The sequence below is a fragment of the Sphingobium aquiterrae genome (genome assembly GCF_037154135.1).
Classification (GTDB): domain Bacteria; phylum Pseudomonadota; class Alphaproteobacteria; order Sphingomonadales; family Sphingomonadaceae; genus Sphingobium; species Sphingobium aquiterrae.
Genome location: NZ_JBANFL010000019.1, coordinates 1 through 56,382 on the forward strand (window position 1 = coordinate 1; position 56,382 = coordinate 56,382).

The 56,382-nt window shown below is 63.1% G+C and carries 59 protein-coding genes, 3 pseudogenes and 1 riboswitch; of the genes and pseudogenes, 52 read left to right on the plus strand and 10 right to left on the minus strand.

From position 1 onward, the window contains the following. Positions 1–44 precede the first annotated feature (44 nt). Positions 45–410: an acyl-homoserine-lactone synthase gene (locus WFP78_RS18320; RefSeq protein ID WP_336965639.1), complete on the minus strand. Its 366-nt coding sequence runs from the start codon at positions 408–410 to the stop codon at positions 45–47. Between the two features lie 261 nt (positions 411–671). On the opposite strand from WFP78_RS18320, the gene WFP78_RS18325 reads away from it, so the two are divergent. Next, entirely contained in the window at positions 672–1,118 is a 447-nt protein-coding gene (locus tag WFP78_RS18325) for a sigma factor-like helix-turn-helix DNA-binding protein (RefSeq protein WP_081988704.1), read from the plus strand. A gap of 41 nt (positions 1,119–1,159) precedes the next feature. Here the strand turns inward: WFP78_RS18325 and WFP78_RS18330 are convergent, their stop codons facing one another. Continuing rightward, entirely contained in the window at positions 1,160–1,411 is a 252-nt protein-coding gene (locus tag WFP78_RS18330; protein ID WP_336965643.1) for a hypothetical protein, read from the minus strand. Positions 1,412–1,770: 359 nt separating this feature from the next. Here WFP78_RS18330 and WFP78_RS23470 point away from each other — a divergent pair, with 359 nt between their 5' ends. The 6 genes from WFP78_RS23470 (at position 1,771) to WFP78_RS18360 (ending at position 10,263) form a co-directional block, all read left to right on the plus strand. After that, positions 1,771–2,595, plus strand: coding sequence for a DUF7146 domain-containing protein (locus WFP78_RS23470; RefSeq protein ID WP_419722998.1), 825 nt, complete (start codon positions 1,771–1,773; stop codon positions 2,593–2,595). A 33-nt stretch (positions 2,596–2,628) separates the two neighbouring features. Next, positions 2,629–4,653, plus strand: coding sequence for a ParB/RepB/Spo0J family partition protein (locus tag WFP78_RS18340; RefSeq protein ID WP_033964773.1), 2,025 nt, complete (start codon positions 2,629–2,631; stop codon positions 4,651–4,653). A 154-nt stretch (positions 4,654–4,807) separates the two neighbouring features. Beyond that, positions 4,808–9,094: a bifunctional class I SAM-dependent methyltransferase/DEAD/DEAH box helicase gene (locus tag WFP78_RS18345; protein WP_336965748.1), complete on the plus strand. Its 4,287-nt coding sequence runs from the start codon at positions 4,808–4,810 to the stop codon at positions 9,092–9,094. A 76-nt stretch (positions 9,095–9,170) separates the two neighbouring features. Beyond that, positions 9,171–9,434, plus strand: coding sequence for a type II toxin-antitoxin system prevent-host-death family antitoxin (locus WFP78_RS18350; RefSeq protein ID WP_033964774.1), 264 nt, complete (start codon positions 9,171–9,173; stop codon positions 9,432–9,434). Between the two features lie 179 nt (positions 9,435–9,613). After that, positions 9,614–9,859 carry a type II toxin-antitoxin system VapB family antitoxin gene (locus WFP78_RS18355; RefSeq protein ID WP_033964775.1) on the plus strand — a complete coding sequence of 82 codons (246 nt, stop codon included), beginning with the start codon at positions 9,614–9,616 and terminating at the stop codon, positions 9,857–9,859. Next, the gene (locus tag WFP78_RS18360) at positions 9,859–10,263 is read left to right on the plus strand and encodes a type II toxin-antitoxin system VapC family toxin (protein WP_033964776.1); all 405 of its coding nucleotides are present in this window, start codon (positions 9,859–9,861) and stop codon (positions 10,261–10,263) included. The genes WFP78_RS18355 and WFP78_RS18360 overlap by 1 nt, the downstream gene beginning before the upstream one ends. Positions 10,264–10,327: 64 nt before the next feature. Here WFP78_RS18360 and WFP78_RS18365 read toward each other — a convergent pair whose 3' ends face one another. Together WFP78_RS18365 and WFP78_RS18370 are read right to left on the minus strand one after the other, a co-directional pair. Beyond that, positions 10,328–10,621: a hypothetical protein gene (locus WFP78_RS18365; RefSeq protein ID WP_033964828.1), complete on the minus strand. Its 294-nt coding sequence runs from the start codon at positions 10,619–10,621 to the stop codon at positions 10,328–10,330. 208 nt (positions 10,622–10,829) lie between these two features. Next, on the minus strand, positions 10,830–11,561 hold the full coding sequence (locus WFP78_RS18370) for a Ros/MucR family transcriptional regulator (protein WP_033964777.1): 732 nt from the start codon (positions 11,559–11,561) through the stop codon (positions 10,830–10,832). 174 nt (positions 11,562–11,735) lie between these two features. Here WFP78_RS18370 and WFP78_RS18375 point away from each other — a divergent pair, with 174 nt between their 5' ends. From WFP78_RS18375 to WFP78_RS18480, 22 genes and pseudogenes are all read left to right on the plus strand, one after another. Further along, complete coding sequence (locus WFP78_RS18375) at positions 11,736–12,206, plus strand: hypothetical protein (protein WP_033964778.1); 471 nt, start codon at positions 11,736–11,738, stop codon at positions 12,204–12,206. Then, positions 12,187–12,702 carry a hypothetical protein gene (locus tag WFP78_RS18380; protein ID WP_336965654.1) on the plus strand — a complete coding sequence of 172 codons (516 nt, stop codon included), beginning with the start codon at positions 12,187–12,189 and terminating at the stop codon, positions 12,700–12,702. The genes WFP78_RS18375 and WFP78_RS18380 overlap by 20 nt, the downstream gene beginning before the upstream one ends. Continuing rightward, positions 12,702–12,869: a hypothetical protein gene (locus WFP78_RS18385; protein ID WP_193666777.1), complete on the plus strand. Its 168-nt coding sequence runs from the start codon at positions 12,702–12,704 to the stop codon at positions 12,867–12,869. The genes WFP78_RS18380 and WFP78_RS18385 overlap by 1 nt, the downstream gene beginning before the upstream one ends. Positions 12,870–12,985: 116 nt before the next feature. Next, entirely contained in the window at positions 12,986–13,447 is a 462-nt protein-coding gene (locus WFP78_RS18390; protein ID WP_033964780.1) for a hypothetical protein, read from the plus strand. A 1-nt stretch (position 13,448) separates the two neighbouring features. Continuing rightward, positions 13,449–13,685, plus strand: coding sequence for a hypothetical protein (locus tag WFP78_RS18395; RefSeq protein WP_033964781.1), 237 nt, complete (start codon positions 13,449–13,451; stop codon positions 13,683–13,685). 21 nt (positions 13,686–13,706) lie between these two features. Further along, entirely contained in the window at positions 13,707–14,408 is a 702-nt protein-coding gene (locus tag WFP78_RS18400; protein WP_033964782.1) for a hypothetical protein, read from the plus strand. After that, positions 14,387–14,947, plus strand: a complete 561-nt coding sequence (locus WFP78_RS18405) for a hypothetical protein (protein WP_336965662.1) — start codon at positions 14,387–14,389, stop codon at positions 14,945–14,947. Before WFP78_RS18400 ends, WFP78_RS18405 begins: the two co-directional genes overlap by 22 nt. A 5-nt stretch (positions 14,948–14,952) precedes the next feature. Continuing rightward, positions 14,953–15,957 carry a deazapurine DNA modification protein DpdA family protein gene (locus tag WFP78_RS18410; protein ID WP_033964785.1) on the plus strand — a complete coding sequence of 335 codons (1,005 nt, stop codon included), beginning with the start codon at positions 14,953–14,955 and terminating at the stop codon, positions 15,955–15,957. A 90-nt stretch (positions 15,958–16,047) separates the two neighbouring features. Continuing rightward, a pseudogene (locus tag WFP78_RS18415) lies at positions 16,048–16,863 on the plus strand (DUF932 domain-containing protein); the annotation flags it as partial. A gap of 612 nt (positions 16,864–17,475) precedes the next feature. Then, the gene (locus WFP78_RS18420) at positions 17,476–19,323 is read left to right on the plus strand and encodes a reverse transcriptase domain-containing protein (RefSeq protein ID WP_336965666.1); all 1,848 of its coding nucleotides are present in this window, start codon (positions 17,476–17,478) and stop codon (positions 19,321–19,323) included. Positions 19,324–19,408: 85 nt separating this feature from the next. Further along, positions 19,409–19,786, plus strand: a pseudogene (locus tag WFP78_RS18425) (DUF932 domain-containing protein); the annotation flags it as partial. 59 nt (positions 19,787–19,845) lie between these two features. After that, positions 19,846–20,112, plus strand: a complete 267-nt coding sequence (locus tag WFP78_RS18430) for a hypothetical protein (protein WP_033965418.1) — start codon at positions 19,846–19,848, stop codon at positions 20,110–20,112. Positions 20,113–20,235: 123 nt separating this feature from the next. Next, positions 20,236–21,873, plus strand: a complete 1,638-nt coding sequence (locus WFP78_RS18435; protein WP_194917713.1) for a PRTRC system ParB family protein — start codon at positions 20,236–20,238, stop codon at positions 21,871–21,873. 33 nt (positions 21,874–21,906) lie between these two features. Next, positions 21,907–22,332: a PRTRC system protein E gene (locus WFP78_RS18440; RefSeq protein WP_281124169.1), complete on the plus strand. Its 426-nt coding sequence runs from the start codon at positions 21,907–21,909 to the stop codon at positions 22,330–22,332. 44 nt (positions 22,333–22,376) lie between these two features. Next, positions 22,377–22,583 carry a PRTRC system protein C gene (locus WFP78_RS18445; protein WP_025546410.1) on the plus strand — a complete coding sequence of 69 codons (207 nt, stop codon included), beginning with the start codon at positions 22,377–22,379 and terminating at the stop codon, positions 22,581–22,583. A 2-nt stretch (positions 22,584–22,585) separates the two neighbouring features. Beyond that, on the plus strand, positions 22,586–22,810 hold the full coding sequence (locus WFP78_RS18450; RefSeq protein WP_081988734.1) for a hypothetical protein: 225 nt from the start codon (positions 22,586–22,588) through the stop codon (positions 22,808–22,810). A gap of 94 nt (positions 22,811–22,904) precedes the next feature. Next, a complete protein-coding gene (locus tag WFP78_RS18455) occupies positions 22,905–23,771 on the plus strand; it encodes a hypothetical protein (protein ID WP_336965679.1) in 867 nt (288 codons plus the stop codon). Further along, positions 23,758–24,594, plus strand: a complete 837-nt coding sequence (locus WFP78_RS18460) for a PRTRC system protein B (RefSeq protein ID WP_281124167.1) — start codon at positions 23,758–23,760, stop codon at positions 24,592–24,594. The genes WFP78_RS18455 and WFP78_RS18460 overlap by 14 nt, the downstream gene beginning before the upstream one ends. Beyond that, positions 24,591–25,250 carry a PRTRC system protein A gene (locus WFP78_RS18465; protein ID WP_033965269.1) on the plus strand — a complete coding sequence of 220 codons (660 nt, stop codon included), beginning with the start codon at positions 24,591–24,593 and terminating at the stop codon, positions 25,248–25,250. The genes WFP78_RS18460 and WFP78_RS18465 overlap by 4 nt, the downstream gene beginning before the upstream one ends. Beyond that, on the plus strand, positions 25,240–26,019 hold the full coding sequence (locus tag WFP78_RS18470) for a PRTRC system ThiF family protein (RefSeq protein ID WP_033965271.1): 780 nt from the start codon (positions 25,240–25,242) through the stop codon (positions 26,017–26,019). Before WFP78_RS18465 ends, WFP78_RS18470 begins: the two co-directional genes overlap by 11 nt. Positions 26,020–26,074: 55 nt before the next feature. Then, positions 26,075–26,947 (plus strand): Mom family adenine methylcarbamoylation protein, encoded by an 873-nt coding sequence (locus WFP78_RS18475; RefSeq protein ID WP_033965273.1) that lies wholly within the window; start codon positions 26,075–26,077, stop codon positions 26,945–26,947. 65 nt (positions 26,948–27,012) lie between these two features. After that, positions 27,013–27,711 (plus strand): DUF5983 family protein, encoded by a 699-nt coding sequence (locus tag WFP78_RS18480; RefSeq protein WP_156143022.1) that lies wholly within the window; start codon positions 27,013–27,015, stop codon positions 27,709–27,711. 78 nt (positions 27,712–27,789) lie between these two features. Here WFP78_RS18480 and WFP78_RS18485 read toward each other — a convergent pair whose 3' ends face one another. The 3 genes from WFP78_RS18485 to WFP78_RS18495 form a co-directional block, all read right to left on the minus strand. Next, complete coding sequence (locus WFP78_RS18485) at positions 27,790–27,981, minus strand: hypothetical protein (protein ID WP_033965274.1); 192 nt, start codon at positions 27,979–27,981, stop codon at positions 27,790–27,792. Positions 27,982–28,541: 560 nt separating this feature from the next. Next, positions 28,542–29,576, minus strand: coding sequence for an NAD-dependent epimerase/dehydratase family protein (locus WFP78_RS18490; protein ID WP_033965275.1), 1,035 nt, complete (start codon positions 29,574–29,576; stop codon positions 28,542–28,544). Beyond that, positions 29,573–30,580, minus strand: coding sequence for an AraC family transcriptional regulator (locus tag WFP78_RS18495; RefSeq protein ID WP_336965688.1), 1,008 nt, complete (start codon positions 30,578–30,580; stop codon positions 29,573–29,575). Before WFP78_RS18495 ends, WFP78_RS18490 begins: the two co-directional genes overlap by 4 nt. A 304-nt stretch (positions 30,581–30,884) precedes the next feature. On the opposite strand from WFP78_RS18495, the gene WFP78_RS18500 reads away from it, so the two are divergent. The 11 genes from WFP78_RS18500 to WFP78_RS18550 all read left to right on the plus strand — a co-directional run bounded on the left by WFP78_RS18500 (position 30,885) and on the right by WFP78_RS18550 (position 38,162). Then, the gene (locus WFP78_RS18500) at positions 30,885–31,361 is read left to right on the plus strand and encodes a hypothetical protein (protein WP_033965277.1); all 477 of its coding nucleotides are present in this window, start codon (positions 30,885–30,887) and stop codon (positions 31,359–31,361) included. 22 nt (positions 31,362–31,383) lie between these two features. Next, entirely contained in the window at positions 31,384–32,517 is a 1,134-nt protein-coding gene (locus WFP78_RS18505) for a phosphoadenosine phosphosulfate reductase domain-containing protein (protein ID WP_033965279.1), read from the plus strand. Positions 32,518–32,600: 83 nt separating this feature from the next. Further along, entirely contained in the window at positions 32,601–33,248 is a 648-nt protein-coding gene (locus WFP78_RS18510) for a hypothetical protein (protein ID WP_033965280.1), read from the plus strand. 55 nt (positions 33,249–33,303) lie between these two features. Then, a complete protein-coding gene (locus tag WFP78_RS18515; RefSeq protein WP_033965281.1) occupies positions 33,304–33,504 on the plus strand; it encodes a hypothetical protein in 201 nt (66 codons plus the stop codon). A gap of 179 nt (positions 33,505–33,683) precedes the next feature. Beyond that, entirely contained in the window at positions 33,684–35,381 is a 1,698-nt protein-coding gene (locus tag WFP78_RS18520) for an ATP-binding protein (RefSeq protein ID WP_336965693.1), read from the plus strand. A gap of 61 nt (positions 35,382–35,442) precedes the next feature. Beyond that, entirely contained in the window at positions 35,443–35,808 is a 366-nt protein-coding gene (locus WFP78_RS18525) for a DUF5983 family protein (RefSeq protein ID WP_156143023.1), read from the plus strand. Between the two features lie 2 nt (positions 35,809–35,810). Next, the gene (locus WFP78_RS18530) at positions 35,811–36,134 is read left to right on the plus strand and encodes a hypothetical protein (RefSeq protein ID WP_033965282.1); all 324 of its coding nucleotides are present in this window, start codon (positions 35,811–35,813) and stop codon (positions 36,132–36,134) included. Positions 36,135–36,165: 31 nt separating this feature from the next. Further along, positions 36,166–36,354 (plus strand): hypothetical protein, encoded by a 189-nt coding sequence (locus tag WFP78_RS18535; protein WP_033965283.1) that lies wholly within the window; start codon positions 36,166–36,168, stop codon positions 36,352–36,354. Beyond that, positions 36,354–37,283: a hypothetical protein gene (locus WFP78_RS18540; RefSeq protein ID WP_336965694.1), complete on the plus strand. Its 930-nt coding sequence runs from the start codon at positions 36,354–36,356 to the stop codon at positions 37,281–37,283. The genes WFP78_RS18535 and WFP78_RS18540 overlap by 1 nt, the downstream gene beginning before the upstream one ends. Before the next feature lie 110 nt (positions 37,284–37,393). Continuing rightward, positions 37,394–37,594 (plus strand): hypothetical protein, encoded by a 201-nt coding sequence (locus WFP78_RS18545; protein ID WP_033964138.1) that lies wholly within the window; start codon positions 37,394–37,396, stop codon positions 37,592–37,594. A gap of 61 nt (positions 37,595–37,655) precedes the next feature. Continuing rightward, positions 37,656–38,162 carry a hypothetical protein gene (locus tag WFP78_RS18550; RefSeq protein WP_033964139.1) on the plus strand — a complete coding sequence of 169 codons (507 nt, stop codon included), beginning with the start codon at positions 37,656–37,658 and terminating at the stop codon, positions 38,160–38,162. 217 nt (positions 38,163–38,379) lie between these two features. Here WFP78_RS18550 and WFP78_RS18555 read toward each other — a convergent pair whose 3' ends face one another. Further along, positions 38,380–38,874 carry a Dyp-type peroxidase gene (locus tag WFP78_RS18555; protein WP_231564968.1) on the minus strand — a complete coding sequence of 165 codons (495 nt, stop codon included), beginning with the start codon at positions 38,872–38,874 and terminating at the stop codon, positions 38,380–38,382. Positions 38,875–38,915: 41 nt separating this feature from the next. Further along, positions 38,916–39,686 (minus strand): annotated as a pseudogene (locus tag WFP78_RS18560) (Dyp-type peroxidase); the annotation flags it as partial. 174 nt (positions 39,687–39,860) lie between these two features. Between WFP78_RS18560 and WFP78_RS18565 the strand changes: the two are divergent. From WFP78_RS18565 to WFP78_RS18620, 12 genes are all read left to right on the plus strand, one after another. After that, positions 39,861–40,343: a DUF736 domain-containing protein gene (locus WFP78_RS18565; protein WP_336965698.1), complete on the plus strand. Its 483-nt coding sequence runs from the start codon at positions 39,861–39,863 to the stop codon at positions 40,341–40,343. An 81-nt stretch (positions 40,344–40,424) separates the two neighbouring features. After that, entirely contained in the window at positions 40,425–41,417 is a 993-nt protein-coding gene (locus WFP78_RS18570) for a DUF2493 domain-containing protein (protein WP_336965700.1), read from the plus strand. Between the two features lie 64 nt (positions 41,418–41,481). Continuing rightward, positions 41,482–41,718, plus strand: coding sequence for a DUF6117 family protein (locus WFP78_RS18575; RefSeq protein WP_033964140.1), 237 nt, complete (start codon positions 41,482–41,484; stop codon positions 41,716–41,718). Between the two features lie 656 nt (positions 41,719–42,374). Then, complete coding sequence (locus tag WFP78_RS18580; protein ID WP_336965703.1) at positions 42,375–43,358, plus strand: DUF2493 domain-containing protein; 984 nt, start codon at positions 42,375–42,377, stop codon at positions 43,356–43,358. Between the two features lie 257 nt (positions 43,359–43,615). Then, on the plus strand, positions 43,616–43,762 hold the full coding sequence (locus WFP78_RS18585) for a hypothetical protein (RefSeq protein WP_156142971.1): 147 nt from the start codon (positions 43,616–43,618) through the stop codon (positions 43,760–43,762). Between the two features lie 539 nt (positions 43,763–44,301). Next, a complete protein-coding gene (locus WFP78_RS18590; protein ID WP_281124151.1) occupies positions 44,302–44,601 on the plus strand; it encodes a ribbon-helix-helix protein, CopG family in 300 nt (99 codons plus the stop codon). A gap of 157 nt (positions 44,602–44,758) precedes the next feature. Next, positions 44,759–46,804, plus strand: a complete 2,046-nt coding sequence (locus WFP78_RS18595; RefSeq protein WP_033964142.1) for a type IV secretion system DNA-binding domain-containing protein — start codon at positions 44,759–44,761, stop codon at positions 46,802–46,804. Then, complete coding sequence (mobF, locus tag WFP78_RS18600; protein WP_287458778.1) at positions 46,801–49,761, plus strand: MobF family relaxase; 2,961 nt, start codon at positions 46,801–46,803, stop codon at positions 49,759–49,761. Before WFP78_RS18595 ends, mobF begins: the two co-directional genes overlap by 4 nt. Positions 49,762–49,778: 17 nt before the next feature. Continuing rightward, on the plus strand, positions 49,779–50,453 hold the full coding sequence (locus tag WFP78_RS18605) for a lytic transglycosylase domain-containing protein (protein WP_033964159.1): 675 nt from the start codon (positions 49,779–49,781) through the stop codon (positions 50,451–50,453). A gap of 75 nt (positions 50,454–50,528) precedes the next feature. Continuing rightward, positions 50,529–50,804, plus strand: a complete 276-nt coding sequence (locus tag WFP78_RS18610; RefSeq protein WP_033964144.1) for an HU family DNA-binding protein — start codon at positions 50,529–50,531, stop codon at positions 50,802–50,804. Between the two features lie 190 nt (positions 50,805–50,994). Beyond that, on the plus strand, positions 50,995–51,459 hold the full coding sequence (locus WFP78_RS18615) for an SRPBCC family protein (protein WP_281124148.1): 465 nt from the start codon (positions 50,995–50,997) through the stop codon (positions 51,457–51,459). 860 nt (positions 51,460–52,319) lie between these two features. Further along, entirely contained in the window at positions 52,320–53,969 is a 1,650-nt protein-coding gene (locus WFP78_RS18620) for a recombinase family protein (RefSeq protein ID WP_336965709.1), read from the plus strand. 463 nt (positions 53,970–54,432) lie between these two features. Here the strand turns inward: WFP78_RS18620 and WFP78_RS18625 are convergent, their stop codons facing one another. Continuing rightward, positions 54,433–56,040 (minus strand): tetratricopeptide repeat-containing sulfotransferase family protein, encoded by a 1,608-nt coding sequence (locus WFP78_RS18625; protein WP_052208674.1) that lies wholly within the window; start codon positions 56,038–56,040, stop codon positions 54,433–54,435. Between the two features lie 200 nt (positions 56,041–56,240). Then, positions 56,241–56,321, plus strand: a riboswitch (cyclic di-GMP riboswitch). The last annotated feature ends 61 nt before the right edge of the window (positions 56,322–56,382 follow it).

Below are 56,382 nucleotides of genomic sequence, written 5' to 3' on the forward strand. Positions count from 1 at the left end.
AAACCATCGAAATGAGGGGTCCCTTTTAGACGCCGATCACCCCGCTAACGGGGTCCTTTTTGCACGCCGATCCACACCCGCAGGCGCATCGACAGACATCCCCTGCTTATCTCGAAAATGTCGGGCGAGCGCGGCACGGCTGCGTCGCACAACTCCGGAAAGATCGTCCCGAGAATGTGTGGCCCGTCTGTCGGCAGAAGCCGGATCGAGCCGCGATGCGCTCCGCTCTCGCCGGCGGCGACCAGGTAGATCGCCCGATCATCATCGAACTGATCGATCTCGAAGCAACCGTCGATGACCGGAACGTCCCACTTCAAGAGGTCGACGAAGACATGTTTTCGATCGCGATACATCGCATCGAGGATCGCGTTGGAGCCGGGCGCCTGCGCACCCCGAAAGATTTGGATCATGATTTACTCCCGATTACAACGGGATGCATGTCATTCGATTTTGAGTGGAGCGCACCCAGCTAGGTAGAGGGTTGATCAGTCTTCCTGGCGAAATCCGGACGATTCACGCCGGCGTTGACTGGGCCGCGCTGACTGTCGGGGCTGGTCCAGCGACAGACGCCATGCGGGCGGGAGGGGAGAAAAGGGCGTGCGGGTGAGTCGTTCGGATCACCAGCAGCTTGTCGCGGCCGATCCGGGTGCCCATCCTGCAGGAGCTCGACCATGCCTTTCCGCCATTTCTGGGACCGACTGTGCGCAGCGTGCGCGGTCGTGCAGCAAACGCCCGCCGCACAGCACCATCACCCTGCCGGAGGATCCACCCGCCAAGGTCCCCCCGCCGTGGCGCTGGCGAGGTCACTTTATCCTGATCACAGCAATATCGTCATCGACCCGCTGGAAACGGAATCCAGGCTCCATCCGGACGGGTTTGCAGTTCGAGCCTGGGTTCTGGTGCCGAAGGGCGACGTCCCGGAAGATCGGTTCGAGGCGATCTCCACAAGCCTCCGCAAGCTCGCTCGACTGCCCCCGGACGCTCGGCAAATCTTCTTCCTGGCTACAAGCTATGGTCTACGCGTCCAGGAGATCGCATCCTTGCTTGGGGTCAGCCCGCGCAAGGTGCGCCGCTCGATCCTCACCGCAATCGCCGCTCTCGATACCCGAGAAACCTAGAGCTGCCTCTGATTGCGTTGGTATCGCGCTACCCCCAAGCCCTACATCTTGCACGGCGAGCAGACGTACAATGGCGTCGGCAGTTCGGCCCACTTCGCCTCGAATTCCTCCTCGGTCGCGGGGACAGGACGCTGTTCGGCGACATCGATCGCGAGCGAAAGATGACATGCGAAGGCCGTCAGACCCGCGCCACCCCGATCGAGGATATCCAGCGCTTCCTTCATCAAAGACACGGCTCTCGTCACCGCAGGATCGCCTGCGCTCACGAATTCTTCATAGCGAACGATCGACATGATATTTTCCATCGCACTAATCTCACCGCCGGCATGTTCGTACCTCGGCGCACGCGCAGTCGCTCAACCCGATCCGCTGGGATCGTCGAGCGCGGCGTCAGCGAGGTCCTTTATCGTTATCCTATGGTTGATTGAATTCATCGACCAGACGGCAATCATGAATTCGTGCCCATTTTGGGAGAAGTCCTTTTGAGGGCGGCCGGCCTGCACGACCTATAGCGCGTTGCCCAAGGCAGTATTTGCCGACGAAAGTCATCTCTATGGCCATAACAGATTGCACTGCCGGCCGCGCAGAGCTGGAAGCACGTGGCATGGCGCTGGTCCGCCATCTTGGCGGACATTGGACTGGCGGCAGAGGCATGTGCCGCTGCCCGGCGCACCCGGACCGGAGCCCAAGCCTTTCGGTGCGGACCGGCGACAGCGACCTCCTCTTCAAATGCTTCGCGGGCTGCGACACGATCGACGTCCTGCGCGCGATCAGCCGGCTTGGTCCAATTCCTCCAGGCGGAGCGGCGACCGGCATCCTTCTGCCACCCGCCGCCGATGAGGGATGGCTGAGATCGCGTGCCACTGATCTTTGGGACGAGGCGCGCGCCATCACAGATACGCCGGTCGAGCGATATTTGCTGAACCGCGCGATCGGTCACGTCTCACCGACGCTCCGCTTTCACCCGCGCACGCCGCTCGGGCCGCGGCGCCAGATCGTTTTTCGTCCCGCAATGCTCGCCGCCGTTCAGGAAGGCGCCCGCGTGATAGCCGTCCAGCGGACCTTCCTGGACACGGTGCTCGCACGCCGGGCACGAGACCTTGGAAATCCGCGTCGCATGCTGGGGCGCCCGTCCCGTGGCGCCGTCATGCTGGCGGATGCCACCGACGTGCTTGGCCTCGCGGAAGGCGTTGAAACCGCGCTCTCCGCCATGATTCTGCTCGGCATCCCCGTCTGGGCCGCCCTTGGCAATGAGCGGCTCGGCCAGGTTGCCATCCCATCGCGCGTGGATCACCTCATCCTTCTCCCCGACAATGATCGACCAGGCCGTCGCGCAGAAGTGGTCGCACAGGAAGCGCACACAGTCCCCGGACGGACGATCGAAACGATCTGGCCCTGGCACGGCCTGAACGACTGGAACGATGTGCTTCGACGGAAAGGGGAGAGGGGTGGTGGGCGGACGCGGCAGGCGGCCTGACGGTCGGGCCGAGTCCGCCCCCGGAGAATATCCATGTCCCAGTTACCCATCCTGGTGCCGGCGTCCAAGCTCACCAAGTCGCCGACCAACGTCCGCAAATCGACGGACCCCGCAGCCGACGCACAGCTCGAGGCGAACATCGCCGAAAAGGGCATCATCCAGAACCTCATCGGTGTGCCCGTCGCCCGTAAGAAGGGCCAATATCGCATCACCGCCGGCGGACGCCGGCTCGACGCCGTGCACCGGCTCATCGAGAAGGCCGTGTTCGATGCCGACTATCTTGTTCCCGTCCTGCCGCTCGCCGACGCCAAGGACGCCATCGAGATCAGCCTCGCGGAGAATTTCTTTCGCCTGGCCATGAATCCCGCGGAGGCCTGCCGCGCCTTTCAGGATGTCATCGAGACCGAGGGCAAGACCCCGGCCGATGTCGCAAAGCGGTTCGGCGTGACCGAAAAATTCGTGCACGGGCGGCTGCGCCTGGCGGGTCTCGCCGAACCTGTCTTCGACGCGCTTGCCTCCAACGCCATCACCCTCGACATCGCCATGGCCTACGCCAGCACCTCGGACACCAATCGCCAGGCTGCTGTCTTCAGCCAGATGGGCGAAGGCTATCATCGCTCCAATGTGAGCGAAATCCGCCGACAGCTCGCCTCCTTCAGTTACCGGGCGAACGATCCACGCGCACTGCTGGTCGGCCGCGATGCCTATCTCGCCGCTGGCGGACGCATCGACAAGGATCTGTTCTCCGATGCCGACAGCGAAAGCTGGCTGGACACGCAGATCGTGGACGCTCTCGCCGAGGAAGCCCTCGCCGCCGCCGCCGAAGCCGTCCGTGAGCGCGACGGATTTCAGGAAGTCCGCGCCGTGGCGGCGACGCATGTTCCCTATACCGAGACCTACGCGCTGCGGCCGCTCCGAGGCGACCCGGCGCCGCTCGCGCCCGAGCAGGAAGCGCGACAGGCCGAAATCAAAGCCGAACTCGAACAGATCGCCGCGGCGCATGAAGAAGAGGATCATACGCCGAGCAAGGATGCCGAGCTGCGCAACGAGGCGCTCGAAGCGGAACTCGCATCGATCACCAACCGCACCGCGGTCCTGACCGACGCGCAGAAGGCCGAAGCCGTCGCCTATATCGTCATCGGTCCTGACGGCACCCCGCGGGTTCACGAGCAGCTCTATGTCGCGCCCGAGCCGGACACCGTGGAAAATCGTGACGAACGCGTCGACCAGGCTCCCGATGGCGACGAGGCAATCGTCGTCGCGAGTGAAGCCAAGCCTGCCATCAGCCAGCGCCTCGCCGACGAGCTGGCGGTGATGAAGACCGAGCTTATTGCCATCCATGTCGCCAGCGACCCGGCCTTCGCGCTCGACCTCGGCACCTTCATCATGATCGAGGCGGCCTCCCGAGCGACGGACTGCGATGATATTCCGAGCGAGCTTCGGGCGACCCACCCGACAGCGCGTGTCCAGGGGTTCGAAAGCGGGACGCCGGCCGCAGCCGAATGGGTCAAGCTCGACACGGCGCTCGATCGCAGCTGGATCAATCACGAAACCCTCGAAGAGCGCTACGACGCCTTTTGCGCTCTCGACGATGCCGCGCGCGCTGCCTGGCTGGGCTGGGCGATCGCCCGCACGATCGAGGCGGTTCCGAGCGGAAAAACCGGTGGCGACTTCCTCGACCATCTTGGGGCCAAGCTCGCCATCGATGTCGCGACCTGGTGGCGCCCGACCGCTCGAACCTATTTCGACCGCATCACCAAGCCAGCAATCCTGGGGCTATTCGAAGAGGTCGGTGGGGTCGAGCTCAAGCAACGCTACAGCGCGTCCAAGAAGCATGACCTCGCGTCTTCGGCCGAACGGCTGTTCGCGGGCGACATCATCGTCGAGGCCGAAGTGAAGGACAAGGCGCTGCGCTGGGTCCCCGGCGCCATGCGCTTCGGCATCAATCGGGATGCGCACGACACATCCGACACCGTTGCGGATGAGCCGACCGCGAACGCAGCGGCTGTGGTGATCGCGCCCGAAGACGGTGCTCCACCGCTCGCCGACGCCGCCTGACGCCGCTCCAGCAGCCGGCCTCGGTCGGCTGCCGGGCCCACGCCATCCCCCACACTTCGCTCCACCTGCCTTCGCCACCGCTTTCGATCGTGAAGGGGAGGGAGCGGGGATGGGTGAGGTGCGCCACGCGCGCGCATCATCAGGAGAACCCTTTATGTCCCAGCCCTTGCTCGCGCTCATCCCGCCCGACGCCGCCGAGCGCCCCTACGAGAACCTGCTCGATGTCGCCCGCTCGATCCATCAGCATCTCCTTCGGCAGGGTGCGATCAGCCGCCAAGCCTTGCAGAAGCTGATGACGCAACGCTTCGGCGGGACGGATGCGTCCGGCGCCTGGTCCATGCGCGATGCGTATGAAGCACTCGAAGCAGCGCAGGTTCTGCTGCTGCGCGACGACGACTGCCGCCATCTTTCCGGCGCGACTCCGCAGGACCGGTTCCACTCTCTGCTGACGCTTGAGCGCTCGCTCCCGACGCAAACCTACCGCTCGGAACGCCAGGTCGACCTGCAACAGTTCAGCACCCCGCTCACCCTTGCCTGGCTCGCCGGGCTCGCAGCCGCCATCGACAAGACCGACCGCGTTCTCGAACCGTCCGCCGGCACCGGCTTGCTGGCAGTCCATGCGGCCCGTGCTGGCGCCTCCCTCATCCTCAACGAGCGCGATCCCCAACGTGCGGCGTTGCTCGGCGAGACACTCAACCAGACCGTCACCGACCATGATGGCGAGCTTATAGACGATCTTCTTTCCCCAGCCGCTCGCCCTTCGGTCATCCTGATCAATCCACCCTTTAGTCGCAGCGCCTCGCGTGGGCACGACCGGCACGCCGGCGCGCGTCATCTCCGATCCGCATTGCTTCGGCTTGCGCCGGGCGGGCGCTGCATCGCGATCATGTCGCCAGGCTTTGCCCGCGGCAATACGGGAGGCCCTGGCTATGAGGCGGTCTGCGAGATCGCGACGCCGCGCGTCGAAATCGACATTGAGGGCAGCCCCTATGCGAAGCATGGCACGTCGATCAATGTCCGCCTGCTGATGTTCGACAGAGGCTGGTCGGGCACCACCCAAGTTTTTCGCGCGGCCAATCTGGCGGCCGCACTGCCGCTGGTGCTGGCGCTCCCGTCGCGTCTCACGCTCGACCAGCCGCCACCGGCGGCGCCCGCTGCAGCGACCAAACCGTGCCTGCCGATCCGAACGCCGCCAGGCGGGCTATTGCGGGGCCTGACAGCCAAGGCCCTCGCGTTGCCCACACCGACGGCCCCGCCGCCATCGCCCATCGCCCGGCTCGCATATCGCGTCCGCGACGAGATCCGCCCCGCCGGTGAGGCCAGCGGGATCTACGCACCCTGGCGGCTCGCACGCATCGATATCGACGGCGCCAATCCGCATCCGGACGCTCTGGTTGAGTCACTGGCGATGGCTTCCGTGCCACCGCCCGCGCCCCGCTATCGCCCGATGCTGCCCGACAGGACCGTCCGAGCGCTTTCCGATGCCCAATTGGAGGTGATCATCCAGGCGGGCGACGCCTTCGAACGCGACCTGCCAGGGCATTTTCGGGCGAACGATGCCGGCGACCGCCTGATCGAGGATGAAACAGGTGCGGCCTACCGCACTGGCTTCTACATCGGCGATGGCACGGGCGTCGGCAAAGGCCGGGAGGCTGCCGGCTGCATCATGGACCAATGGTGCCAGGGGCGCCGCAAGGCCGTCTATCTCTCGAAGAGCAGCGCGCTGCAGGTTGAAGCGAAGCGCGACTGGACCGCCCTTGGCGGCCTCTCGGTCGACATTCAGGGGCTCGACGTTTTCCCGCTGGGGAAACCGATCACCATGCCGACAGGGATCCTCTTTTGCACTTATGCCACGTTACGCTCCCAGCGTCATGATGAAGCCTCCCGGCTCCAGCAGATCCTCGACTGGCTTGGAAAGGAATTCGACGGCATCATCGTCATCGACGAGGCCCATGCGCTCGCCAACGCCGCCGGCACCGAAACGCAATTCGGCGCCGCGAAGGGCTCCGAGCAGGGGCTTGCCGGCGTCCGCCTACAGAACGCGCTTCCGCGTGCCCGCATCCTCTATCTATCCGCGACCGGCGCCACGGACCCCGCCAATCTCTGCTACGCAGCGCGTCTCGGTCTCTGGGGACCAGGTACAGCCTTTCCCGACCGGAACGCCTTCATGGCGGCGATGGACGAAGGCGGCATTGCTGCCATGGAAATCGTCGCGCGCGACCTGAAGGCCATGGGCCTCTATACCGCCCGGGCGCTCAGCTTCGCTGGCGTCGAATATGAAGCGCTCGAGCACCAGCTGACCGCTGACCAGATCGATATCTACGATGCATTTGCGGATAGCTGGACCATCATCCACCGAAATCTCGACGAGGTGCTGAAAGCCTCCGGCATCATCGATCGAATGACCGGCGATGTTCTCAACGCCCAGGCGCGCAGCTCGGCGCTGAGCCGCTTCGAAAGCTCCAAGCAGCGATTCTTCTCGGCCTTGCTGGTCGCGCTAAAGATGCCGACCCTCATCAAGGCGATCGAGGCCGAGCTCGGCCATGGGCATGCGGCAGTCGTGCAGCTTGTCACCACGGCGGAAGCGATCCTCGATCGACGCCTTGCTGCTCTTTCCGACGAAGAGCGCGCCAGCCTGGACCTTGAGCTTTCACCGCTCGACACCCTCGTTGAGTATCTGCGCAGCGGTTTTCCGACGCGGCAGATGCGAACCTTCCGTACCGACCGCGGCGACCTGCGCTCCGAATTGATGGTCGATGAACATGGCAATCCTGTCCATTGTCAGGAGGCGATCCGCGCCCGCGACAATCTGATCGAGCAGCTTTGTTCGATGCCGGCTATCCCGGCCGCCCTCGATTCCTTGCTCCGCCATTTTGGCACCGACGCCGTCGCGGAGGTGACCGGCCGCAGCCGTCGTATCATTGTCGACAGGACCGGGCGCCAGAAGCTCGAACGGCGCGGCGCCCGTGCGAGCATCGCCGACGCCGACGCCTTTCAGGAGGGGCGCAAAGCCGTGCTGGTCTTCTCCGATGCGGGCGGCACCGGGCGCAGCTATCATGCCGAGCGCAACGCCAAAAGCGCCGGGAGGCGTCGCATCCATTTCCTCCTCGAGCCCGGCTGGCGCGCGGCCGCCGCCGTCCAGGGGCTGGGTCGCACGCACCGCACCAACCAGACGATGCCGCCGGTGTTTCGGCCCGTTACGACCGACTGCAAGGGCGAGCGCCGCTTCATTTCGACGATCGCACGACGACTCGACAGCCTGGGGGCGCTCACCCGCGGTCAGCGGCAGACCGGCGGACAAAATCTGTTCGATCCGGCCGACAATCTCGAGAGCGATTATGCCCGCGAAGCGCTGAACCAATGGTATCATCTCCTGCACGATGGCAAGCTCGCCAGCACGACACTCGAGGCCTTTACCGAGTTGACTGGGCTCAAGCTCATCAATGCCGACGATGGCTCGCTGCTCGAACATCTTCCGCCGATCCAGCGGTGGCTCAACCGCATCCTCGCGCTGCGCATCGCCACGCAGAACGCGATCTTCGAAGAATATCTCGGGCTCATTCAGGCGCGGGTCGACGCGGCGCGCGAAGCCGGCACGCTCGATGTCGGCGTCGAAACCATTCTTGCCGAGAAGATCATCTGCCTCGACGACCAGCTTCTCCGGCGCGACCCCGTCACCGGCGCCGAAACCCGCCTGCGGCGCCTCGAATTGCACATCAAACGCCATGCCACCAGTTTTCACCGGTTGATGACGGTCTGGGGCGAGACTCCCGACATCGGCTATTTGTGGAACAGTCGATCCGGCCGTGTTGCGCTGCGCGTCCCGTCCTGGTCCGTCACGGACGAGGAAGGTCGCATCATTCCGATGTGCCGCATGGTTCGCCCGACCGGTAGCGATCGCCTGGATGCGGCCTCACTATGGCATTCGCACTGGACGGCGATCGAACCAGCCGATTTCCAGTCGCGTTGGGACGAAGAAGCCGTCGAAGCGCAGTCGAAGGTCGATGTCGAGACGATCAGTATCGCGACCGGCTTGCTACTGCCGGTCTGGCACAAATTGCCCGCTGATGATGTGCGCGTATGGCGCGTGTCGGACGAAGGCGGCAACAGTCTCCTCGGGCGCATAGTCCCCGACCACGCGATCGGCGCGCTCGCATCCGCCTTCGGCATCGATGCGGAACTCCGGCTCACGCCGCAGCAGATCATTGCCGCCGCGAGGGACGGAGCCGGCGCGCCGCTGCCGGGATTCGGCGACGCGCGTCTTGTCACTGCTCTCGTCAATGGACAGCGCCGTCTTGAGATCAAGGACTTCCCGCCTGAGCGGCGCGAGTGGCTGAAATCGCTCGGATGCTTCGTCGAGATCATAACCTATAAGGCACGGATGTTCGTGCCGGTCGATCGGGCGGAGGACATCCTGACAACCATCATGCCGGATCCATGATGGGCCGATTTTCCCGCACCCGATTCAGATTCAAAGAATCCTATAACCTCTATTATGCGGATATCGGGAGGGCACCATGCCGAATGCGAGCGTTTCGTCGGTCGAGTTTGAAAAGGCTGTCGGCCATTTCCTCCGCGTGGCGATGTACGCACCACTGACGATCACCAATCATGGCCGCGCCAGCCTCGTCTTGATGTGCGCGGCCGAATATGAGCGCCTGAAGCGCCGTGATCGCCACGTCCTCATAATAGACGATTTTACCGAGGAGGACAGGATCGCCGTCGCGGCGAGCAAGGTGCCTTCCGCCGCTGCGATGTTCGATTCCGAACTCGACACCTGATCGTGGCATTCCGACCCCAGTGCCCGGGTTCGTCATCGATATGCGTTTCTATGGGTGATGAGGCCAAGCGTGTGTGGGACGTAGACATGATCGATTCACCCACGGCTGTGAGTGTCCATCTTGCCAATGTAGATCGGATAGGCTACATAGTGTATGTATGAATCTACACGAGGTTCGCGATGACCATCAACGTCAACAATCCGCAAGCCGATGCCCTTACGCGCAAGTTTGCCGATATGGCTGGCGTCGGCATTACAGATGCGATCGTCATTGCCATGAAAGAAGCGATCGAGCGCAGGCGTGGGGCAGAGACGCCCCTTCAAACAGCGGCGAGACTGAGAGACAGGCACGGCATCACGATCAACAGTGAGACCAGGAAGCCGCTTCCGAGGCAAGTTTTCGATGAGATGTGGGACGAACGCTGATGTTCGTTGATGCCTGCGCGATCATTGCCCTTCTCTCCGACGAACCCGAAGCAAAGCGAGTATCTGAAGCTATTGCGGCTGCCGAAAGAAGAATGACGTCTCCGGTCGCGGTGCTGGAGGCGGCGCTCGGCCTTGCCCGCCCCGACAAGTTCAACCTGTCGGTCGAAGCCGTTGCACCAGTCATTCTCGAATTTCTGGACGAACGCGGGATCGAGGTTAGAGATATGCCCCCCGCAACCGATACGACCAGCCTCGCCCTATTCGCAGCGCATCGATATCGCTCAGGACGCCACGGCTTGAACCTCGGCGATTGCCTGCATTATGCCTGCGCAAAATACTATCGTGTGCCGATCCTGGCGACCCATGATGAGTTTCGGCAGACGGATCTCGAAACGGTCCCATGACCTCCAATGGATCATATACCAGATCCGCCACTCTGGCTCGGCAGCTTTATTCCAATGATACCCTTCAGGGTTCCAGCTGCGCCACAACCCGTTCCGCATAGCGCGCGTCGCTCAGATCGAGGCCGGCAAACGGGGCAAAACCTTCAATCGTCATGGCGATCGATTTGAGCCCCGCTACCCTGAAGCTTGCCAGCTTCGCCTCCACAGGCGGCCCACCGTTCCGTTCGATCACGACCGCGTCAACGAAGGGCGCATCGTGACGGGTATAGAGAATGTGCGGCGCTAGAATGACCATGCCACGATTATAGCTGGCACGAACGCACAACTGATTGCGGATCGCTTGCGAAAGCAACGCCACAGCGTCGGTCTCTGCGGAACCGTCGTCGCTGCGAGGCCGAATCGACAATGTCTTTCGCGGTGATTGCATATCCCGACAGCTAAAGGTGGGGCATCATCATCGCAAGCGACCAACGAGACGCGCAACTCCCCAATCCTTGCCCGGCTGATGCTGCACCAACACCCTGCAGCCTGTTCAATGGGCGGGAACGGGATCCCGCCCACCATGATCAGCTTGCTTCCGGCACCGCTTCCGCCGCTGCCTTCCGGCCGCGACGGGGCTTCGCTGCAGCCTCAGCTGCCACATCTTGCGTGGTGGGCTTTGTCTTTGCCTTGCGACCCCGCGTCGGCTTCACGATGGCCTCATTGGTCTCGGCAGCGGAAGCCGCTGGTACAGCCGCGGCCGGCTGTTTCGGTTTGCGGCCCGGCTTTGGGACCCCATCCTTGGCCGACACGGCCGACTTTGCTTTGGCGACACGCGCTTTCTTCACGGTCGGAGCCTTCTCCACCGTCTCCACCGGTGCCGGCGTCTCTTCACTTTCGCTCACCGCAACGGCCGGTGCCGCCGGCTTACGGCCAAGGCCCAAACGCTTCGCGACCTCTCGCCGCTGCTCGGAATAGCCTGGCGCAACCATCGGATAGTCCTTCGGCAACTTGTACCGATCCCGATACTCGGCCGGCGTCAGTCCGTTCGTCGACAGATGGCGCTTCAGGGTCTTGTACTGCTTGCCGTCGATCATACTCAGAATGTGATCGCGCGATGCCAGACTCTTGCGCGCGGTTACGGCCGCCGCAAATTCAGCCGCCGCAGTTTCTACAGGGGCGATATCACCGGCAAGAGCCGTTCGCGTCGTCTGAATAAGGCCGGCGAGCTCGACGCTCGGCACCAGATTGTTCGAAACATAAGCGCTCAAAAGCTGGACGGTGAGCGTCGTGAGATCAGGCGTCTCAGCATCGGCCATGGGGCACTCCTTCATCGTGCAAACAGATGCGCACCGCGGCGCGATAACCGCACCAATTTTCAAAGAGGTAAACACCAGTCCTGCCGTGGACCCGTCATGAAGTCAAAGGGGAGGGTGGGGGAGCTGGCGAACGAAGACGGTCGTCGCACGCAACTCAATCCCCTGGAGGCCACCATGGCAGACCGCGTATCCGTAACGATAATGCTCGGAGGCACGCTCCCGCGGGCATTGCTCGCCGAACTCGAGACGGCGATCACAGACGACGGCGCCTCGATCGACTGGGAGGGCTCGGAATTTGCCATCGCCGAACTGCCGGCCGATGAGCCCCTTTCCCTGATGGCCAACGAAGTGGCTTGGGGACGCTTCGAAGCGATCGAACAATTCTGTCGCGACAATCAGCTGATATTTGCTCGCTGGGCAGGCGGATGCGCTGGCAGCTTCGGACCTGAACGTGTCGTCTTTGACGGTATAGACGAGACGACGTTCACCGTCACCGATGACGACGAGGTCATGATCTCGCGCGATGATGTGCGTCGTCTGGGGTCAATCGCGTCCATCGAAGCGAATTTTGCCGCCGCCGACCTCACCGTGCCGCCCCTTGTCATCGTCGACGGCATCCTTCCCGATGGAGGCGATAATGGCTGACACCTGGATCCAGGGCAGCTTCGCCTTCAACTGCACCAACGCCGAAATGGCCCTGATCGAAGAAGCGTTTCAGGTTGCGGCCGATCTCATGGACGATTGCGAACCGTCCGATCCCACGCCCGAATTCCTCGCCATCTTTCCCCCGACCGACCCCGCCGATTGCTCGAGCGGCCTTCGTGCGATTTTCAGCGACCCGAACTTTCCCAGCTTCGGTGTCGACTTCGAGGGTGGTAACAGCCTCGAAGCGCCTGATGTCTGCACGATATGCTTCTTCAGCGACACCGACTTCCAGCCGGACCCTTTAGCCCAACTCATCCATCGGTGCTGCCGCGAGACCCTCACGAAGGCACCGATCGGCTTCGAATGGGCGCTAAGCTGCTCCAGGCCGCGAGTAAATGAATTCGGCGGGGGATGGTGCGCCATCTTCGCAGACCGCATCGAAATCGAAAGCACCCGCGAGGCGCTCGCCCGTGCCCTTGAGGGAGGGATCATCTGATGGATCGCCTCCTGCAGCTGTATGGCCCTTGGGGCGAACATCCTGCTCACCCCGTCGATGACTGGAAGGCCGAGGTCGCCAATGACGATACCCGGCTCGGCTATTGGGCCTGGGTCGCATCGCGCGCCGACGATGCGCAAAACCAGGTCACGCCTCGGCCAAATTGAGACGTGCCGGTCGCGCCAACCAAGCTTCCGCTGATCCCGATGGATCGACGCAATCATTCACCTGACCCCCAAACAAGCCCGGCCGACGCCGGGTTTCAACATCTGGAGACCTATCCATGTCTGCCACAGCTCAATCGATCTTCGACGCAGCGCCGCTGGGCGCCATCATTCGCTATTCCGACGGGACACCGCGCCCGCCGGACCGCTTCAAGCGCAAGGCGCAGGCATGGGAAGGCCGTAACGGCAAGGGCCAGCTTACCCAGCGATCGCCCGCTGGCACCGGTCAATATCCCTATCCGGCGACCTTCACACTGCACGAGGGTGACTATGGAAGCGGCGAAACCATCATCCTCTCGGTCAACAAGATCTTTTCGGTCAATGACGCCCGCACATTCGAGATCATTCGAATACCTCCCCCTGGCGCCGCGCTTGTTCTTCAGGAATGGGAGGGGCACCGCGAGCTGCTCCATGTCGCAGCCGGTGAAGCAGCCGCCTCCGCCTGGCTCGGCCGCCATGGCTATAGCCGCGCCCATGTCGAAATCGTCGGCGCCGCGGTACCTGCCACCACGGCTGCCTGACATGCCGTCCGTGCAGACCCGTCCCGACAGATCCCAGACGGACGCCGAGTACGAAGCAATCGGGCGCTACGTCATCACCGGTGTTCACCACTGCCTCGTGCAGCGTGACGGAGACATGTCCCCCATGATTTTGCCGGAAGCGGATGTCATCGCCGCCGGCGTCGCCCTGATTGATCGCATCCTCTGGAGCACGGACGGGTCCGAAGCCGATGGTCTCGACCCGGCGCTCCTCGCCTGACTTCCTCGAAAGGACAAGCTCATGACGCAGGCCCTACCGCCCTGCGCTTTGCCGCGCCTCTACAGCCAGACCGATCATGATGACCGGGGCAATTTCCACTATGATGGCGATCTCTATCGTCCGGGCGAAGCCTTGCCCGCGCTCTGTACCAGGATCGAAGGCCATCTTCACGGTCTCATCACGGGAGCCCGGTTCACCAGTCGCGGCGAGCGCTATACCGGCGGACGCAAGGTGACGGTCGAGCTCCTCGACACGCCCGCCGACCTGACCGAAGAATCCGAGCGCCGCGCATTCACAACCATGGTGCGAGACCAGATCGAGCGCTTCGGCTTCACCCGATCCAACTTCTACCAGGACTCTCTACAATGTGCGTTTCATTCGGACGTGCAGATCGGCAAAGCCTATTGGTCGGCGCTCGCCGCCAGACGCGGCAAAGCCAATGAAGTCGAGCCGCTGGTTTCGCTCGCGGCCTTCAAACGCCGGATCAAACCCGCCGACTGCCTGAAACTCATCGCCGCCCCCGACGGACACCGCGCGCTCGGGACGACCAGGACCATAAAGGCCGTCCGTTCCAGCGATCTCATCTTCGAGGGCAATGTCTATCTCGACTTCCCACGCGCCACTGGCTTCGCCTGTGATGGCCGGCGCGTCCGGATCGCCATAGGGAATGAGCACGAGCCCGATCGGCACCTTCTCTACGAATGGCTGCCGACGGAGCGGTAATCGCTCGACCGCGCGGCTGCGCAGACCATCCTTCCTTTCTTCGACTGCCTAATCGGAACACCATCATGACCGAACCGGACGACGCAATGTGGCGGGCCCTCATCGATTTCCGTGCGCGCCACGGACGGCGATGGAAGGACACGCTCTCGATCAAGTGGATGAACGGCGCTGACGAATATGAAGCCTTTAGCAGTTCGCTCAGAATGGTCCGCAACCATCTCGGCCCATCCTGGCTGTGTGACCTCAAAAAGGCGACGCTCGACGCCGCCGAACGCCGGCTGGCCGCTATCGACCGCCTGCCCGAGATGTGTGCCATGCATCTTCCTGAGACAGGCGAACCGATCATTATCAAGCGCGGCGAACGGGGCTACTGGCCGCTCCCCGACGGAATGTCCGTCGATCGGATCAACACGACCTTCAAGGCGACGCCGCCGCAGATCGCGGCGATGCTGGCCGGCTCCATGTTCGGGTGGCATATATCCGGTGCGGACCCTGACCGCTATGACGGCGCCGGCCGCCCCATATCGCGCCGCGTCTGATCCACATGGCTATCGAGGTGATCGTCGGACTTCCGGGGCTCTCGGAAGGTCCGCTGCTCGCCCGCGCCCGTGCCATGCAGGTGCCGGTCCTGGTCTCAGCGAACAGCTTTTCGCGCTGGGATCGGCGCAATCGCACACGGGAGTGGCGAGGATGGCGGTTGGGGTTGCTCGGAAACGCGCACGGCCTGGCATCGGTCGACCTAGACAGTGCCGGCTACGTGCTGGCCGTTCGCGAACGCGGCATCCCGTGGACCATCGACGACTATATCGCGCTTGCCTCCGGCCACCCGTTCCGACGCTTCGCCAGCCTCGATCTGTGCGTCGAACAGGCGGTCGCGCATGATCGCGATGAGGTTCTCGACAGGATCGCCCGGACGATCCAGCTCAATCGCGCCTGTCACATGCGCGCGTGCGACGCCGGCATCGCCCACCGCTTCATGCCGGTCTTGCAGGGCCGTCGTCCGGACGATTATCTCCGATCCTTCGACGGGGTGGCCGACCTGCTGCCACCCGACCAGCCACTGGGCGTGGGCAGCATGTGCCGCCGCCATCTTCACGGTCCCGAGGGACTGATCGCCGTGATCGAATTGCTGGATCGCCGCCTCCCAAAAACATTGCAGCTTCATCTCTTCGGCGTGAAAGGAAGTGCGCTTCCATCGCTTGCTATCTTCGGCGATCGCGTCGCCAGCATCGACAGCCAGGCCTATGGTGTCGCCGCACGTCGATCCGCACTCATGTCCGGACAGTCGAAGACCAACCGCTTCGTCGCCGATCATATGGCGCGCTGGACGGGCCGCCAGCTCGATCGTCTGCGTGAACCTGCTCCGGCAATTCAACATATGCTCGATCTGCCAGCCGGCCAGCCGCAGAATCCCGATCCCTGGACACAGGCCCTTGCCCGCGCACGCCAGCAAGTCCGCGACCTCATTGAGCAAGGCGAAATCGGCTTCGAGCAAATCACCGAAGCGTGGATACTCGAATGGGCAGCGAATCTGCCCGACGAGGCCTGATCGAAGGGGAGGGAGGGAACGGGGTGGTGGCGCGGGTCGGGTGAAACCCCTGTCGCCGCTGCTCCATCGTCCCCATCAGGAGAACCCCAAATGGCCAGTCTCGCTCTTGCCGCCGGCCGTCTCGTCGGCGGCGCCTACCATGTCGACATTTCTCGCGGTCGCAATGTCGGGCGCGTGTCTTCCGAATGGTTCTCGCGGCCTGACGACGAGAAGTTCCTGTCGCTGACCGAGCTGTACGACAGCGTCCGTTCCCGCGCGGAACGCGCCACGACGCGTGTGGTCGAGAGCAAGTCCGTTCGCGTCGAAGCGCGCAGCGAAGATCCCGAACGGCTTTCGCTCATCGTCCCCGGCGATGACCGGCCGGTGGCACCCACCAACTGGTCCTTCGGCCAGCTCTCGAGCCTCGTCGGCGCGCCGGCATCCTATCTGCGGACGCTCCCGGCGGCGCTCGCCGGCATCAATCTCCAGCATGGCCTGCTCTCCCACCGCGGTGAACAGGTGAAAATGCTTCAGACCGAAGATGGGCGCACCGAACTACGCGCCGTGACCAGCCCCGATTATGGCCGCATCTGGGATCATGAGCTTGTTGGCGCCGTCATGAAAATCGCCGGGGACGGCGTATCCGACACGCGCTGGAAAGTGCCGGGCGTTCTCGACTGGTCGAGCATGCGCTACAATCCCTATGTCGATGTCAGCCTGGAGACGACGACGCTCTATGCGTCCGATCGCGACGTCTTCCTCTTCCTCGTTGACGACACGCATCCGATCGAGGCCGGCAAACTCCCCAATGGCGATCCCGATCTCTACTTTCGCGGTTTTTATTGCTGGAACTCAGAAGTTGGCTCGAAGACGTTGGGAATGGCTACCTTTTACCTACGCGCGGTGTGCATGAACCGCAACTTGTGGGTGCGCCATGGTGGCGCGATCAATTGAGTGAAGGATGACTTCTCAGGAAACCAAGGAAAGCCTGATGCCCACCCAACTTACCTCGACCAGCAATGGTTGCGACCGGGAAACCGGCGGGGGACAACAGCATGTTGGGACAAGGCGTCCTCCGGGCCGAAACCATTGTAGGCTATCGGGACGTCAGGGCAAGACGTGCATGGTGAATGCTGGATTGCGTGAAGCCCAGATTCAGGAACTTTATTCGGGTCGTGACGCAGCAATGGTTGACGCGTCATGCCGTGCGAAGGGAGGACTACCCCATAGCGTCCTCCTAAACTTGGTCGCACGGTCCACCTCTCGTCGAGAGGCCAACGATCGAACGGGCCACCTACCCACGTCGCATCTCACTGATCGTGTAAACATGGGATCGCCTAAGCGGGCACCTCTCCGGTGTCCCGTAAGGCGACGGAGCCGCCATATTAGCCAAACGCCCGGGGTAATGACCGGGACAGCCATCCACGGATGGACGGGCATGAGTGAAACCGGCCGGGCAACCGGAAGGGGAATCTCCTCTGCGCGGGTGAAGGGCGGCGCGCTTGCTGGGTCTTTCAACTTCATAACGGAGGTCTGCTGATGCAACCGCTCACCGTAGAGAAGAGACTTGACTCAATCATCGACCTGTCACGCCAGGGAAAGCGTATCAACGGTCTGTTCCGGCTGCTCGGCTGTCCGCTCCTTTGGGAACGGGCCTATGGGCAGGTCGCTCCCAACAAGGGGGCGCTCACGCCCGGCATCGATCCCGACAACACCCTCGACGGCTTCTCGCTCGAAAGGATGGAACGGATCATGACCGCCGTGCTGGACGGCTCGTATCGCTTCTCTCCGGCCCGCAGGCAATACATCCCCAAACCCAATGGGAAGAAACGCCCGTTGGGCATTCCTACTGCCGACGACAAGCTGGTGCAGGCGGCGGTGAAGATTTTGCTCGAACATGTCTATGAGCCGGTCTTTGCCGATCAATCGCATGGCTTCCGCCGGGGGCGGTCATGTCACAGCGCCCTGACTGAAATCAGGCGTACATGGCATGGCGTGAAGTGGCTGATCGAGGTCGATATAGTCGGCTATTACGACAACATCGACCATGACATCCTGCTGGGTCTTCTACGCAGGCGCATCGATGACGAGCGTTTGATACGGTTGATCGGGCGTATGCTCAAGGCTGGCTACCTCGAAGACTGGACGTTCCACCGAACGTTCAGCGGCGCTCCGCAAGGCGGCGTGATCTCGCCGGTCCTCGCCAACATCTACCTCCATGAACTCGATAGGTTCATGGCGGAGGTGAAAGCGCGGTTCGACAAGGGGCAGACGAGACGGCGCAGCGATGCCTATCTCGAAATCTCCAAGCAGATCCAGATCCGACGCAGAAAGATCGAACGGCGGCGGGCCAATGGCCAAGAGGAGGAAATCCCGGCGCTCGTCGAAGAGATCAGGGAATGGGAGCGGCGACGGCTCGAAGAGCCGGCTCTCGACCCGTTCGACCCCAACTACCGCCGACTCCGCTACTGCCGTTATGCCGACGACTTCGTCATAGGCGTGATCGGCAGCAAGGAAGACGCCCGCGGCATCATGGCCGAGGTGAGGACGTTCCTCGCCAACGGTCTGAAGCTCGAGGTGTCTGAGGAGAAGAGCGGGATCAGGAAGGCGGACGAGGGTGCCATGTTCCTCGGCTATCAGCTGAAAACATATGGCGATGGGCGAACCAGGCGCATGATCAAGGGCGGCCGTGCCGTCACCATGCGCTTGCCCGGAGATCGTATGCAGCTTCACGTGCCGGTGGACAGGCTAGCCCGGTTCGCAGAACGGCAACGTCTCGGCAATATATATACCAACCGGGGCGAGGCACGCTGCGAACTGATCAACAACTCCGATGTCGCGATCCTGACCGGATATAATGCGCTGATGCGCGGGCTGGCCGAGTATTATAAGCTCGGCACGCTCTGGAAAGATGAAGTCGGACGGCTGCATCACCTCTGGTGGTGGAGCTTCATGAAGACCATCTCGCGGAAGCACAAATGCTCGGTTCGGAAGACGGCAGAGAGGCTCCGGAATGGGGATAGCCTCGGCCTGTGGTATGAGGGCCGCCACCAGCGGCGCTTCATGCCGATGTTCCGCCTCAAGGATGTTCGGTCAACCCCGGCATCCGCGCGCGTCGACCGCCAAACGCTTGCACATATCCACTTCGCAGGACGGAACGACATCGTCGACCGCTTGCGAGCAAGGGCATGTCAGGCGTGCGGTACGGAAGATGTGCCGGTGGAGGTGCATCACGTCCGTAAGATGAGTGATATGGCTGGGACCACCTTGTGGACCCGCGTCAAGGCGGCCCGGACGCGCAAGCGCACGGTGCTTTGCCACGACTGCCACGTCGCGCATCATGCCGGGCGATTGCAGGAACGACTGGATCGCATGGTGCAAGCGTAGAAGCCGGATGATGGGAAACCATCACGTCCGGTTTCGTGGGAGGGGTAGAGGATCATCCCTTTGGGAACCCTCGCCCCTACCCGACGGCGTCGAGAATTTCGAGGAAATCTCCATCCGCCATTCCAAATTCGCGGCCAATCGATTTGCCCATGAGGCAGCACCGGCGCTCGAGACTTTCGCGGACTCCTCCCCGTTGACCTTCGTGCAGGGCGTCCGCGCGGCACGGGAACGTATCGTCGCCCGCAAGGATGACGATCGCGAGGCGTTCCTCCGCAAGCGTGGCTTTTCCAAGTCGGACACCGCGAAGATCATCGCGACGGTGTTGGACGAGGAAGGCCATCCGGCAGCCTCGCTCTACGACTTCGTCCAGGGGATCACCGCCGTCGCGCGCGGAAAGACGCATCAGAACGATCGCCTAGAGTTCGAGGGCAAGGCGCGGAAACTGCTCGAACGCGCCAATTGAAACGTGCGGTGCCGGCGTGCCCGGCACCTTTTCTTCCTTTGCTATCTGGAGGCCCAGCCATGACCGAGATTTCGGCGACGTCGACGCGCGCGTTCCGCATATGCGTCCAATTCTTCTCCGACGGCGAATGCTTCGCCGTCGAGACCTTCATCATCGACCTTCCCGAAGGCCAGGATCCCCAGGCTGCCGCCGAAGGCCTGGCCGACCATAGCGTCTACCATGACGAACGGGTTCCCGATCTCAGCCGCACGATCGAGATCACGTCGCCCGATTCAGATGACCCCGGGCCGCCGCCCGCATCCGGCGGCGCACCGACACCGGTCTGACCGCTGCGGGCGTCGGCGACAAACCGCCATGAAGATGAGGGGGAGGGAGCGGGATCGGGCGCGTCAAAATGAGGACGCACGACCCGAGCCACGGCCCTGCCACATTCCCTGAGGAGATCAGCCTTGAACACACCAGATTCAACCCGCTCCACGCTGCCGCTCTCCCTCATCACGAAGGGGGATAACCCCCGCCGTTATTTCGATCGGAAAAAGCATGACGAGCTTGTAGCCTCGATCGGCCTCCGCGGAATGTTGCAGCCTATCCTGCTGCGTCCGAAGGGCGAGGTCTACGCCATCGTCGCCGGCGAACGCCGCTACAGGGCCGGCCTCGAAGCCTACGGCCCCGATGCTGAAGTGCCCGTCATCATTCGCGAGATGACCGATCAGGAGGCCCTCGACGCCGCGATCGCTGAAAATGACGACCGCGATGATCCTTCGGAAACCGAGCAGGCCGATGCCGCCGTCCGCTACCTCGCGGCCTGCCAGAACGATCGCGCCGAGGCGGCACGGCGTCTCGGATGGTCCCGGGCCAAGCTTGATCGTCGTCTGGCGCTCGCCGAACTTTCCGACGCCGTGAAGCTCGCGCTCGACGAACGCCGGATCAAGGTCGGCCATGCCGAGCTGCTCGCCGCCATCCCCGCCGACAAGCAGGACAAGGCCCTCGAGACGATCCTCGGCTCGGGCCTCGATGTGAACAAAACGCGTGACCTCCTCATGCGCGTCACGCAGAACCTCGGCGCCGCCTGTTTCGACAAGACCGAGTGCACGACCTGCCCGTTCAACTCGGCCGCCCAGCGGACTCTGTTCGAGACTCATGTCGATGACGGGCATTGCACCAATCCCGGATGCTTCGATTTGAAGACGCAAACCGCCGAAGCGATCCGCTTCGAGGAGCAGGAGCGGGCCGAAAAAGCGGCAAGGGCCGCAGCTCCACGAGCTGACGAAGACGCTGACGAAGACGCGGAGGATGACGAGCAGGACGATGCCATCGACGAGAGCGGGGCCGATTCCAAGAACCCGCGAGCCCCGTCTCCCGGCACGACCGGGGCGCACGTGTCCGCACAAGCGACCCCGACGCCGCCCCCTTCCGTGAGCGGCGTCTCGACCGCGCACAAGCCGACCGTCACCGTCAAGTCCATAGCCAGCCGTACCAGCGATCTTCGCGAAGCGACGTGGCGAACCGCGCTCGCCCGGGCGCTCGCGGCCAATGCCGCACAGGCGCATATTGCCGTCCTCGTCGCAGCGATGTCCGGGACGCTCTCGCAGATCAAGGGCGAAACCCTGAAGGGACGCGCGGGCCTGCTCGTCGGCGCGTCCTTCCCGGAACTTACGTACAGCGCCAAGATTGCCGAGATCCGCACGCTGCCTGAAGGCCAAGCCGCGACCGTGCTTTCCGCGATCGGCGCAGCCTATGCCAAGGATGTGCTGAACTTCGGGCACGTCGCCGATCTCGCCCGCGCTTTCGACGTCGATCTGCGCGACGTCTGGCAGGTCGATAAGGCATTCCTGGAGCGGTACACCAAAGACGAACTCAGGTTCATCGCCCAGGAAACCGGCCTAGTCTCGCACATGGGCGAGAAAGCGTTCGCCAAGCTCCTGGGCTCCAAGAAGGCGGATGTTGTCGCCGGCATGCTCAATCGAACTGGCTTTGAATGGGCCGGCCGCCTGCCCAGCGCGATGACCCTCGACGGCCAATACGGGCCACCCCCGGTCAACGCCGCACCGCTCGCCCAAGCGCCGATCACCGAACTCGCCGCCTGATTTCCCGCACGCTCCAAATAAGGAAACGCGTCCATGCTGATCACGACCCTGCTCCCGCTGCTCGCGCGCTACTCGCTCGGCTTCGATCTCGTCGCCGGCCCCGACGACACCGTCACCCTGACCGTCATTCCCCGCAGGCATGAAGGCGCGGCCGACAAGCTCGAATCCGGCGAAACCCGCCCGATCTCGCTCACGGCGAGCGCCGCGGACATCGACGCCGAACTCGCCAAGGGCGAGGACGGCGCGCTCGGCCAGCTCATCGCGGCCCGCAAGGCACTCGCCGATCAACTTGCCGAGCAGCGGCAGGCGGCCGACGCCGCGCGCACCGCGGCTGCCGAGGCCGCGAAGGCAAAGGCGGCAACGCCGACGCCGAAGCCCGCCACCGCCGGCGCGAAGGTCGACGCTCCCGCCAGTCCGCCCGTCGACGCCACGGCCGAGGAGCCCGCCAGCCTCTGGTGATGCACCGCCACGACCTTCTCCATGATCATCAGCCGGAGGCACCCATGCAGATCAACCACCTCACCCGCGCGTATCGTTATGACGGCATCGACCTCCCGGTCCCGCCGCATCTCGCAAACGACCCGACTGCGCTCCGCGCCTATCATGCCACGCTCTACCCGGCGATCCTCAACGCCGAGACGGTCGATGCCGGCGTGTCGGGCGCGGCTCACGTCATCGAATACAGGCGCGCCGTCGGGACCAAGGGCTGACCATGTACCGAAGGCCTGGCGAGGCCATCCCGCCCACCATCCGCAAGACGCTCCTCGAATGGATCGAGACCGACGATGGCGACACGACCAGCTTCACCTATCCTGCCTGCACCCCGCAGGCCCAGGCCCTTCACGCGCGGATCGTCCACGACCCGCACGACGGCAAGGGCGACGCCTGCGAGCCGCTCCAGCCCCCTGCAGGTCTTCCCCTTCCGCCCTTGGGCTGAGCTTGCAGGACGCACCGTCGCGCTCTCAACCGACATCCCAACCATCTTCGATGCCCCGCTCGCGCCACATCACAAGCTCATCGGTCGATGGGTCGTGTCGCGGGAGAATTCGACGCCATCCTATACGCGTGTGGCGGCCCGCCGGTACATCGAGCGCGCTTTCGACGCCGCGGTGCTTGAAATTCTGGCTCCCGTCGAACTTGTCGATCTACGCGTCGCCGTTCTTCACAGCGAGGAGGATGGACCCTCCGCGATCGCCATCGTCTGCGAGAGCATGGGGCAACTCGACCTTGGCTGGATCGAGACCAGCGATGCCCCCATCGGCTGGCGCGCTGCCGCATATAGGGCGCTCGAGCACACCCTCGGCCGAGCGCTTCCCGTCTTCGGCTACCAGGATCTCTTCGACGAGATCGCGATGTATTACTGGGAAGGCGCAACCGACGACGAAGCCGCCCGGCAGTGCCTGATCGCATATCACGGCGCGGACGAGGACGATCTCGACGGGATGACGCTGCCATCCGAGATGAACGCGCGGCGGCCAGACTGGATGATCGCGGCGAATGCGGCGCCCTCTGCGCGGCTGCCAGCGGCTCTCCGCCGAAAGCTCGCCGACCTCCGCAAAGCGCACCAGGCTCTCGGATCCCTGACGCCCGAACGCAACGCCTGGCACTTCGACTTCCAGGTCGCCTCCGAATATCTTCCGGGCATCGAGGAATGCGCCTCATTGCCGCCGTTGACCCTCGTTCCCTTCGACCAGTTCACGCGGGAGCTCGATGATGTCGGGCGGCAGGGCATGGAAATGGGCTTCATGGACATCGCCGGCATCTGCCCGCTGCCCGACGCGAGCCGTATCGACGACTGGTTCGCCTCAATGCGTCTCGGCGCGCAATTCCTTCTCGCAGCCCAGGACCTCGTCCAGTTCGACCCACCCATATCTCGAGGCTCTCATGTCCGAACATAGCACCCAATTCGAAGCCAGCGGTGGCGGCCTGGTCCTGGCTAACGCCATCCTGCTCTACAGGAACCAGGCGCCACGCAATCTCAAGCCCTACGGCGCTTCGTGCGAGAGCGGTCCGGCGTTCGCCAGCTTTCACGCGGTCGAGCACGACGGCGACGGCCGGCCGACGATCGCCGCGGGCGTGCCGCTGTCACGCGCGCACCTGCGCCAATGGACCGAGGCGCTCGGCCGCACCGTCGTGCCCGAAATCCTGCCGGACAATATCCTTGTTGCCCATCCCGACATGCTGGCCTGGTGGAGCCCGGCACAAGTGCGCCACGCTTATTTCGCCCTGTCGGCTCCTCCCGCCGGCCTCAGGGCGCTCTCCGGTCGAACGACCCTGCCGGTTCCGTATCCGGCGCACCTGTTCATCGCCACGCGCTCGGGCCTCGGCGTCTACGCCCTGGCGGCAAGCGAGCGTCCGAACGCCGCGACGCCGGTGCTGCACTCCCCGGTCCTCAATGTTTTCGTCAACGGGCGCCTCTGCTGGGGCAACATCCCGAGGCCGAAAGCGCTCAGCACCGCGTCCATCCCGGCCTATGAGAGCGCGGTGTTCGACTCCTGGTCGACGCACCCCAATCCGGGGCAGGAGTTGACAGTCAGCGGAAAGGGCGGCCTCGTCCGTCTATGGGATGACCTAGCAGCGCGCCGGGCGACCCGCTTTCCGGTCAGCCGTCTCAAGCCCTTCGGTTCGCGTGGTGGACAGCAGAATCGGCCACAGGCGAAAGCGGCAGTCGCGGCCAAGATAACCGTGGCAAGTCTCATTTCCATGAGCGCGCGGGTATGACGAAGCTCGCCGATGATCCGACCGCAGCCGCGGTGCTCGCCGCCGTACCCTGCCATCCGGTCCCGCCGCTTGGCAAATCGTCCGCCCTCGAAGCGCTTCGCAGCGCCCGGTCCGGCCACGGCCTTGCCGTAGGAGCCGACGGCGTGATGCTCATCCTCCGCCGCCCCTGGCTCGCGCTCGACGTGCCTATCACGCCGCCGATCGCCGCCTATCTTCCCTATGGTAGCATCGGCGCGCCGAGGGCCGACCTGCGCTGCGGCCTGATCCCGCGTGAGCATCTCGAGTATATTCTCGACCACTTCCGCGCATCGCTGCCTAACGAGGCGGCGGCGTTCGTGCTCTGGAACGAAGCGACCGGGGATTTCACGGTGAACCTACCCGTCATCGAAGAGGCGACACCCTCCCGCCTCGTTTACCGCACGCCGGCCCTGCCGCCCGACTGGCATATGATCTGCGACATCCATAGCCATGGTCGTGGGCCCGCATTCTTCAGCGCGACCGATAATGCCGACGACTCACATACAACCAAGATATCGCTCGTTTTCGGCCGGCTCGACCAGCCGGACGGCCCAGTGATGGCATCCCGCCTCTGCGCCGGCGGCATGTTCCTGCCCCTGCCGCGCAGCCCATTTGCAGGAGAGTCCCATGCGAACTGAGACCAGGCAGCGCCACTATCTGCCCGCCACCTTCGACAATCGCTCAATCCGCATCCTGCTGGTCGGTTGCGGCGGAAATGGCGGGCAAATGCTGATGGGTCTCGCCTCACTCGATACGGCGCTGCGCGCGATCTCCTCGCGTTCGCTCGACGTCACTGTGGTCGACGACGATATCGTCACCGAGGCGAATCTTGGCCGCCAGCCATTCTACCGGTGCGACATCGGCAACTCAAAGGCGCGCACACTCGCCGAACGGATCAACCTCGCGCACGGACTTGACTGGAGGGCGGTTCATGGCCGCGCGCCTGGTGCAATAGGGCTCGAAGGCATCGATCTCCTGATCAGTTGCGTCGATACCGCCTCCGCACGGCGAGCGCTTGGCACAGCGATCGCGAATGGCAAGGCGACGCCTGCTTACTGGATGGATCTCGGAAACCGCGCCAGCGACGGCCAATTTCTAATCGGCTGTCCGTCGCGCGCCGACGAACGATCCGGACGACTTTCCACCGTGCTCGAGGCCTTTCCGGAACTTGCCGACGAGAGCGTGGCCGACGACGATGCACCGTCCTGCTCGGTTGCTGAGGCGCTCGAACGCCAGTCCCTGTTCGTCAACCGGGTCCTCGCCAGCCACGCGCTGGCGCTGTTATTCGATCTTCTCGGACGCGGTTCCATCGGCCACGCCGGAGCCTTCCTCAATCTGGCTAGCGGTCAAGCCGTCCCAATCCCGCTGCCCTCGGTCGAACCTCCAAACCCTCGCGCCGATCAATGATGGCTCAAGAGAGGGAAGGGGGGGCGCAGACGGTGATCATACAGGAGATCGCACGATGCTCACCACCCGCACGCAGCGGTGGCGCGACCGCCGCTGCCGCTGGATCCCGAACGCCAGCGAAATCGATCCCGCGCGCCTTTCCGTCGACGTGATCGACACGCGCTTGCACGCGGCACCTTTCGTCAAAGCGCACCATTATGCCGCATCCATGCCGGTCGCTCGCCTCTCGATTGGCCTTTTCGCCAATGGCAAGGGTGGCCGATCGGAGCTTGTCGGGGTCTGCGTCTTCTCGCACCCGGTCAACAATGCCAGCGTCCCCAAGACGGCAGGACTCTCCGATCCGCGCACCGCCTGCGACCTCGGCCGGCTCGTGATCGACCAAGCCCAAGGCGGCAACGCTGAATCTTTCCTCGTATCCTGCGCTTTCCGCATCCTGCGCCGCGAGAAACCGGAGATTCTTTCCGTCATCTCCTACGCCGACCCCGTTCGAAGGGTTGACGAGGGCGGGCACGTGTTCCTGCCGGGACATGTGGGTGGACTCTATGCGGTCATGGGAAGCCGATACGTCGGGCGCTCAAGCCCGCGCACCGATCTCATCCTGCCGAACGGCCGCCCAATCTCCTCGCGCGCGGTCTCCAAGATCCGCAACGCGGAATGCGGACAACGCTACGCCATGGACGATCTTGTTCGCGCCGGCGCCCGACCACCAGGATTTGGCGAAGATCGCGCCGCTTGGCTCACCGATCTTGAACGGACCGGCTTCCTTCGCCGACAGCGCCATCCCGGCTGCCACGCCTATCTCTTCCCACTGACCCGCGCCGCCAAGCTCGCGGCGCGCAAGGTGCCCGATTTGGCATATCCTGTCCTCGATCGGCGCGCGCTCGAAGGCGACGTGACGCTTCCACCGCTTTTTGCCGAGGCTGCCTGACCTCAGCCGAGCACCGCCCATGGCCGAAATCGGCGATTGCTCGCCCGATACGATGAGGAACTGTCATGACCGACACGTCGAAACGCGATCTCGCGCGGTTGCTGGCGCGCGCGCGTCGCGCCATCGAAGACCCCGCCAGCCTTGTCGAGCACGACCGCGCTGCCTTGCTGGGGGCACTGGCCAGCGCCGAATCCCACGTCGCAGGATCGCCAATGCCGTGGTCGCTGGAGATTCACATCGCCTCGGTCGAACATCGGCATGGCCTGAATCACTATGTCGCGCTGACGCGAGCGGGGCTTATGGGCGCAGTCGCAGCCTATTGCCGCGAGGGCTGGACCGAAATCAGTGACCCTCGCGATCCCGCCACGCTCGACGACGAAGCCGTCGCCGGCGTCTATTTCGACAACCGTGAAAACGAGTATCTCTCGACCGATCGGATCGAACTTGGCGCATCGCCTCCTGCTGCCAGGTACATGCTCGAAACCGGCTGGTATTGCGTTCTCGCCACCGCTCATCTTTCGACATCGACCGCCGATTTGCTCGACCATTGGTGTTCAAAAATGGCGACCGATCGTCCGCTCAATGTCGCCAGCAGCATCTATGGTTGGTTCGTGCCGACCCGGCAGATCGACCCCGCGACGCAAGGCCAACTCCCGGGCGACCTGCTTGCCGCCATTTGCTTTGGCCGGGACCGCGGCTTCGACCACGTCCTGTTTGATTGCGACGCTGGCACCACCGACGAACTCCCAGTCCACAACTGGTAGGAACATCCGCTTATAGCGCCGAGAAGGGGGGCCGTGTTGCGCTAAGCGTGGCAATAGATCACCATGCTTTTGGAAGGATCACGCTTCCACGCGCGCGCTGAGCAACTGGAGCCGGTCAGCAGCGATTTCAGCGACGTTGGCCTGAATCACATGCCCCCGGTTACGCAGTATCTCGCCGAGATCCCGAACGATGACGATCAGATCGCGGGTGGGAATACCCCCATCCAGATGGCGCAGGAGCAGCGTTTCTTCTTCATCCAGTTCACGCATCGCAATCTCGGTCCATAGCCACGCTCGGTGGATACATTAGATCGGCGCCTCGCGCTCGATCCAGTCGATGGCGAGGCGACGGATCCCACCATACCATCCGGCCGGCCGCGCCTGAACCCCCCGGTCCGGGATTTATGCCGGGAAGAGACTAAGCTGACGAGCTTCACTAAATCACGCGATTCCAGGTAGGTCCGGGTAGAGTTGGCCGTATAGTTGAGTTCTCTGTTCGCGGCCCGCCTAAAGCATACGTCGGTGTGCGCGTAAACGTCTGCTCCAGACAGGAACGGCCGTTCGCTGGTCAGAAAGCGTTCGGTCAGCAGCGCGCCCAGAATGCACCTTTTCCGTCGGGTATAGGGACTCCTATAGCTGTCGCTCACTACCGAATAATTGCGTTGGGTGCCGCGCTGCCGCCCGCACTCCGGACAGCCGTCCGCCAGCCTCCGGCAAACCGGCTGATTTTGTCTATGGCCAACTGTCTGATCAGGAATCGTGCGCGAGGTGCTCGCCAGTGGAGGCTGCTCAGCAGACGCCCACCATCATCGCGAGCTCATCGTGTGAGATCACGCCTTGATCAACCCCTTCCTGACCATACTCGTCGCCGCCGCGACGATCGCCTCACGGGGGTCGCGTGGTATCCAACCGAGCACCCGCCGCGCTTTGTCGTTCGAGGTCTTCTTCGCATAGCCGAGGTCGGGCACGAACGGACGCATCCCGGCATTGAAACGCGCCGCGATGCGCACGACGAAGTCGGGGATCGAGCGGGTCGGCACGCGCTTCGCCGCGTCGCCGAGCGTCGCCTTGATGACCGAGCCAATCTCCTTCAGCGCGAGCGCGCGGCCGTTTGAGATCAGTAACCGCTCGCCCGCGGCGGCCGGATTGGTCATCGCCATGATGTGCGCGCTGGCCACGTCGCGGACGTCGACGATCGGGATGAACAGGTTCGGGACGGCCGGCATCGCGCCGTCGAGCATGCGCTGGATTATGTGGTTGGCGCCGGAGACGTCCTTGCCCATCACTGGCCCGATGACTGCGACCGGCAGCATCGTGGTCAGCTCCAGCGCGCCACCCTCGGCGCCGATGAAGTCCCATGCCGCGCGTTCGGCGAGGGTTTTGCTCTTGCCGTACGCATCGACGCCCGGGCCATCGAGAACGGTCCAGTCAGCTTCGGTGAACACATGATCGCTATGCGGGTGTCCCCAGCTCACTGCGTGGAATGCCGAGGTGAGAACGACGCGCTTCACCCCCGCGTCGCGTGCCGCTCGCAGCACGCGCAGCGTGCCTTCGCGAGCGGGGACGATCACATCGTCTTCGTTGGCGACGTGCCCGGGTTGTACCGGAGACGCAACGTGCAGAACGACGTCGGCATCGGCAACGGCTTCTGCCCAGCCTTCGTCGCTCGTGAGATCCGCCGTGACGAAGCTCAGCCTGTCGCCATCGACCATGCCCGCATCCTCAAGAACGCCGCGCACCACTGTTTCCGTCGCGAGCGATCGGACGGTGGCGCGGACGAGGTGGCCTTGCTCAAGGAGCTGGAGGATACAGTGCCCGGCGATGAAGCCGGAGCCACCGGTGACCAGCACCCGCTTCTGGCTCATGACGGGGTTCCTTCGTGAAAGCGGTGATCGCTGGCTTCTCGCTCACGCCAGCGCATCGGAGTCGTCCGCTCCCAGCCGCGGAAGGCGCGGGCGAACGAATTGGGCTCCACGAAGCCAAGCAGCATGGCGATCGCCACCGTATCGAGCTCGGTGGCGGCGAGGAGCCGGCTCGCCATGGTCCGCCTCACCCCCGCGAGTTGCTGCTGGAAGCTCGTCTTGCTCTCGTCGAGGCGGCGCTGAAGCGTGCGGCTGCTGACCTTGAGACGCCGCGCCACCGCCGCGACACTGGGCCGCCCCCCCTCGCTCAGTTGCCGTGCGATCGCAACGCGTACCTCGCCCACGAGCCGGGAGAAGCCCTCTCCGTCGCGGACGCGCTGTTCCAGGCCATCCAGCACATGCGCAAAGGCACCACCGTCCGCAGTGAGGAACGGTATATCGAGCGCGGCTCGATCGAACACCATCGCGTCATGCGCTGCCCCGAAGATGATCGGGCATTCGAAGTGGCGCCGCAGGAGCGCCCCATCGGCAGGGCGGCGCGCCAGTTCGAGCCGAATCGGTGCAACCTTCCCGGCGGTGCCCCGCCGGGCGAGTTCGTGCAGCGAGGCCATGGTCATATCGACGAGCAGGCGCGGCACCGCTCCCGTCGCCTGGAGCCAGCGATAGCTGACGACTGCCTCGTCACCTGCGATCTCGACCTCGACGAGTTCGGGGCAGGTCAGGCGCTTGTATCGGGAGAGCGCCCTGAGCGCGTTGCGAAAATCAGGAGCGTGCAATGCGACGATCGAGGCGATGCCATAGCCGCGTGCGATCCCTTCGGCACCAAAGCGAATGCCCGCGGACGGGTCGTCGAGCTCCTCCTCGGCTGCAGCCCAGATACGGAAAAAGTCGCTCGTGATCCACGCGAAGGACGGCACCACGCCGGCACGTATGCACAATCGCTCGATCGGGATGCCGAGCTTCGTAAGGACGCCTCGTGACAACGAGAAGGTGTCGGTGCTCTGCATGGCAGGAACCTAGGCCGACCGGACACCGCCTACAAATCCGATCGCGCCAAATCGTCCACTTCGCACCTTGTTCATTCCGGAAAGCAGCGCTGGCGAACGCGCGAACGTCGGCTCCTGCTAAAAGCCGACGTGTAACGAGCGCGTTGGGAACGATGTACCTCGCGCAAGTCGCCGCCCACTCCGCATTTATCGCTCACACAAGACTGCCGCGGGCGAGAGCCCACCGGGCACGAACTGAATCGGAAAGAGGAGTGGGGAGGTCAGTGCGCTCCCCGGATTAGGAGCGTCCCTTGGAGCCTCCACCATGAAGATCGCCCTGCGTAACATCACCTACAGCGCCGCGCTCTCGCAAGAAACGAGCGCTTTCACCGCCGATGTCTGGATCAATGACGAGCTTGCCTTCCACGCTCGCAATCAGGGCCATGGCGGATGCGATTTCTATCATCAGGTCGGACAATGGACCGAAGCCCAGGTCAACGCATGGCTCAAGGCCAACCGCCCGGCGCGCGTGATCCACGGCCTTACCCTCGAGCCGGACCTCGAAGCCGAGGTCGGGGATCTCCTCTCCCGTGAACTCGAATATCGCCGGCTGAAGCGTCTGTTGCGCACGAACCTCGTGACGGTCGAGCGCGACCAGGTCTTTCAATATCCGCTGCGCAAGCGGCCGCTCGCCATCGTTACTCGCGCGGTCATCGCAACCAATCCCGACGCGGTCGTCATCAATGGCGCGGACGACGCTGTCCTCCGTCAGGCCGTCGACATCCTGATCGCCGTCGCCTGACCGAACCACTTCGGACCGCGAAATGAGCATCGCCATAACCGCCGCCTGTCACACGAACGGCGCCGAACGCGACGTCGCTACCGACGCGACAATCTTCGACGCGGTCCGCCGCAATGCATGGTTCGTTTTCAACCTCTCCGGGGGCAAGGACTCCACGGCGACAAGTCATGCTGCGATGGCCTGGCTTGACCACCACGGCCATCCCCGCACGCGGCGTATCGCCGTCCATGCCGACCTGGGAAAGGCAGAATGGCGATCGACGCCGTCCTTCGTCGAAGGGGTTGCGCAGCAGCTGGGTCTTCCGCTCCTCATCCTGCGCCGGCGCGCGGGCGATATGGTCGACCGCTGGGAACAACGCTTCACGTCAGGCAAGAACCGGTACGAAGCGCTTTCGACTTACAATCTCATCGGACCATGGTCCTCGGCGTCGCTCAGATTTTGCACCAGTGAACTGAAAATACAGGTCATCGGTCCCGACCTTGCTCGGCGGTACAAAGGCGAGACGATCGTCTCCGTCATTGGTTTGCGGCGGGAGGAGAGCCCGAGCCGCCGCTTCACCCCCGTGTCACGCGCCGACGACCGGTTCGCCAAAGCAGGCAACGCCGCCGGCACGCGAATGCTCAGCTGGCACCCCGGGGTCGACTGGTCATCAGACGACATCTTCGCCTACCACGCACGTCACGATCTCGCTTTGCACGAGGCCTATTGCCGCTATCGCTCGACACGATTGTCCTGCGCCTTTTGCGTGCTCGGGTCCGCCCATGATCTTCAGGCGGCGACGCGGGCGACCGACAATCTCGATCTCTATCGCCATCTCGTTTCGATGGAGGCCGACTCGACCTTCTCGTTCCAGCCGCAACGCTGGCTGGCGGATGTCGCCCCACACTTGCTTCCTCTGTCGCTCGCGGCGGATGTCGCGCACGCCAAACGGGACGCGATCGAACGGCGGCGGATCGAGCGTGCGATGCCGGCCGACCTTCGGTTCGTCAGAGGCTGGCCGCCGCGGCTGCCGACGCTGCAAGAGGCAGGCATGATCGCGACCGCGCGCGCGCCGATATTGGCACGGCACGGCCTTGATGATCGCTATCCCGATGCGTGGTCGGTTCAGCGACGCTTCGCAGAACTCCTCCCGAACAAAAGGATCCGAGCCGCCTGACCTGTAACTGCCCGGCCTCGTCGAGGAGGGAGGGGGGACGAGAGGGGGCGCGCAACGGTGCGCTTTGCCGTCGGAGCTTCCCCATGCCGTATGATGTCGCCTTCCGCTTCAGCCAGGCCCTCGATCCCTCGGCGCTGTCGACGCTCCCGGCTTGCCTCCACGCCTTGACCGCCGCGATCGAGGATTGCCGCAATGCCGGCAGGCCGCGCGACAACGATCCCGCCGTTCTCCTCCTCGCGCGCCATCTCGGCGCCGTCGCCCAGGGGATCGGACCCGCCGACATGCAGCTGCGCCGCGCCTGCATGGATGCCATCGCCGAACTGAGGCGTCATCCTGCCCTTATCGCCCTGGCGTACAAGGGCGTCGCCTACGATGCTCCGGCCAAGACGCTGTTCCACTCCGATGGGCGCAAGGCACTCAAACGTCTTGCCGACGCCCTCGGACTTGCGCCGGACAGCTATGACGTTCGCTCCCATCATGGCGGCGTTGCCGTCAGCGGTGACGTGGTCCTGCACGGCGCCGAGGTCCAGGTTCGCCTGAGTCTCGGCTGCATGGGCCCCGGCCAGGAGGTCATGTACCACCGCGTCGCGGGACGCCGCGATCATGTTGGCGAGCGCAATCACTGGGCGTCGGTCCACGAGCTTGTCCAGCCCGAGCGCCTCGCCACGCGCATCCGCCGTGACCTGCGTCTCTCCGCACCTTCCGTCGAACCTGATCGCCTCTTCGCCTGAAGAGCATGGGCGCGCGGTCCCTGCATATCGGAATAACTTCAATCTGGAGGATATCATGACCAAGAAAAGCATGCACTGTGGCCAATGCGGCAGCGAAGACGTCATGCGCGATGCTTGGGCGACCTGGGACGTCACTTCCCAGACATGGGTTTTGGGCCAGGTCTTCGACTATGCCTTCTGCGCCGACTGCGAAGCGGACGCGACGATCGTTGAGCGCTCTCTCGATCACTTGCCCGAGGCGGCATCCTGCGCGTGAACGGCTGCCTCGTACGTCCCCTGCCCGGACCGTTCTTAGGTCCGATCGCCGGCCGAAACTCGCGCCGGCCGCTACAACCCTGCGCTCGACATCAAGCAGGGCCGATCCTGTTTCGGCGGGCCACCGCTCGCGCCTGGGAGGAGGGAGGGAACGACAGGCGAGGCGGCGGAATCGGTCCGTTGTCCATCTGGAGCGCGCCCATGTCCCTCCCAACCACCATCCAAACCGCCGTCGGCCAATCCCTGGTCCAGAAGGTATCGAGACTATTCAACGGAAGCCTGTCCGACATTCTCACGGAGCTACTTCAGAACTCACGCCGCGCCGCCGCGACCTATGTCGATATCCGCTCCCATGATCTTGCCGGCCATCCGACACTTGTCGTTCGCGACGACGGTTCGGGGATCGACGATCCCGTCAAGCTCGTGACCCTCGGCGACTCAGGCTGGAATGCCGAGATCGCCGACCGCGAGGACCCGGCGGGCATGGGCGTGTTCAGCCTTGCGGGACACCGCGTCGAGATCCGTTCCTATTCCCGTTCGGCCGCGCAGGGCTGGCGCGTCGTCATCACCCCGGATGCCTGGGAGACCGGCGCGCCGCTTGCCGTCGAGCCGTTCGACATCGGCGCCGGAACCGAAATCCTCATCGATTTCCCGGAGAGCTGGGAAACTGCGCTCGACGGCGCTGCCGCCCATTGCGCACTGCATTATCCGCTTCCCGTGTTCTTGCACGGCAACGTCCAGCCTCGCGCCGACTTCCTTGGCGGAGCGATCCATGTCGAACAATGGGAGGGATGTCGCATCGGTGTGTTCCGCGGTCTCGGCAATCGGCCGCTGGATTGCCCGCGCATCAATTTCCACGGCCTCACCGTCGGGTGCGACTTCCCGATTGTCTCCGAGGCCGATCATCACGAGCCCTGGAGCGTCAAAGTCGATATCGTCGATTCGCCCGCACTTCAGCTCGTTCTCCCGGCCCACAAGGAAATGGTGCAGAACGAGGCTCTTGAGGCGCTCAAAATAGCGGCGGAACGCACCATTTTCCGCGCTTTCGCTGCCCGCGAAAGCCACAGGCTATCCTTTGCATCGTGGCGCCGCGCGAATGACCTCGGCGTCCAGATGCCGGAGGCCGCAGCCTGGCTCGAAGCCTGGGCACCCCAGACCGCAGATGGGCACGGCCTGCCGTCTGGCGAACCTGTCGTCAACGAACCGATGGTCCTCTTGGATAACTACGAGCCGGATATTGACCAGGGCGCCGCGCAGGCGTTCTCCAACGGTTCGCCGCTCGGCCGACGGCCCGTTCGCGCCAGGGACGCCTTCGCCGGTTATAGCTGGTATGACGCGCTCCCGCGCGTTGCTGAGATAGCGTTCGCCATCGATACGGGCGACAGAATCCTGCGCTATGCGGACGAAGACGTTCTTCCCCCCGAATTTGTCTCCGGACGCGTCGATTCGATCACGCTCGACGTCACGATCGAACTCCCCGATGCGTCCGACGCGAGCCAGAACCATCTCTTGCCGGTCGAAGCATTGGTCTGTCGGAACGGCGGCTATGGCAGCCTCGACGAAGCGGTGGTCCTGGTCAGCCGGACCGCCGCGATCACGCCCGGAACGCTGGCCTGGCTGATCGACGCTTCATCCTTCAGCTATGACGAGGATCACGACAGCGATAGCTGGGACACGCAGCATCGCGCATTCGAACAGGCCGCGCGGCACATCGCCAACGAGATCCTCCTTGGCGAAGAAGAGGCGCTGCTCGAACGAATCCGTGATGCGATCGCCGACGAAATCGTCTGGCTGATCCCCGCCGGCCGATCGATCAGCCTGATCGCAGGGGCTGGCGCCGTGGCTCTATCCTTCCTTCCCGAAGCCGCCTCCAACTGACGGCCCGGACCCAGGCACGTCACCGGGTTTGCCAGTTTCAATCCGATTCGCGGAGATGGCCATGCGCCGCTTGCACATCTGCATCTGCTCAACTGCCCATCTTCCGGCTGACGAACGTGCCGAAATCGACGCGCTGATCGCGAGGTCGCCGCGACGTCGCGGGCGCGTAATCGTCGATCATCCCGATCTGTCGATCGAACCGCATCAATATGGCTTCTCTGTTCACCTCGGCTTTCTTGATACCCCTTTCGAACGTCCTGACACGCTGTCGCCGGACCTCTGGGGCTTACTCGCCTCTGCCCATGATTCCGGTGCCAGCTGGATCTCCTTTGATTGCGACGAGCCACCTTCCAGCAAATTCCCAACTTTCGAAGACGATGCCTTGCGAGCCGTCCCCCCGATCACCCTTTCGCAGGACAGGATGTGACCATGCATCAGCACCCAGCCGACCGCCATGCAGCGTATGACGACACCACCGTCCAGCTCGAACTCGCGACGCTCGACATCGCGTTGAACGACGAGGAGCGGTCGATGGCAGCCATTCTGGAGTTTGACCCCGACGCGGACCCGGGTCCAGCGCGCGTCGACGCTCAAACCGACCCGCCGCCCATGCACGCCATATCAGGCGCTGCCTTTTCTAGGCGCACCTGGGAAAAGCTCGCGCGGCGCTATTTCGCGCCTTCACCAACCCTGGACGGGCCACAACCGCTCCAGCGCTTTCTCGCATGGCGCGCCCGCTGCCCGGACGCCTGACCGTTCTCGATATTCGCCACAGGAGCCGACCATGTCCGCGCTGTCCCCCTTGCGCCACCGACTGACCACGTTCGAACGGTGCTACGCTGTCGCAACCCAATTGCGCCGCGAAACCCATGTCGATCAATTCGTCATTCGCACGGGCACGCCGCTGCAGCCGTTTCGGGTAACAGCCCGTCGCCCCGCCGACGACGATCTGATATTGGCTTGGGTGGCGTGATGAACGCCGCGCGCGGCTTTACACCGAACCAGCCCGTCGTCGCAGCTTGGGGCATGGGCGTCGATTCCACCGCCCTCATTATTGAATGGGTCGCTCGAAGCCTCCCCCTGTCCGTCGTCTTGACGGCCGATACCGGCGTCGAGCGCGAAGAAACCTATGCGTATCTCCCAATCTTCCAGAAATGGATGGACGATCACGGCATCGAGCATCATGTCGTCCGTTACGTCCCGAAGCGCTTCAAACATTGGCCGCCCTACTTCACGTTACTTGAGAACTGCCTGACTAACGCGACCCTGCCGTCAATCAGTTTCGGGCGCCATTCGTGTTCGTCGAAATGGAAAATTCAGCCTCAAGACCAATGGGTTGCGAACTGGGAGCCGGCGCGGGCAGCATGGGCTCGCGGCGAGCGTGTTGTCAAGCTGATCGGCTATGACAGCTCGCCTGCCGACACCCGACGATACGCCCACCGCGAGGGACATATTTCGCCCCTCTATGACTATCATTATCCCCTGCGCGACTGGGTTTGGGATCGTGAACGTTGCGCCGCGCGCATCCGCGCAGAGGGCCTTCCCATTCCGATTAAATCCGCCTGCTGGATTTGTGCCGCCCAAAAATCGCACGAATTGATGAGCTTACCCCGTTGGTGCCTCAGGCTGATCGTACTGCTGGAGGCCCGCGCCGCCCCGAGACTTCGTAACGTCGAAGGCCTCTGGCGCAGTTCGACCAAGTCCCGCCCGGGCTCGATGACGCGGTTCATTCGAGACAACGCCTTGCTGGAGGCGAGTGAAATAGACGCCATCATCGCTGGATCTCCGGTCGACTTGGTCGATTTCCAGCGTGTCGCCGCCGATATCCCCGTCGAGCGCCGCCCTCAGATGCGCGAATGGATTGAGCGGTTCAACGAAGGCGTCGATCGCCTCGCAGCCTGACCACCGAATTTCGCCTGGCGCTCCTGACGTCGGTTCCCCCTTGTGCGCTACTGACGCAAAAATGCCGACTTGCCCCTGGTCGATTGATCTTGCGCCGCTGGATCCGACATATGCCCGATGACGACCATCGAAAAACCTACCGCGCCAATGCCGGCGCCGAGCGCGCGGCTGCCGCCAGGACGAACCTGCCAAACAAGCGCGCGATGCATCACCGCTCCGCCGACACCTGGGAAACCATGGCAGCAAGCGCGGAGGCTACAGCCAGGCGCGCGGTGATCAACGAGGCCGCCAAAGCCCAACGCGAAGAATAGGGCGTCACGTCACATGGCTTCCTGTTGACCAAAAGTCAGATGCATCGCCATTTACCCGGCGATGCGCCTGATCGATCACCTTGCCGCTCGCCGGGTTCTTTATCCCCGGCCAATTGCGACCATGCCGGATATCCTTGTGATCGATATCCCATCTCGGTACGCCGCTCCCAGCCTTCCGCTCGGACGTTACTATCCAATCGTCGTAGAGGCCCTCGCGGAACTCGACGAGATCGAGGCGTTCCTTTGCGCCGAACGCTCCTCTCCAGTGGTCCCCGATTTGTTCGACCGACGCGCATCGGCATTGAACAGTAACGCCATCATCTTCTGCCGTTACGCACCGCCGGATCCCGATTGGCCAATTCTTCTTCTCTGCCACTGGCCTGCCAACTTCACCACGATGGTCGCCGCAGCCAGCGATTTCTTCGCGCGTGGATGCTACACTATAGAAATGTTCGCCTCTATCGACGCTCTCGACAAGGCCGAACGCCGCTTGCTCGCCACCCTGGGCCGACACCAGCCGGTTATCGTCAAACCGATCAGCACCGGACTGTCTCTCGGACACTCATAACCGCCGAACCTCTGCGTCGCGATATCGGCATACGGACAAACCCCATTTTCGGGAGTCCGCGCAGCAACCCGCCAACGGCGCCACCTGAAGCCGCGGCGTGCCCAACGACTGCAGAGCGAATTGCCTCCCTGTTCGGCCCAACATCCCAGGGTGCCTTGAGATTCCCTCGCTCAGAATCCCAGCTAAGTACATCGCCTGACCAAGGGTTTTACACCGCTCACGACGGCACGGTTGTTGAACTGATTGGGAGGGACCGACCCGGCGTCTCTCCCGCAGCAATTGCCTGAAGCGCCGGCCGCGCCGGCGCGAAGAAGGTCGTGCCTGTATGCGGCGTCGAGAAGTCCAGCAGCCGGTCGTAAGCGCCGGGTGGGTCGCCGAGGTACATGCGCTGCAGCATCTTCTCGATCACCCACAGATATCGGGAATAGCCGATGAAATAGGTGCCAAACTCCCCATGACCCGCACGGCCGAAGGGCATGTTATCGCGCAGGATGTCATGCTCGTTCCCGTCAGCATCCACGATGGTGGCGAGGGACTTGTGCGATTTGCGCGGAGCATCGTCGTCGTCGATCTCGATATTGTCGATCTTCGTGCGACCCACGATCTCTTCCTGCAACGGCGTTGGCACGCGTCCCCAGGCCCCCAGATCGTGAAGATATTTCTGGATGACGACGTAGCTTCCGCCGGCAAACTCGGCATCCTCTTCGCCCACCAGCGCCGATGCAGGGAGGTCTGGTCAGTCGGATTGGCGGTACCGTCGACAAAGCCCAGCAAGTCCCGCGCATCGAAATAGCGGAACCCGGACACCTCATCCGTGAGGCTCACGGCCGCGCCGAGATTTGACAGCAGGATTCGCTCGAACTCGAAGCAGAGATCGACGCGTTCCGCCCTGATGTGGAACAGCAGATCGCCGGGCGTCGACGGCGCGCTGTGCGGCTGTCCGATGATCGGCGCAAACGGCTTCAGTTCACGCGGTCTCTTCCCCGGATGGAGCCGGTCCCATAGATCGCTGCCGATCCCCGCAATGCAGGACAGACGGGCGGAGAGGTCGCGGAACCCAACGGTTTTGACGAGATCATCGAGCCCGCCGAGAACGGAGCAGATCGTGCCAAGAGCAGCCTCACCGTCAGCGACCGTTAGAACGAGAAAGATCGCCGCTTGCGAGAGCGGCGCGTCGATGCTCTGCGCATCGATCGGCACCCTTTCCCAACTATTCCCCGCCACTCCGACATTCTCCCAGACAAGGTTTGCCCGATCCATAGCCTCACGGCTCACATGACTCTTCCCCGAGACATATAGATTCGGTGATAGGTCTCCCCGCTCGGTTTGTGAGGTATCTCTCCCATCATCCCGAATCCACCCTCTGAAACCTGAAAGCGATTTTCGGCAAGCGGCAAACCACTCATCGCTGCCGATCGAAATCGCCCCTTGATCAGGAACGCCCGTACGCGGGGGCCAGCCGCCCAACTTCCACCCACATAGCCCGACCTCGGCACGGGCACTTGCCTGTGCGCGGGGCGGCATAGGCGCGTTAGCGGCGGTGTGCGCGGCGAGCGGTGGCGGGGCAGGGCGGGGGGAGAGGTCGCATTGCCCCTCGCGCGGCACCGCGCGCGGTGAGGCCGGGAACCAGAGGAAAGGGGGATCTGGAGGAGTGTCGCCGAGATGGTCTCGAGAGCGACATTCGAAGGAGTTGAGACGATGAACATTGGTGAATTCAAGAAGGAGAACGGCCGGCTGATGGGTTCGGTCTTCACGCGCACCATCGATCTGCCGCGGATCGGGCTTCGCCCGGTCCAGAGCCAGAGCGAGAAGGCGCCGATCTACGAGATCGTGGCGCTGAACATCGCGCGGCGCTGGGTGCAGATCGGCGCGCTCTGGGAAGCCGTGTCGAAGAAGACCGGTGAGGTCTTCCTTGCGGGCCAGATCGACGATCCGAGCCTGCCCGAGCCGCTTCCGGTCGCCCTGTTCCCGAACGAGGCGGGTGGCTTCACCGTCGCCTGGCGTCGCGAGAATCTCGGCGGCGGGTTCGGTGGCGGCTTCGGCAGCGGTGGGTTCGGCGCCAGCCAGCGCGACTATGCGCCCCGGACCCAGGACGGCTTCGGTGACAGCACCGCCGGCGCCGACGGCAGCCTGAACGGCGACCGGACGAACGCGGACGTGGACGAAGACATCCCGTTCTAAGCCGCGTGAACGAGGGCCGGGGGTGCGTCCAGCGCCTCCGGCCCTTTTTTTGTTTCCCTTTTCGACAAGGAGTTCGCCATCATGGCTCGAACCACATCCCCGAACAGCGTCAGCCGACTGGCCGACCTTCCCACCCTCTATGCCGAGATGATCGCCACCCCCGAATTTCAGGCGGCCTTCGGCGATCCCATGCCGCTCAGCATCGTCGAACTCGGCGACCAGCCCGGCGAACATGACATGCCCGAACCCTTCGCGGTGCAGGCCGAATGCGGGGCGATCATCGCCACCATCTTTGATCTCTTCGCGGGCACGCGGCTGGAGCCTCTATCCGCAGAGATCGCGTGGGGCTTCGTCAACAGCTTCCATTTCGTCGCCGGGAAACTGGAACGCCGCGAAGACAGCCTCGCTTCCGAAATCGGGGATCTCGTTCGACATCCCGACATGAGCGAGGTCTATAATAACGAGCTGGAGGAAAAGCAGCTCCTCTGCCAGTCGACCGCCGAGCACCGCGAAGCGATCGAGTGCATGCGCGACTATGCGGGCGAGATGTACCGCGCGCAGTCGGGCTGGCCGTGGTCGCCGGCGCGGGGAAGCCGGGCATCCTCCGCATCTTCGGCGAGTCAGATCGCGGCACAGGATTTCCTCCGCGCTCGCGAACTCGCCGCCCGCGAGAAGCACAGCCCGAAGGGACCGATCGTCGTCTTTTCCGGACCCGCCCAGTGGCACGATTGGGAAACCCTGTGGGCGCGGCTCGACGAGGTTCATCAGCGCGTGCCGCACATGTCCCTCGTCACGACCGGTCAGCGCAAAGGCGCCGACGCGATCGCGGCCGCATGGGCGGCGCGCAACAGCGTGCCGCTGGTGGCGTTCGGGCTATACGGCTCGGGCCGGAAAACGGCCTTCACGCGAAACCGCAAGCTCGCCGAGCTGAAGCCCGTCGAGGCGGTGCTGTGCGAAGGCTCGGGGTTGCAGGCGAACCTCTATCAGACCCTGAAACAGGCGGGGGTGCCCATCCATGCCTTCCGCAAGGCCGATCAGGTCGCCGATTCCGCGGTGCGCCGGATGCGGGCCTGAACATCGGGGGGGGGGCGGGGGCCTGGCTCCCGCCTCCTTTCCCACCGTTTCACAGGAGGCCGACATGGCCATACCAGATGTGTATCGGCGCAATTTCGCAACCCTGCGCCGCGCGGCCGAGGACGGTAATCTCGCCCTCATGGAATGCACCGACGCGCTCCCCGGCGTCCCGCGCTACGTGATCTGCGCCGTGGGTCGGGACGACGGCGCTTATGTGATGACGCCGTTCGGCCACCTTCACGACGGGAACCCCTATGAGGCCTATCTGCCTCCCGCAACCGACAGATCGGACCAGTCATGATCGCTTATGGCGGTTGCACCGAGCCCGGCGGTATGGAGCCTGCCGACGAGCGATGGGAAGCGTCGTGTCCACGTTGCGGCGAACCAGCCGAGCACGGGCGTGTCGAGCGCGCGGAAGGCTCGCTCAATATCTATCGCACGGTCGCCTGCGATCATTGCGGGCACCATGAAGGGTTCGATTGGCTGAGTCCCTGACGATCTGAGGTTCCTATGATGGCCGGACGCGTTCCCGCGTGCCGGCTATTTTTATGCAAGTGCGTCGAGCAACCGACAGGCTTCGCCCTTCTCCTTCACCGCCTTGGGAGGGCGTTATGCGCGGCCTAGCGTCTCACAATCCTCAGACGTGCGGGACGGCCAGTGCGGACAAAGGGTCCGCACCGGCCGATGCGATTCGGGGGGCATCGAGCCCCCCGAATCACAGCCTCTCTCTATCTATCAAGAAGTCCAAGGGTGGCACGGGGACAGCGCCGGCCTCAAGGACGACGGGGCCCCACCATTTTCTTTGGCGGATCGACGGCAGCACTTCTGCATCGGTGTTGGTGGCCGCCAAAGAAAATCGTGACCCCCATCGCCGCTTCGCGGTCGCTTCGCGATCCTTGACCCCGTCGCTCAGAGCCCGTGCCGGGGAAAATGCCTCTTAAAATTCAGGAGGCCATCATGACGCATTCACACCGTTCCATTTCGCGCTTCACCGACATCGCCGCGCTCTATGCCGAGGAAACGGCCGAGCCTACGGACCGCTTCGCCGCTGCCTTCACCGAGACCGTAGGTGAGTTCCGGATCGACCGCGCCGAGGACAGCACCGATGCCGGGATGCCCGACCCGCTGGAAGCCGAGCGCGCGACCGAATTGCTGGTCACGACGTTGTTCGACGTCCTGCGCGACACAAGACTGGAGAGCATCGCCGACCGGCTCGCCTGGGGCATCGTTCACAGCTTCCACAAGGTCGCCGGACAGCTCGACGGAGAAGCCGATCGGGCGGCGCAGCAGGTCAACGGGCTGATCCGCTCCGCCGACGGCAGCGAGGTCGCGACGACCGAACTGGAGGAAGCCCAGACGCTCTGCCAGTCCCTCGACGAAGCGCGCGACGCGGTCGCCTGCATGCGCGATCACGCGGCGCAGATGTACCATGCCGAGACCGGCCGGCCATGGTCGGCACCGCGCGCGACATTGGTGTCGGGGAAGCGGACCGCCTCGGTCATCGCCGCCACCGACTTCATCGCCGCACGCCGCCAGCGCCGCATCGAGGAGCACGCGCCGCAGGGGCCGGTGGTCATCTTCTCGGGCGGCCAGCAATGGGAGGACCATCAGCTCCTGTGGGATCGGCTCGACGCGATCCACGCCCGGATCCCGGCGATGGTGCTGGCGACGACCGCCCAGAACAAGGGGTGCGACGCGATCGCGGCGGCATGGGCGGCGCGGTCGGGCGTGAAGCTGGTGGCCTTCACGCTCGACGCACGACTGGGCAAGCGGGCGGGGTTCGCACGGAACGAGCGGCTGCTGGCACTGCGCCCCGTCGAAGCGCTGGTCTGCGAGGGGTCGGGACTTCAATCGCACCTCGCCCGGATGGTCCGCGAGAAGCGGGTGCCGGCGCACTTCTTCCGGCTCTCGGATCAGCGCACAGCCAGCGCTGTCGCCTGAGATCGTGATGGGGATCGGTTGGGCATGATGCCCGGCCGGTCCCTTTTTTTGTTGGCGTTGAGGACCGCCCCGCTCGGGAGCCCGATCAAAGATCGGGTCCGTCGCGGGGCGGTGCGACAGCTTTGCTGTCGGCCTCCTGCGCGTGGCTACGCCATGCTCGTCGCTGGGCCGCCCTTCGGGCGACTTTTCGGTTCGGGCGCTGCCGCTGGCAGCGTCTTCAGTGCCGAGACGGCAGGGCTTCCTCCCACCCGAATCGCGTGAGTGAGGACGTCCCTGAAATCCCGCTCGCTCAATGCTTCGATCGGGAGGTCCGTGACCATTCCAGCATATCGGTCGCGCAGGGCGCGGCGGGCACTTTCTACTTCTTCAGCGACCTTGCGCTGACGCGCTTCGAGGTCGGCTAGTCGCTCACGTTCCGTCATTTTGGGCATGTCCATCGTCCTTGTGATGGGTCTGCCCGCCGCCCGGCATTGTAATCCGGGTTGGCCCGCATTCAATCCCGAACTTGGGGTATGGACTTCATGAAGGTCCAAGGCACCGCGATCGAGATGAGCTTGCCGGCGTGCCGCCGGCGAGAAGAAGAAATCCCCTGCCGGGGATTGTCCGCCCGTGCCCGGTCGAGACAACGCAGCGCGCGGAGCGCTGCGAAGGGGAGCACTCACGGCCTTGGCCGTTTGTAATGCACCGTACGCACGGGTGCTGCGCGGCTATTCCGACGATAAATCAATGCTATAAGCCTGTCCGACAAGTCCGACGCTGGACACGGCGCGGCGTCCGACATGTCACCCGCGAACGACAGTGCGTCGAGCAAATCGTTGGATTTGCGCGTCTATTCCTGTCTGACATGTCGGACAGCATAAATCGTTGAAAAACAGCGGCATCCGCGCTATGATGCGCTTGCTTCAAGACTTGCCCGTCGAGCTCCCAGTGCTGGAGCTACGACATGATCAGAATAAGCGTGCGGATCGACAGCGCCCTGCACGACCGCCTCAACCGGCGCGCGGCCGGCGCCGATCTCTCCCTCTCGGTGTTCATTCGGTCCGTTCTCGAACAGGCCGCCGATCCCCGCGGCCGGTACATCTATTCGTCGCAGGACGAGATCCTCGCGACCTGCATTCAAATCCTCACCATCCTCGGCACCTCGATCGGCCAACGGACCCCGGACGTTCTGCAAAAGGGGATGGCGGAGGCGCGCGGCATATTGCGGGACAGGGGTCTGCTCGACCCGGAAGCCGACCGATGAGCGGGGATGAACGACGGGCTGATCCCACCCCCACCGCCGAGCTTCAGGCATCGCCGCAGCTGCCGACCATCCCCTGGACGATCGGCTTCCTGCCGCTCCTGTATCTCGGGCATCCCAGATCGGTCCTTCCTGTCCATGTGGACGCGGGAGACGCACGATGAGCATCTTTCGCAACGACACGCTCGGCTCCTGGACCCGCGGCGGACAGGCGATCGTCCACAATGTCCGCATGACAACCCAGGTGTTTTTCCAGACGGTCATCGCGGGGTTCGTCCTCTGGGTGATGGGCACCATCTGGTATGCGCTCGAAATGTCGACGGACTATGAGCGCTTCATCCTGCGCAAACTGGTCGAGGCGAGCTTCAAGGTCGATGCGGCCGCCGGCACCAACGATCCGGTGTTGTTCAAGACGCCGGCGGGACACCAATATTGGACGTCAGCCGATTGGCTGCTCGCCTCCAAACTCGCCAAGCAGACTCTCCATAAGGTCGAGCTCGACCTCATCCACGGGGCGTTGATCGCCGGCGCCTTCGCGCTGCTGGCGCTGTTCTTCGCCTGGTTCACATTCACGCGCACGGGCAGGGGACTCGGCTCGAACGAGTATTTGCGCGGTGCCCGGTTCGGCACGATCCGGCAGGTCAAACACTTGCTCCGCCACCAGCGCAAGGGGAGCTTCTCGATCGGCGGCGTCCCCATTCCGGATGCCTATGAGCCCGAGCATGTGCTCCTGTGCGGCGCGCCCGGCACCGGCAAGACCAACCTCATCGTCAAGATGCTCGAGGGGATCCGCAAGGAGGGCAAGCGGGCGATCGTCTATGATACTGCCGGCACCTTCGTCGAGAAATTCTACCGCCCGGGAAAGGACATTCTTCTCAATCCACTCGACAAGCGCACCAGCCGCTGGTCGCCCTGGGGCGACGTCCCGCGCGATTACCATTATGACCAGATCGCTGAGTCGACGATCCCCGACAAGGCGGGTGATCCGTTCTGGGCGAAGGCCGCCCGCGGCACGCTCGTCGCGGTCATGCGCAAGCTCGCGCATCAGAAGCAAATGCTGGTCTCGATCCTGCTTGATCGCCTGTTGCGGTCCAAGCTGAAGGATCTTGCAGCCTTCGCCGCTGGTACCGATGCCGCGGCTTTCATCAGCCTCGAAGGGGAGCGCACGTCTGCCGGCATCCAGGCCGAACTTGCCTCCGTCATGCGCAGCTTTTCCTATCTCGACGACACCCGCAAAGGGCTGTCGATCCGGGACTGGGTGGCGAACGAAAAGGGGGACGGCTGGCTCTTCATCACCGTCAAGGCCGACCAGCTCCCGTCGCTTCGGCCCCTGATCACGGTCTGGCTCGATATCGCCATTTCGGCGATCATGAGCCTGACGCCCGATCGCCGCCGACGCCTCTATTGCGTCATCGACGAACTCCCCACGCTGCAGAAATTGCCATCGCTGTCCGACTTCCTAGCGCGCGCCCGCAAATATGGCGGGTGCGGTATCCTGGGGTTCCAGTCCTACCCGCAATTGGAGGCGACCTACGGTATCCAGGATGCCGCTGCGATCACCGGCTATTGCTCGACCTGGGTGGCTCTCCGCGCCAACGACACCCCCACGGCAAAGCATGTTTCGGAGAATCTCGGTCAGGTCGAACAGGTCGAGGCGAACGAAGGCATGTCCTACGGCGTCAACGACATGCGCGACGGCGTGAACCTGTCGCGCATGCAGGTGACCCGCCCGCTGGTCATGCACACCGAGGTCACCAATCTGCCCAACCTGTCGGGTTTCCTGCGGTTCGGTCGCAACCTGCCGGTGGTCCATTTCCAGGACCGCTTCAACACCGTCGCGACCATCGCCGACGCCTTTGTCGAACGCGATACGCCGCCGGTGCGCGACCGGGATGGCGAGGCCCTGATCGCCGCGATCCATGCCGAAGCCAAGTCAACCGAGTCGCCATCACCGCCGCGACGCAAGAAGGCTGCACGACCGGTGCCGCCACCGCCTCCGCCAACATCGCCTGACCTCTTCGAGGGCGGCAGCAGTGGGGCCGCCGAGGGGGAGGGGGTTGAACCGAAACCCGCCGAAAACCCGCCGACAGACCCTGTCGCACCTGCTCCGGCCTTCACGCTTGCCCCCCAACGGGGCCGGACCCGCATCGAACTCGATGTCTATGATCGCGAAAATGGCCCGGCCAGGCCGGCGCGGCCGGCATGATCCATCCCCGCCGCCTGAAAGGTACGCCCGGCAATATTGCCCGCTATTATACGGTGGGCGATTATTACACCAAAGGGAGCGACGAACATTCAGAATGGGGTGGCCGGATAGCGGTTGAGTTAGGGCTATCCGGCCCGGTCGATCCCCAGACTTTCCAAGAGTTGCTGGCCGGAAAGATCGACGACCAGCAACTCGGCCGCCACCGTGCCAACGGCGAGATCGAGCATCACCCCGGCTGGGACTTCGCCGTCAATGCGCCGAAATCGGTATCGATCATGGCGCTGGTGATGGGCGACGAGCGGATAATCGCCGCCCATGAGAAAGCAGTCGGGACGGCGCTCGAATATCTCGAAGAACATGCGTCCCTGCGCCGACGCGACAACGGCCAGATCGTTCACGAGACGACTGGTCGACTGATTTTTGCCCGCTTCACCGAACATGCCAGCCGCGAGCTCGATCCCCATCTCCATACCCATGTTGTCGTGATGAACATCACGAACCGAGAGGACGGTTCGTCCTGGGCCAGCCTCGAGACACGGGCGATGTTCGCCGAGCAGATGGTTGCGGGGCAGGTCTATCGAAACGACCTCGCCCATGAGCTTCGCCAGATCGGATACGAAGTCGAATTCGACCCCAGACGGGGGCTGTTCGAGATCGTCGGCGTTCCCAAGGACTTTATCAAGGACACCTCCCAGCGCGCTGGACAGATCGATGCCCATGCCAAGGAGCATGGGCTCACCGGACAGGCAGCGCGTCGCCAATCCTTCTACCAGACGCGCGGTCCCAAGGTGACGGCGACACTCGACGAGTTCCACATCCAGTGGGCCGCGCGCGCGAAACCCTATGAGGCGGACCTCGCCAAACTCACCGCGCAGGTCGAGGAACGGGGCACGTCGATCATCGACGTCGACCGCCGAACCGCCGGTCGCGCGAGTCTGTTCGGCCTGCGGCAGGCGGAGACACGCGAAGCCGTGAACAATCTCGGCCGCATGTACGGGTTGGCGCTGGCCAGCCATGTCGGAGAGGTGAGGCTTGCCGATGTCCGGCCGTTGCTTGCCGAGCATGAGGCGAAGCACAAGCTCCTCGTCACCCGTGCGCCGACGGGCGATCAGACTCTAACCCGCGGCCGGACCAGCAGGCGCAGCGCTCGCCAGGAAATGGCGCTGTCGCAGCACCTCGCTTTGGCCCTGGATGATGCCCGACCCATCGCCACCGCCGACCGCCTCCTGGTCGCGCTGGAGACCGCTGGCCTCACGCCCCATCAGGAGCAGGCCCTCGTTCAATCGGCCTTGTCGCGGGACCGGGTCACTGGCATCCACGGCGTCGGCGGCGCCGGCAAATCGACGTTGATGAATACCCTGAGACAGGCGGCCGAGCCGGGAACGGTGCTGGTCGCGCTGGCCCCCACATCGTCAGCCGCTGCGACCACGGGTCAGATCGCGGGTGTCGAATCGAGAACGGTCGAAAGCGTTCTCACCAGCGGTGGTCGCGGCATCACCGACCGCCATGTTCTCCTCCTCGATGAGGCCGGGCAACTCGGGACACGCCAGGCCATTCGCATCCTCGAGATCAGCCGGATGACGGGCGCGCGGCTGATCCTGCTCGGCGATGACAAGCAGACCGGCGCGATCGAACAGGGGAAGCCCTTCTGGCTGATGCAGAAGTTCGGCCTCGCCACGGCGCAACTCACCGAGTCGATGCGCCAGCAGACCAAAAGCATGAAGGCCGCGGTCACCCATGCGCGGGCCGCGGAATATGCCGCCTCGCTGTCACACCTCGACAAGGTCGTGAGCGGGGAGGGGGCCGAGGCGCTCGCCAAGGGCCTCGTCGCGGAATGGACCCGGCTCAAGCCGGAGAACCGCGCCACCACGAACATCCTGGTGCTCGACAATGCCACCCGGCTGATCGTGAACTCAAAGATTCGCGAAACCCTGAAATCGGAAAGCGCGATCGCGGCCGAAGACGCACGGCTCCAGGTCCTGACGCCGAGCGGCATGTCCGACCAGGAGAAACACTATGCCCGATTTTATTCAGGCGGCCAGGTCGTGACCTTCACGCGGGATCAGCTCGGCGCGGGGATCGCGCGCGACGTCCAATATCGTGTTGTCGGTATCGGACGCGCCGAGAACGGGCGGCAGGTCGTGCGACTGGTCGACGAAAACGGCCGGATGATCCGCTGGGATCCGCGGCAGAGTCAGGTCAAGCAGATCAACGTGTTCAACGCGGAGAATCGCGACCTCGCGGAAGGCGATCGCATCCAATGGCGTCTGGTGAACAATGCGCTCGATCTAAAGAATGCCGAGCGTGGCACGGTCGAAAAGATGGATGGAACCGTTGCCACGATCCGTTGGGACCGAGGCGAGCGCGTGCAGCAGATCGACCTGTCCGAGCACAAGCACTGGGACCACGGATACGCAGAGACCGTATATTCCGCGCAGTCCAAGACCTACGCCCGGGTGTATGTGCTGGCGCCGGTCAATTCCGGGCTCGTGAACGGCCAGAATTATTATACGGCGATCACCCGCGCGCGCTTCGGCGTGAAGCTCTGGACCGAGGACGAGAAGCGCCTCGCCGAGAAGCTCGAGACCCATTCCGGCGAAAAGACGTCCGCGCTGGAAGGGCTCGGAAGGCTGGACAGGGATAGCCGCGACAGCCTCGCCGCGCGTCATGCAGACCCGATTGAGCGAGCTCGGGCGGACCAGGATCGTGAGCGGTCCGAGCGGCGCGACATGGCCCTTGGCCGGCAACTCGACCAACGGACGAATGCGCCAAGGGGCCTGCCGGAGCGGCTGGCTGAAAATGCCCGCGGGATTGCCGACATCCTCGACCGCTTCCTGCAATCTGTCGTCGATCGCGCGCCTGCCGAAGCCGATCGCGCCGACGCCCGAACCGACCCAGCGCCCGCCCAAGTACATGACTCCCGTGACGCCGATTCCGGCCACGGTCCGGAACATTGATCACGGAGCAGTTTGCCATGAACCACACCGCCTTTGCATTTTCCGCCCGATGCCGCCTCAAATCTATTCTGCGCGCCGGCTGCCTTGCCGTGGTGTTCGCGGCATCCACCGCGGCTTCACCCTCGGCGGGGATGGCGAGACCTTCGGAAGGCGCCATCTCACACTGCATTGCACGTGCCGCTGGTGGGAAGGATTGGCTCGAGAAAACCCTGTGGGGACTGCGCGACCAGGAAGGCGGATGGGTCGGCGCGGAGGTCGCCAATGCCAACGGATCGCATGACCTGGGGCCCCTTCAGATCAATAGTTGGTGGGTGCCAAAGATCGCAGCGGTGCTGCGGCGGCCCGAGCAGGAGGTTCGCACCTGGCTCAAGTCCGATGCCTGCTTCAATGCCGATGTTGCCCGCTGGATCTTCCTGTCGGCCTTGCGGGCGACCGGTGACTATTGGGCCGCGATCGGGGTCTATCACAGCCCCACAGCGTGGCGCCAAAGGCACTATGCCCTGAGCGTCGCAGACCACCTCACGCGGCGTTTTGGCCCTGCGATCTTCGCCGAACGGCCTGTTAGGCTTGGCGGTGCTTCGGTCGCGACGACCCCGCAATCGCCCGACTCGCCCACCAACGAGGCCAAGCGGGAGCGAATGCTCGGGTTCGGCGTGGTAGCGCGCTCCGTATCGTCAGAGGTGCAAGATTAAGCGGCGCGGTGGCAGCAGGCTTGTCGCTCTATCCGCTCCTCGATAGATCAGCAGGGGAACAACCAGGAGTGAAACATGAACAACAGCGACCTCGCCGACCATCTTTCCAGCGCCACCGGCTCGAGCAAGGCCGACGCCAAGAAAATCGTCGATACTGTCTTCGCGGCGATTGCGGACGCGGCGGCGAAGGGCGAGGAGATTTCGCTCAACGGCTTCGGCAAGTTCAAAGTGAAGGCCAGCGCGGAGCGCGAAGGTCGCAATCCCTCGACTGGCGCGACCATCACGATTGCGGCCTCGAAGAAGCTCTCGTTCACGCCCGCTAAAGCGGTGAAGGACAAGCTGAACGGTTGAACCAATTCTTGGTCCAGGCGCGTCCCTCAACGATCGCGCCTGGACCAAGAAAGCCGGCCGTCGTTTTCCTCGTGTGGAGGCCGGTTTGGGGTTTTCCACACTAGGGTTCGGCGGCGATGGGTTCAAAGTTCCTTGTGTCTAAAGCGTCTGCTGGCGCGACTTCGCGACCGCCCTCTATCATACAGGTTTCATGACAGACCCTCGAACCCACACAGCTTCTCGCACCATCGTTGCGCCACCACGTGCCATCTTCCGCGCTTTTCTCGATGCCGAGGCCCTTGCGTCATGGCGTGCGCCCAAGGGCATGACTGCGAAGATCCTCGCTTTCGACCCCCGTGTTGGGGGCAGCTATCGGATGACATTCGTCTATTCCGAGACCGAGCGTGGCCGAGGCAAATCAACGGAGAATACCGACGTTGTCGAGGCACGCTTCATCGAACTGATACCGAATGAAAAAATTGTCGAGGCTGTCGAGTTCGAGTCCGCCGATCCGGCCTTTGCCGGCACCATGACGATGACCACGATATTCACGGCCGTCGCAAACGGCACGAAAGTGACGTTCACCGCCGAGAACGTCCCCACGGGGATCAGCGAAGCTGACCATCGCGCCGGCATGGATTCGTCATTGAAGAATCTTGCCAATCTCGTTGAATAGGCCCGCAATCGACGCTTAGTCTTTCTATGGGCGTTTGCGAGGAAGATAGCGCCTGACCGCCCGCGACATCATCGACACGCTGAGCACTGTAGATCGGCTCGAGTGCGGGAACTGTTGATAAACGGTGGCACGCGAGTTACAATAACCTTGCTCCAAGACATCCCGCTGAGCTCCATCGATTGGAGCGGCGACGTGATAATGACGGTGCGCCTCGGTGGGGCCTTGCTTTGGCACCTCAGGCAATGCGAATGTCCCTTACACGATAATCGCATCGTACGGCGATGAGGCGCGCCCGATCTTCTAACACGAGGTACGGGAACGCCAATGATTCCTCGGCCGGGCCACGAACGCCTTACGGTCAGTCCAACCCTCCTCCGCAACCTAGAGCGCAGGCTACGGATCAGGAGCCTACTCAGTCTGCATGTGAATCCTCAGCGGGGAGCTCGACCCAAGAGACTCCACGGGAACCTCGCATTGCGAGGCGCGATAAATTCTCACGGCAGCTGATTGAGGATGCCAGTGGGATATTCGCACGACGACTGGGCCGGCCAGTGTCTCAGGACGAAGCGAGGATTCTGCTAGGCGACCTGACCGACTATTATGAGCTCGCCATCGCCCGACGTCGGACCATTGTCGTTCGACAACCGTCAAGGGAATGCGACGACGACACGAACGCCGGATAACCCAGCCAAGCGGTTTGTCTACGCCGAATCGGCAGCTTGACGGGTCAATGCTATCGCAGAATAAATAGTGAACAGAACGGCACGGCGGCACGGCCACAATTCCCCAGCGATAGGCGCGTTTCGCGGTTGGAAGTGGGGAAGGATCGTGATTGAGAGCAGAGAAGGAATTGTGGAACAATGGCGAAACCCAGAGCGAAGCTGAGACGGACGGTGGCACGTGCGTCGGTCCACCACGCATTGAAGAAAGCGGTTCTCTACGCTCGCGTCTCAACGTCGGAGCAGGAGCGCGAGGGATTCTCGATTCCTGCCCAGCTCAAACTTCTCCGAGACTACGCAGCGATCAACGACATCGATATCGTAGCCGAACATGTCGATGTAGAAACCGCGCGGAAGGCCGGGCGTACCGAATTTGAAGCGATGCTTGCGTACCTACGACGCCATCCATCGGTCCGAATGATCCTGGTCGAAAAGACCGATCGGCTGTATCGCAACCTCAAGGACTGGGTGACGCTCGACGAGTTGGATATCGAGATCCACCTCGCCAAGGAGGGTGTCGTCCTTTCCAAGGATTCCAGGTCTTCCGAGAAGTTCATGCACGGCATCAAGGTGCTGATGGCCAAGAACTATATCGACAATCTATCAGAGGAAGCGCGCAAGGGCATGACCGAAAAGGCCGCGCAGGGTTATTGGCCTACCCTCGCTCCACTCGGTTACCGCAACATCCGCAATGATGCTGGGCGGAAGGTGATCGCGGTCGATCCCGAGATCGCACCGATCATTGCGCGCCTGTTCGAGCTGTGCGGAACCGGTAATTTCTCAATCAACGAACTGGCAGCGAAGGCGCGCGAGCTTGGTTTGAGGTATCGTCGAAGCGGCAAGCTCGTCAGCAGTACGAGTACGATTTTCTATATTCTCAGAAATCGGCTCTACACCGGCTCCTATGAGTGGGACGGTAAGCTTTACCAAGGCCTACACGACCCGATCGTCTCGCTCGAGGCTTGGGAACTAGCTCAGGAAGTCATCGATGGCCGTAGCGCATCCAATGTCCGCGCGAGTCCCAAAGATTTCGTCTACACCGGCTTGATGACGTGCGGCCACTGCGGCTGTGCGATGGTCGCGGAGATAAAAAAGCAGAAATACATCTACTACCATTGCACCGGCTTTAAGGGAAAATGCCCTGAGCGTTACGTCCGCCAGGAGGCGCTTGACGTTCATTTCGAACAGATGCTTTCGCGGCTTCGCCTCGACGACGAGATTTTCGGTCTCGTACAGCGAGCGCTCCGCGAGAGCCATGGCGACGAGAGCCGCGAGCGTGATGAAGCCAAGGCGCGGCTGACTGCCGAGGCAGACAAGCTCCAGGAGCGTCTTGACACCATCTACCTCGATAAGGTCGATGGACGTATCACCAAGGAATTTCACGATCGCATCGCTACCACCTGGCGGGAGGAGAGAGCGCGGGCGATCCGAGGACTCGAGCACCTCAATAATGCCGACGAGGCCTATGTCGACGATGGCGTGGCGCTGCTCGATGTCGTCAGGAACGCCCACAAAGGCTTTGCGGAGATGGCCCCGGAATACCGGCGTCGAGCTCTAAATTTGGTACTTTCGAACTGTACTTGGGCCAATGATCGGCTGACCGTAGAATTCAGGCAGCCCTTTGGAATGCTTGAAGAATTATCACGGGCCGCGTTCACTCTCGGCACGCCAAACCAACCCCAAAATGAGGGTTTTGACAGTTTGGTGACCCCTACGGGCACCCGGCTGTCGTGGCAAGGTATTGAATTTACACCGGTATCTTTCCGATTCGTGATTTCTATACCATCATAAATGCCATCTGCCCAATGGACTTATATAGGCCGAAATGACTTTGCGCTGCCAGAGAGCTGACTCTTTGTTGGGCGGCGATGGAGCTGGCCGATCCGGTCGCGGATGCACTTCACCGGAACGGTTGTCCTTGGCAAGGACCTGTTGGAAGTGTAAATTGCCAGCTGAACCGGTGACCGTAAGTGGTCACCAGTCAGGCGATTTATCTCATTGATTTTATAAAATCAAATTATAAGAATCCAAACCGATACTACGAATGTTCCCACATTTTGAGTGGGCATAAATGAGTGGTTCTGGGTATTGGCGGAATGCTTTCACAGATTTTTTTCTGCTCCCACGACTTCGTGCAATTAGCGGAATGGTGCGGCGGAAAATGCCCCAATTGCTGAAATCGACGCTGCAGCCGCATTGCACCGATAGATGCTACGCTTGCCAACTCTCGAAAACTGTCTTCCGGAGCTTCATACTATAGATTTTCGAGTTGATCTCTTAGTCCCTCAAGCCACGGTGCATAGGCTCGCCAGCGTTGCAATCCTTCTCCATTGATCGGCTGTCGTACTTGCTGCGCACTGGGTGTGTAGATGCTTCTTTGGTTTTCATGCGGCCGCAGGCAGGCCGCGTCGAACGGCAGATCCAGGGCTGCAAGCAACTTGCGAATTTCTGCCTCGGGGTGTTCCACAAGCCTTTCATAACCCAGACGATAAACCCGTCCCGGCCGAACCCGTTCCAGATGATCCATCAAGTGGGCATAGTCGGAATGATACCGGCCAAGATCGGCCAAGTTGGCTGGAAAGCTCGTGTGGCGATTGAAATAGGTCGTGAAGTTCGACAGACAGCACGCCATGGGATCGCGACGGACGTCGATGATCTTTGCCTTAGGCAAGATAAGTAGGATCAAGGGAACAAGCTGCCAATTAGCGGGCATCTTGTCGGTGAAGAACGGGCGGTCGGTTCGCCGGTAGCGCCGCGTCGAGATGATGTAGCTGTCGCCGATCTCGCGTAGCTGTGGGGCCGGCAGGGCGGCAATGACGCCGGGCAAGGCGGCGTTTGATATCTCACGGCCAGCAATCTGCTGCGCGATATTCCGCAGTTCGAACAATTCGCCAAGATTCTCCACCATCGGATGGCTCGCGAGGATTTGCTCGACCAAAGTGGAGCCCGCGCGCGGCATGCCGACGATGAAGATCGGCGCATCGGTTTCGTTCCCATGCCCGGCGCGAGCATCGAACAAGGTGGACGTGAAAGCCGCTTCCGCTGCCCTGACGAAATCCTCCGTCGCCTGCGGGTCATAATGGATGAGCAAGCCGCGCACGCGATTCGCATCTTCATAGCGCCGGAACGACTCCTCATATCGGCCCTGGTCACCGAGCGCCTTGCCAAGGGCGAAGCCAAGCCGGACCCTGTCCAGACCCGGTTTGGCCTTTTCCATCGCCCGTTCCATCAACATGACGTCATCCGCGCTGAGCCGAACGACACGCAAATTAGCGAGACCCCACCAGGCAAGGCCGCTGGCGGGATCGAGGTCGAGGGCCTTGCGATAGGCGGCAACGGCTTGATCGAGATGCCCGGCGGTCTGCAATGCGTCGGCATAGCTGATCTGCGGAATAGCGGCGCCAGGGGTGCGAGCGATCAGTTGCCGGAGCACGGGCAGCGCCTCGTCCGCGCGACGTTCAGCCGTCAGCGTCGCCGCTTTGAGCGACAGCGCCCAGACAGGTCCGTCGCCGGCGCCAATCAACTCGTCCAGCAGCCCAAGCGCCTCGGCGGCACGCCCCTGGCGACCAAGCAAGGTACACAGATCGGCGTGGGCAAGCACGAAGCCCGGCGCTTGGCAGATCGCGCCACGGAGCAATCGCTCGGCATCGGCAAAATGCCCCGTTGCGACGGCGACGGCAGCCAGAAGGCGCAACGCATCGGGGTTTTCGGGGGAGACCACAAGGCTGGAACGGATCAGCTGTTCAGCACGCGTCAGTTGGTTGTCATTCAGGGCACGCGCCGCTTCAGCCAACATTTGGGTCTGCGCCGTCAACGAAGCAATTTGAGGACGTCGATAACGCGCTGAATCGCTATGGGGCATGTTCCGCGCGGTCGGATCGAGGGCGACAGCATCTGCATATCCTAGGCCGATTTCTCAGCAAAAATAGTCGGGTGCTTTGAATTTTGCAACTATTTACAGGCCTTAGTAACAAATTGATAACTCTGACATTGTTTAACGCCTATCCAGGTCACCTCCTATCGGGTCGCTAGCACACTTCGCAACGCCATCGGATCGGAAAGGGCACCGAAGGGCAAACTGCTGGTGACGGCAGGACGCAAAGTCTCCGGACGCTTCGAAAGAGAGTTAGCAGGGTTACTGGCAGGGGGTATGATGATCGCGACGGTTAAACCGTGCTGGCACGCCAGCCATTTGCAAGCGCCT

Coding starts and splice junctions, on each gene's coding strand:
- WFP78_RS18625 (WP_052208674.1), bottom strand. CDS start 56,040: ATGCCCCATAGCGATTCAGCGCGTTATCGACGTCCTCAAATTGCTTCG.
- mobF (WP_287458778.1), top strand. CDS start 46,801: ATGATCCATCCCCGCCGCCTGAAAGGTACGCCCGGCAATATTGCCCGC.
- WFP78_RS18450 (WP_081988734.1), top strand. CDS start 22,586: ATGTACCGAAGGCCTGGCGAGGCCATCCCGCCCACCATCCGCAAGACG.
- WFP78_RS18340 (WP_033964773.1), top strand. CDS start 2,629: ATGTCCCAGTTACCCATCCTGGTGCCGGCGTCCAAGCTCACCAAGTCG.
- WFP78_RS18515 (WP_033965281.1), top strand. CDS start 33,304: ATGACCAAGAAAAGCATGCACTGTGGCCAATGCGGCAGCGAAGACGTC.
- WFP78_RS18550 (WP_033964139.1), top strand. CDS start 37,656: ATGCGCCTGATCGATCACCTTGCCGCTCGCCGGGTTCTTTATCCCCGG.
- WFP78_RS18490 (WP_033965275.1), bottom strand. CDS start 29,576: ATGAGCCAGAAGCGGGTGCTGGTCACCGGTGGCTCCGGCTTCATCGCC.
- WFP78_RS18485 (WP_033965274.1), bottom strand. CDS start 27,981: ATGCGTGAACTGGATGAAGAAGAAACGCTGCTCCTGCGCCATCTGGAT.
- WFP78_RS18385 (WP_193666777.1), top strand. CDS start 12,702: ATGGATCGCCTCCTGCAGCTGTATGGCCCTTGGGGCGAACATCCTGCT.
- WFP78_RS18420 (WP_336965666.1), top strand. CDS start 17,476: ATGCAACCGCTCACCGTAGAGAAGAGACTTGACTCAATCATCGACCTG.
- WFP78_RS18330 (WP_336965643.1), bottom strand. CDS start 1,411: ATGTCGATCGTTCGCTATGAAGAATTCGTGAGCGCAGGCGATCCTGCG.
- WFP78_RS18445 (WP_025546410.1), top strand. CDS start 22,377: ATGCAGATCAACCACCTCACCCGCGCGTATCGTTATGACGGCATCGAC.
- WFP78_RS18510 (WP_033965280.1), top strand. CDS start 32,601: ATGCCGTATGATGTCGCCTTCCGCTTCAGCCAGGCCCTCGATCCCTCG.
- WFP78_RS18475 (WP_033965273.1), top strand. CDS start 26,075: ATGCTCACCACCCGCACGCAGCGGTGGCGCGACCGCCGCTGCCGCTGG.
- WFP78_RS18345 (WP_336965748.1), top strand. CDS start 4,808: ATGTCCCAGCCCTTGCTCGCGCTCATCCCGCCCGACGCCGCCGAGCGC.
- WFP78_RS18530 (WP_033965282.1), top strand. CDS start 35,811: ATGCATCAGCACCCAGCCGACCGCCATGCAGCGTATGACGACACCACC.
- WFP78_RS18565 (WP_336965698.1), top strand. CDS start 39,861: ATGAACATTGGTGAATTCAAGAAGGAGAACGGCCGGCTGATGGGTTCG.
- WFP78_RS18400 (WP_033964782.1), top strand. CDS start 13,707: ATGACGCAGGCCCTACCGCCCTGCGCTTTGCCGCGCCTCTACAGCCAG.
- WFP78_RS18355 (WP_033964775.1), top strand. CDS start 9,614: ATGACCATCAACGTCAACAATCCGCAAGCCGATGCCCTTACGCGCAAG.
- WFP78_RS18370 (WP_033964777.1), bottom strand. CDS start 11,561: ATGGCCGATGCTGAGACGCCTGATCTCACGACGCTCACCGTCCAGCTT.
- WFP78_RS18470 (WP_033965271.1), top strand. CDS start 25,240: ATGCGAACTGAGACCAGGCAGCGCCACTATCTGCCCGCCACCTTCGAC.
- WFP78_RS18525 (WP_156143023.1), top strand. CDS start 35,443: ATGCGCCGCTTGCACATCTGCATCTGCTCAACTGCCCATCTTCCGGCT.
- WFP78_RS18395 (WP_033964781.1), top strand. CDS start 13,449: ATGCCGTCCGTGCAGACCCGTCCCGACAGATCCCAGACGGACGCCGAG.
- WFP78_RS18320 (WP_336965639.1), bottom strand. CDS start 410: ATGATCCAAATCTTTCGGGGTGCGCAGGCGCCCGGCTCCAACGCGATC.
- WFP78_RS18620 (WP_336965709.1), top strand. CDS start 52,320: ATGGCGAAACCCAGAGCGAAGCTGAGACGGACGGTGGCACGTGCGTCG.
- WFP78_RS18405 (WP_336965662.1), top strand. CDS start 14,387: ATGGCTGCCGACGGAGCGGTAATCGCTCGACCGCGCGGCTGCGCAGAC.
- WFP78_RS18575 (WP_033964140.1), top strand. CDS start 41,482: ATGGCCATACCAGATGTGTATCGGCGCAATTTCGCAACCCTGCGCCGC.
- WFP78_RS18360 (WP_033964776.1), top strand. CDS start 9,859: ATGTTCGTTGATGCCTGCGCGATCATTGCCCTTCTCTCCGACGAACCC.
- WFP78_RS18375 (WP_033964778.1), top strand. CDS start 11,736: ATGGCAGACCGCGTATCCGTAACGATAATGCTCGGAGGCACGCTCCCG.
- WFP78_RS18610 (WP_033964144.1), top strand. CDS start 50,529: ATGAACAACAGCGACCTCGCCGACCATCTTTCCAGCGCCACCGGCTCG.
- WFP78_RS18410 (WP_033964785.1), top strand. CDS start 14,953: ATGGCTATCGAGGTGATCGTCGGACTTCCGGGGCTCTCGGAAGGTCCG.
- WFP78_RS18495 (WP_336965688.1), bottom strand. CDS start 30,580: ATGCAGAGCACCGACACCTTCTCGTTGTCACGAGGCGTCCTTACGAAG.
- WFP78_RS18615 (WP_281124148.1), top strand. CDS start 50,995: ATGACAGACCCTCGAACCCACACAGCTTCTCGCACCATCGTTGCGCCA.
- WFP78_RS18390 (WP_033964780.1), top strand. CDS start 12,986: ATGTCTGCCACAGCTCAATCGATCTTCGACGCAGCGCCGCTGGGCGCC.
- WFP78_RS18545 (WP_033964138.1), top strand. CDS start 37,394: ATGCCCGATGACGACCATCGAAAAACCTACCGCGCCAATGCCGGCGCC.
- WFP78_RS18535 (WP_033965283.1), top strand. CDS start 36,166: ATGTCCGCGCTGTCCCCCTTGCGCCACCGACTGACCACGTTCGAACGG.
- WFP78_RS18325 (WP_081988704.1), top strand. CDS start 672: ATGCCTTTCCGCCATTTCTGGGACCGACTGTGCGCAGCGTGCGCGGTC.
- WFP78_RS18480 (WP_156143022.1), top strand. CDS start 27,013: ATGACCGACACGTCGAAACGCGATCTCGCGCGGTTGCTGGCGCGCGCG.
- WFP78_RS18590 (WP_281124151.1), top strand. CDS start 44,302: ATGATCAGAATAAGCGTGCGGATCGACAGCGCCCTGCACGACCGCCTC.
- WFP78_RS18350 (WP_033964774.1), top strand. CDS start 9,171: ATGCCGAATGCGAGCGTTTCGTCGGTCGAGTTTGAAAAGGCTGTCGGC.
- WFP78_RS18380 (WP_336965654.1), top strand. CDS start 12,187: ATGGAGGCGATAATGGCTGACACCTGGATCCAGGGCAGCTTCGCCTTC.
- WFP78_RS18605 (WP_033964159.1), top strand. CDS start 49,779: ATGAACCACACCGCCTTTGCATTTTCCGCCCGATGCCGCCTCAAATCT.
- WFP78_RS18460 (WP_281124167.1), top strand. CDS start 23,758: ATGTCCGAACATAGCACCCAATTCGAAGCCAGCGGTGGCGGCCTGGTC.
- WFP78_RS18430 (WP_033965418.1), top strand. CDS start 19,846: ATGACCGAGATTTCGGCGACGTCGACGCGCGCGTTCCGCATATGCGTC.
- WFP78_RS18505 (WP_033965279.1), top strand. CDS start 31,384: ATGAGCATCGCCATAACCGCCGCCTGTCACACGAACGGCGCCGAACGC.
- WFP78_RS18500 (WP_033965277.1), top strand. CDS start 30,885: ATGAAGATCGCCCTGCGTAACATCACCTACAGCGCCGCGCTCTCGCAA.
- WFP78_RS18465 (WP_033965269.1), top strand. CDS start 24,591: ATGACGAAGCTCGCCGATGATCCGACCGCAGCCGCGGTGCTCGCCGCC.
- WFP78_RS23470 (WP_419722998.1), top strand. CDS start 1,771: ATGTGCCGCTGCCCGGCGCACCCGGACCGGAGCCCAAGCCTTTCGGTG.
- WFP78_RS18440 (WP_281124169.1), top strand. CDS start 21,907: ATGCTGATCACGACCCTGCTCCCGCTGCTCGCGCGCTACTCGCTCGGC.
- WFP78_RS18595 (WP_033964142.1), top strand. CDS start 44,759: ATGAGCATCTTTCGCAACGACACGCTCGGCTCCTGGACCCGCGGCGGA.
- WFP78_RS18570 (WP_336965700.1), top strand. CDS start 40,425: ATGGCTCGAACCACATCCCCGAACAGCGTCAGCCGACTGGCCGACCTT.
- WFP78_RS18540 (WP_336965694.1), top strand. CDS start 36,354: ATGAACGCCGCGCGCGGCTTTACACCGAACCAGCCCGTCGTCGCAGCT.
- WFP78_RS18580 (WP_336965703.1), top strand. CDS start 42,375: ATGACGCATTCACACCGTTCCATTTCGCGCTTCACCGACATCGCCGCG.